A 47,548-nucleotide genomic window follows, 5' to 3' on the forward strand; every position below is an offset into this window, starting at 1 on the left:
CAAGTACCTGCTCGGCCCGGCCGCCGTCGACGGCACCGAGGTCAAGAAGGCCCAGGCGGTCTTCGACACGCAGACTGCCGCCGGCTGGCAGGTCACCATGACCTTCAACGGCAAGGGCTCCAAGAAGTTCGCGGACATCACGGGCCAGCTCGCGAAGAACACCCAGCCGCAGAACGAGTTCGGCATCGTCCTCGACGGCGAGGTCGTCTCCAGCCCCTACGTCAGCTCCTCGATCACCGGCGGCAGCGCCCAGATCTCCGGCAGCTTCACGCAGGACGAGGCCCAGAACCTCGCCAACATGCTGTCGTACGGCGCCCTCCCGCTCTCCTTCCAGGAGCAGAGCGTGACCACGGTGACCGCCGCGCTCGGCGGTGACCAGCTGCACGCCGGTCTCCTCGCCGGCGCCATCGGCCTCCTTCTGGTCGTCATCTACCTGGTGGCCTACTACCGGGGCCTGTCCCTCGTCGCGATGGCCTCGCTGCTCGTCTCCGGCATCCTCACCTACGTGCTCATGGCGCTGCTCGGCCCGGCCATCGGCTTCGCGCTGAACCTGCCGGCCGTGTGCGGTGCCATCGTCGCCATCGGTATCACCGCGGACTCGTTCATCGTGTACTTCGAACGCATAAGGGACGAGATCCGCGAGGGACGCTCGCTGCGCCCCGCCGTCGAGCGGGCTTGGCCGCGTGCCCGGCGCACCATCCTGGTCTCCGACTTCGTGTCGTTCCTCGCCGCCGCGGTGCTGTTCACCGTGACGGTCGGCAAGGTCCAGGGCTTCGCGTTCACGCTCGGTCTGACCACCGTGCTCGACGTCGTCGTGGTCTTCTTCTTCACCAAGCCGCTGATGACGCTGCTGGCCCGTCGGAAGTTCTTCGCGAGCGGCAGCAAGTGGTCCGGCCTCGACCCGAAGAGTCTGGGTGCCAAGCCGCCGCTGCGCCGTACCCGCCGTTCCGGCCCCGTTGAGACGAAGGAGGCGTGAGCATGTCGAAACTCGGCAACCTCGGCGCCCGACTGCACCGTGGCGAGATCAGCTACGACTTCATCGGTCACCGCAAGCTCTGGTACGGCATCTCGATCCTGATCACCATCACGGCGATCCTGGGCCTCGCGGTACGCGGCCTCAACATGGGCATCGACTTCCAGGGCGGCGCGGTCTTCACCACCGAGAAGACCAGCATCTCGGTCTCCCAGGCCGAGGACTACGCGAAGGAAGCCTCCGGCCACGACGCCGTCGTGCAGAAGCTCGGCAACGGCACGCTGCGCATCCAGATCGCCGGCATGGACACCAAGCAGTCCGACCAGATCAAGACGGACCTGGCCAAGGACTTCAAGGTCGACCCGGAGAGCATCGCCGCCGACCTGGTCGGACCCAGCTGGGGCGACCAGATCGCCAACAAGGCCTGGCAGGGTCTGGCGATCTTCATGGTCCTCGTCGTGATCTATCTGGCGATCGCCTTCGAGTGGCGTATGGCCATCGCGGCGCTCGTCGCCCTGATCCACGACATCACCATCACCGTCGGCATCTACGCCCTCGTCGGCTTCGAGGTCACGCCGGGTACGGTGATCGGTCTGCTGACCATCCTCGGTTACTCGCTCTACGACACGGTGGTCGTCTTCGACTCCCTCAAGGAGCAGACGAAGGACATCACCAAACAGAACCGCTGGACCTACAGCGACATCGCCAACCGCTCGATCAACGGCACCCTGGTCCGCTCGATCAACACCACGGTGGTCGCGCTGCTGCCGGTGGCGGGCCTGCTGTTCATCGGTGGCGGCTTCCTCGGCGCGGGCACGCTCAACGACATCTCGCTGTCGCTGTTCGTCGGTCTCGCCGCCGGTGCGTACTCCTCGATCTTCATCGCCACGCCGCTCGTCGCCGACCTCAAGGAGCGCGAGCCGGCGATGAAGGCCCTCAGGAAGCGGGTCCTGGCCAAGCGTGCCCAGGCGTCCGTCGAGGAGGAGATGGCCGACGCGCGTCCCGTCTCCGACGAGCCGGACGACGACGCCGCCCACGCGGTCGTCGGTCCGCGCACCCAGCCCGCGTCCCGGGGCCGGGGCCGTGGCCGTCCCTCGGGGAAGCGCCGATGACCGAGCTCACCGACATCACCTCGTTGCTGCTCAGCCGTATCCGTGATGTGGCCGACCATCCGGAGCCGGGGGTGATGTTCAAGGACATCACCCCGCTCCTGGCGGACCCGGCGGCGTTCTCGGCGCTCACCGACGCGCTGGCGGCCGTCGCGGCGAGCACCGGCGCCACGAAGGTGGTCGGCCTGGAGGCCCGGGGCTTCATCCTCGGCGCCCCGGTCGCGATCCGCGCGGGTCTCGGCTTCATCCCCGTGCGGAAGGCGGGCAAGCTCCCCGGAGCGACCCTCAGCCAGGCGTACGACCTGGAGTACGGCTCGGCGGAGATCGAGGTGCACGCGGAGGACCTGTCCGCCGACGACCGCATCCTGATCGTCGACGACGTCCTGGCCACCGGCGGCACCGCCGAGGCCTCGATCGAGCTGATCCGCCGAGCGGGCGCCGAGGTCGCCGGCCTCGCGGTCCTGATGGAGCTGGGTTTCCTGGGCGGCCGGGCCCGCCTGGAGCCGGCTCTGGCCGGAGCCCCGCTGGAGTCACTCCTCAAGGTCTGACCCCCAGCAAGCCCCGCACGAACGGCCGTCCCTCTTCGGGGACGGCCGTTCGCAGGTGAACCGGGCACTGCCCGCCGCGGTACCAGGGAAACCTCAGGAATCACGCGAGAGCCCCTCTTGTTGCACTCATAGACGTCTCTCACATCGGGCTGAAGGCGATCCCGGGGCGCAGGATCGCTACCATGGGGTCTCCGGAGCCTGACCGGGGACCCGGATCGCGCACGAGGAGTCCTCTTGCCAGACGAGGCCCAGCCACTCACCGCCGCCAAGCCCGAGCCCGCCTCGGCGCCCGCGGCCAAGCCCGCGCCGGACGCGAAGAGCGCGACGAACGACGCCCGCGGGCCGGTCGAGCACGCCCCGTCGGCCCCCGTCGACAAGCCGGCCGAACCGCCTCGGCCCAAGCCCGCCACTCCCGAGCACTCCTCGTCGGCGACCCCCGCGGCCCGTCCGAACGCGGGCCAGCCCGCCCGTACCGGCTCCTCCAACCGCGTCCGTGCCCGTCTCGCCCGCCTCGGCGTCCAGCGCTCCAACCCGTACAACCCGGTCCTGGAGCCGCTGCTGCGGATAGTGCGCAGCAACGACCCGAAGATCGAGACGGCGACGCTGCGCCAGATCGAGAAGGCCTACCAGGTCGCCGAGCGCTGGCACCGAGGCCAGAAGCGTAAGAGCGGCGACCCCTACATCACCCACCCCCTCGCGGTGACCACGATCCTCGCCGAGCTCGGCATGGACCCGGCCACCCTCATGGCGGGTCTGCTGCACGACACCGTCGAGGACACCGAGTACGGCCTCGACCAGCTCCGTCGCGACTTCGGCGACTCCGTGGCCCTGCTCGTCGACGGCGTCACCAAGCTGGACAAGGTCAAGTTCGGCGAGGCCGCGCAGGCGGAGACCGTGCGCAAGATGGTCGTGGCGATGGCCAAGGACCCCCGTGTCCTGGTCATCAAGCTCGCCGACCGCCTGCACAACATGCGCACCATGCGGTACCTGAAGCGTGAGAAGCAGGAGAAGAAGGCGCGCGAGACGCTGGAGATCTACGCTCCGCTCGCCCACCGCCTCGGCATGAACACCATCAAGTGGGAGCTGGAGGACCTCGCCTTCGCGATCCTCTACCCCAAGATGTACGACGAGATCGTACGACTGGTGGCCGAGCGGGCGCCCAAGCGCGACGAGTACCTGGCCATAGTGACCGACGAGGTGCAGTCCGACCTGCGGGCGGCCCGGATCAAGGCCACCGTCACCGGGCGACCGAAGCACTACTACAGCGTCTACCAGAAGATGATCGTCCGCGGCCGCGACTTCGCGGAGATCTACGACCTGGTCGGCATCCGAGTCCTCGTCGACACCGTCCGCGACTGCTACGCCGCCCTCGGCACCGTGCACGCGCGATGGAACCCGGTCCCCGGCCGGTTCAAGGACTACATCGCGATGCCCAAGTTCAACATGTACCAGTCGCTGCACACGACGGTCATCGGGCCGAACGGCAAGCCGGTCGAACTCCAGATCCGTACGTTCGACATGCACCGCCGCGCCGAGTACGGCATCGCCGCGCACTGGAAGTACAAGCAGGAGGCCGTCGCCGGTACCTCCAAGGTGCGCTCGGACCAGCCGCGGACCACCGGCAAGGACGACCACCTCAACGACATGGCGTGGCTGCGCCAGCTCCTCGACTGGCAGAAGGAGACCGAGGACCCCGGCGAGTTCCTGGAGTCCCTGCGCTTCGACCTCTCCCGCAACGAGGTCTTCGTCTTCACCCCCAAGGGCGACGTCATAGCGCTGCCGGCCGGTGCCACACCGGTGGACTTCTCCTACGCGGTGCACACCGAGGTGGGCCACCGCACCATAGGGGCCCGGGTCAACGGCCGTCTCGTACCGCTGGAATCGACCCTGGACAACGGCGACCTCGTCGAGGTCTTCACGTCCAAGGCACCCGGGGCCGGGCCGTCCCGGGACTGGCTGAACTTCGTGAAGTCGCCGCGGGCGCGCAACAAGATCCGCGCCTGGTTCTCCAAGGAGCGCCGCGACGAGGCGATCGAGCAGGGCAAGGACGCCATCGTCCGGGCGATGCGCAAACAGAACCTGCCGATCCAGCGCATCCTCACGGGCGACTCGCTCGTCACGCTCGCCCACGAGATGCGGTACTCCGACATCTCCGCGCTGTACGCGGCGATCGGCGAGGGGCATGTCTCCGCGCAGAACATCGTGCAGAAACTCGTCTCCGCGCTCGGCGGCGAGGAGGCGGCCACCGAGGAGATCGACGAGGCGGTCCCGCCGAGCCGCGGCCGGCGCAAACGGCGTTCCAACGCCGACCCGGGCGTCGTCGTCAAGGGCGTCGACGACGTGTGGGTCAAACTGGCCCGCTGTTGCACACCCGTCCCGGGCGATCCGATCATCGGCTTCGTCACCCGCGGTAGTGGCGTATCGGTTCACCGCAGCGACTGCGTCAACGTGGAGTCACTGTCCCGCGAGCCCGAGCGCATCCTCGAGGTCGAGTGGGCGCCCACGCAGTCCTCGGTCTTCCTGGTCGCCATCCAGGTCGAGGCCCTGGACCGCTCCCGGCTCCTCTCGGACGTCACCCGCGTGCTGTCCGACCAGCACGTCAACATCCTCTCCGCGGCCGTCCAGACCTCCCGCGACCGCGTCGCCACCTCCCGCTTCACCTTCGAGATGGGCGACCCGAAGCACCTCGGTCACGTCCTGAAGGCGGTCAGGGGAGTCGAGGGTGTGTACGACGTCTACCGCGTGACCTCGGCGCGGAACCGGTCGTAGAAGACACGTGAAAGGGCCCCGCACCCACGGTGCGGGGCCCTTTCACATACGGCTTCAGCCGCCGAACTCCTGGAGACCCTTGAGCGCCTGGTCCAGGAGCGCCTGGCGGCCCTCCAGCTCACGCTCCAGCTTGTCGGCCCTGGCGTTGTTGCCCTGGGCGCGTGCCTGGTCGATCTGGCCCCTGAGCTTGTCCACGGCGGCCTGGAGCTGGCCGGTCAGACCCGCGGCACGCGCGCGTGCCTCCGGGTTGGTCCGGCGCCACTCGGTCTCCTCGGCCTCCTGGAGGGCGCGCTCGACGGTGTGCATCCGGCCCTCGACCTTCGGCCGGGCGTCCCGCGGGACGTGACCGATGGCCTCCCAGCGCTCGTTGATCGTGCGGAAGGCGGCGCGGGCGCTCTTCAGGTCGCCGATCGGCAGGAGCTTCTCGGCCTCCTCGGCCAGCTCCTCCTTCAGCTTGAGGTTCTCGGTCTGCTCGGCGTCCCGCTCGGCGAAGACCGAGCTGCGGGCGGCGAAGAACACGTCCTGGGCGCCGCGGAAGCGGTTCCACAGGTCGTCCTCGTGCTCGCGCTGGGCGCGGCCGGCCGCCTTCCACTCGGCCATCAGCTCGCGGTAGCGCGCGGCCGTCGGGCCCCAGTCCGTCGAGCCGGACAGCGCCTCGGCCTCGCCGACCAGGCGTTCCTTGGTCCTGCGGGCGTCCTCGCGCTGCGCGTCCAGCGACGCGAAGTGGGCCTTGCGGCGCTTGGAGAACGCCGAGCGGGCGTGCGAGAAGCGGTGCCACAGCTCGTCGTCCGACTTGCGGTCCAGGCGCGGCAGACCCTTCCAGGTGTCCACCAGTGCGCGCAGCCGCTCACCGGCGGCCCGCCACTGGTCGGACTGGGCCAGCTCCTCCGCCTCGACGACCAGCGCCTCCTTGGCGTGCCGGGCCTCGTCGGACTGCTTGGCGCGCTGCTGCTTGCGCTCCTCGCGGCGCTTGTCGACGGTCTCCACGAGCTTGTCCAGCCGCACCTTGAGCGCGGCCAGGTCGCCGACCGCGTGATGCGCGTCGACCTGCTCGCGGATGTGGTCGATGGCCGCCTGAGCGTCCTTCGCCGACAGGTCGGTGGTCTTCACTCGCTTCTCGAGGAGGCCGATCTCGACAACCAGGCCCTCGTACTTGCGCTCGAAGTAGGCCAGGGCTTCCTCGGGGGAGCCGGCCTGCCAGGAACCGACGACCTGCTCGCCGTCGGCCGTACGCACGTACACGGTCCCCGTCTCGTCGACGCGGCCCCACGGGTCGCTGCTCACAGCGCCTCCTCCACATGATGCCGAGAGGCTCCAGCGCCCCCGGGCATCGTCCACAGTTTCGTCACGGCCAACATAGGCGACCGGCGGGTTGCCTGTCCGCATCCCGCGCGACCGAAATTTCGCACTTGGCGGTCAGGATTTGCTGACCGTCGCCTTGTTGATCACGACGGTCGCGTTCGGCGCGCCGTCGCCCGCGCCGGTGCTCTCACCGGCCGCGGCGATCTTCTTCAGCACCTTCATACCGGATTCCGAGATGGTGCCGAACGGGGTGTAGCTCGGAGGGAGCTGGCTGTCCTGGTAGACGAGGAAGAACTGGCTCCCGCCGGTGTGCGCCTGCCCGGTGTTCGCCATCGCGACGGTGCCCGCCGGGTAGACGTTGCTCTTGAGGCTCTTGTCCTTCAGGTTCTCGTCCGGGATGGTGTAGCCCGGTCCGCCGCTGCCGGAGCCCGTCGGGTCGCCGCACTGCAGGACGTAGATGCCGTTGGTGGTGAGCCGGTGGCACTTGGTGTGGTCGAAGAAGCCCTTGTTCGCCAGGAAGTCGAACGAGTTCACGGTGTGCGGGGCCGCCGACGTCTTCAGCGCGATGTCGATCTCACCGCAGGTCGTGGCCAGCTTCATCGTGTACTTCGCCGACTTGTCGATGGACATCGCCGGCTCCTTCTTCCAGGTCTGCGTCTCGACCTTGCCGGGGGCCGCCTTGTCGCACGGGTCCGGCGCCTTGCTGGACGGCGCCGCGCTGGGAGTGGTCTCCGCGCTCGCACTGGCCTTGTCGTCGTCCTTCATGACCCCGGACGTGTAGAGCGCCAGGCTGCCCACCAGTATCACGCCGAGCACCGACGCGATCACAGAGTTGCGTACACGGGCCTTGCGGCGCGCGGCCGTGCGCCGCTGCTGCTGCCGCAAGAACTTCTCCCGCGCGAGCTGCCGCTTCCGCTGTTCCTGGGTGACCACGGGGTTCTCTCCTCATGCGTCTCGTACGCCGACCGGTACGCATGCGTCCTATGAACCGACCGCCTGCGTGTGCCCCGTACCGTATATGGGTTCGCTGAGGAATCGGCAGCGCCGGTAGGCTCTGACCACTGGGGCAGCCGCCCGGAAGACCGCCCGTACCTAGACAAACCGAGGACGATCGTGCTCATTGCCGGGTTCCCCGCCGGGGCCTGGGGGACGAACTGTTATCTCGTCGCCCCCGCCGCCGGTGAGGAGTGCGTGATCATCGACCCGGGCCACCAGGCCGCCGAGGGAGTCGAGGAGACGCTGAAGAAGCATCGGCTCAAGCCCGTCGCCGTCGTCCTCACCCACGGCCACATCGACCACGTGGCCTCGGTCGTCCCCGTGTGCGGCGCGCACGGAGTACCCGCGTGGATCCACCCCGAGGACCGCTACATGATGAAGGACCCGTCGATGGGTCTGGGGCGTTCCGTCGGGATGCCGCTCATGGGCGAGATCACCGTGGGGGAGCCGGACGACGTCAAGGAGCTGACCGACGGCGCGAAGCTGGAGCTCGCCGGCCTCGAGCTGTCCGTCGCGCACGCGCCGGGCCATACCAAGGGGTCGGTGACCTTCCGGATGCCCGAGACGGCCGAGATTCCCTCGGTCTTCTTCTCGGGGGATCTGCTGTTCGCCGGCTCCATCGGACGCACCGACCTGCCCGGCGGTGACATGGCCGAGATGCTCGACTCGCTGGCCCGCGTGTGCCTGCCGCTCGACGACTCGACCGTGGTGCTGTCCGGCCACGGCCCCCAGACGACCATCGGCCAGGAGCGCGCCACCAACCCGTATCTGCGGGACGTGGCCGCCGGCCAGGGAGCGGGTTCGAACACCCCTCCCCGACGAGGAATGTGACGAGAGACTTCCGTGAGCACCTTTCAGGCCCCCAAGGGCACGTACGACCTGATTCCGCCGGACAGCGCCAAGTACCTGGCCGTCCGCGAGGCGATCGCCGCGCCGCTGCGGTCCTCCGGTTACGGCTACATCGAGACGCCCGGTTTCGAGAGCGTCGAGCTGTTCGCGCGCGGGGTCGGTGAGTCCACCGACATCGTGACCAAGGAGATGTACGCCTTCGAGACCAAGGGCGGCACCAAGCTGGCCCTGCGCCCCGAGGGCACGGCCTCCGTCCTGCGCGCGGCGCTGGAGGCCAACCTGCACAAGCTCGGCAACCTCCCCGTCAAGCTCTGGTACTCCGGCTCGTACTACCGCTACGAGCGTCCGCAGAAGGGCCGTTACCGGCACTTCTCGCAGGTGGGCGCCGAGGCGATCGGTGCGGAGGACCCGGCGCTCGACGCCGAACTGATCATCCTGGCCGATCAGGCGTACCGCTCGCTGGGGCTGCGCACCTTCCGCATCCTGCTCAACAGCCTGGGCGACAAGGAGTGCCGTCCGGTGTACCGGGCCGCGCTCCAGGACTTCCTGCGCGGCCTGGACCTCGACGAGGACACGCTCCGTCGCGCCGAGATCAACCCCCTGCGGGTCCTCGACGACAAGCGGGAGTCGGTCCAGAAGCAGCTCGGGGACGCCCCGCTGCTGCGCGACTACCTTTGCGACGCCTGCAAGGCGTACCACGAGGAGGTCCGCGAGCTGATCACCGCGGCGGGCGTGGCCTTCGAGGACGACCCGAAGCTGGTGCGCGGCCTCGACTACTACACCCGTACGACCTTCGAGTTCGTCCACGACGGTCTGGGGTCCCAGTCCGCGGTGGGCGGCGGTGGCCGCTACGACGGTCTGTCGGAGATGATCGGCGGCCCGGCCCTTCCGTCCGTGGGCTGGGCGCTGGGCGTCGACCGCACGGTCCTCGCCCTGGAGGCGGAGGGCATCGAGCTCGAACTCCCCTCGACGACCAGCGTGTTCGCGGTCCCGCTGGGGGAGGAGGCCCGCCGGATCCTGTTCGCCAAGGTCACCGAGCTCCGCAAGGTGGGCATCGCGGCGGACTTCTCCTACGGCGCCAAGGGCCTCAAGGGCGCCATGAAGAACGCCAACCGCAGCGGCGCCCGCTACACGATCGTCGCCGGCGAGCGCGACCTCGCCGAGGGCGTCGTACAGCTCAAGGACATGGAGTCCGGGGAGCAGTCGGCGATCGGGGTCAACGAGATCGTGGCCGAGCTGGAATCCAGGCTCGGTTAGCGGGTCCAAGGGAGAAGGGCGCCGGTCAGGAGGCCGGCGCCCTTCTTGTCTCCCCGCGCTGACGACGCGCCGGGCGTCACTGATCGAGCAGCCCGTACCGCAGGGCGCTGGTGACCGCGGCCGTGCGGTCGTCCACTCCCAACTTGCCGAAGGCGCGCAGGAGATGGGTCTTCACGGTCGACTCGCCGATGAACAGCCTGCGCCCGATCTCCGCGTTCGTGCAGCCCTCCGCCACCAAACGCAGCACCGCCGTCTCGCGCTCCGAGAGCCGGGGCCGTTCCGGCCTGGTGCGCAGCTGGTCGACCAGGCGGGCCGCGACGGTCGGCGCCAGGACCGTCTCGCCTCGGGCTGCGGCCCGTACGGACTCCGCCAGTTCGCCCCGGGGCAGGTCCTTGAGCAGATAACCGGCGGCCCCCGCCTCCACGGCCCGCAGGATGTCCCGGTCCGTCTCGTACGTCGTCAGGACGATCACCCGGCAGGGCAGCCCCGCCTCCGTCATCCGTACGATCGACTCCACGCCCGAGCCGCCCGGCATCCGCAGGTCCATCAGCACGATATCGGGCCGGAGTTCCGCCGCCAGCGCCTCGGCCTGCGGCCCGCTGGACGCGTCCGCGATCACCTCCAGGTCCGGTTCCGCGCTCAGCATCGCCCGCAGGCCCTCCCGTACGACCGGGTGGTCGTCGGCCAGGATGATCCGGATCATGAACAGCTCCTCGGGGGCGGTACGGGCAGGCGAACGGTGACCGTGGTGCCGCCGCCGGGCGCGCTGTGCACCCGCACCGTCCCGCCGACCTCGGTGGCGCGGGCCCGTAGCCCCGCCAGACCGTAGCCGTCACGGGCTGCCCCAGGATCGAAGCCGTGGCCGTCGTCCCGTACGGACAGGGTGAGGCTCTCGTCGGCGTAGTCGAGGTCGATGGTCACGGTTGCCGAACTCCCCGCGTGTTTACGGCAGTTCGTGAGTGCCTCCTGGCAGGAGCGCAGGGCGACGACCTCGGCGCCCGCGGGCAGCGGACGGACCTGGCCGGTCACGGCGAGCTTCGCGGAGTGCCGGGCCGTCAGCCGGAACAGGGCGTCCGGCAGCGTCGCGCCGGCCAGGTCGGCGGGGGTGCCGTCGGCGACCAGGGCCCGCGCCTCGGCGAGGTTCTGCCGGGCCGTCTCGTCCATCAGTGCCAGATGACGGCGGGCCTGCGGCATGTCGTGGTCGAGCTCGGCCTCGACGGCCTGGATCAGCATCAGCAGGCTGGTGAAGCCCTGTGCGAGGGTGTCGTGGATCTCCCGGGCCATCCGCTGCCGCTCGGTCAGTGCCCCGTGCGCCGCGGACAGCCGCGAGACCTCGTGCCGGCTCGAGTCCAGCTCGGCGATCAGAGCCGCCCGTTCCTGGCTCTGCTCGATGATCCGGATGACATAGCTGCCGACGGCCACCGAGAAGACCAGGGTGACGACGGCGAACAGGCCGTTGAAGAAGACGTCCTGCTCGCTCGGCCGCCACAGCAGCGCCCAGCCCGCCACGGGGGCGAGATTGATCACCGCCACGGCGGTCGGAGCCCAGCGCATCCGCAGCGTCATGAAGCACTGGGGGACGAGAGCGAAGGTCATCAGCCGGGTCTCGCCGACCAGGATCGCCGAGGGAAGGAACAGCGCCATCATCGCGCCGAGGTAGGCGAGGGCCTTGCGCGCGTCGGGCGGATCCTGCCGGAGCAGGGGGCGCCCGACCCGGAGGAAGAGCGGGACCAGCGGGACCAGCAGCGCCGCCGCCGTGACGCGGACCCGCCACCCTGGGTGTCCCGTACCCAGCACGAACACCACGGTGGCCAGCCAGATCAGCGCGAAGTAGGTGTCCCAGAGCCGGAAGGAACGGTCCCACGAGTACGCGCCCCCGGCATCCGCCGGACCGCTCATCCGTCGCGCCGGTTCTTCCACCGGAAGGTCAGCAGACACAGCAGCAATCCTCCGACGCACCACGCCCCCAGTACCAGGGCGGTGCGCCCGAACTCCCAGCCGCCGGCCTGCTCCAGGACCTGTGCCGAGTCCGGCAGGAACACCCCGCGCAGGCCCTGGCACATCCACTTCAGGGGGAACAGCGCGCCGATGTTCAGCATCCAGTCGGGGATCGTGTCGATCGCTATGTACACCCCGGAGATGAACTGGAGGACCAGGAAGGGCAGGACGACCACGGAGCTCGCGCTCTTGCTCGACTTGGGCACGGAACTGACCGCGATGCCGAGCAGCGCGCACCCCGTGAGACCGAGCACGAAGATCCAGGCGAACGCGAACCATTTGCCGGCATCCGACGGCAGATCGACGTCGTACAGCGTCGTTCCGACGAGCAGCAGGATCGCCGTCTCCAGGATGCCGGTGACCAGAACCAGCCAGATCTTGCCGAGGAAGTACGCCGCCGGCGGCATCGGGGTCCCGCGCAGCCTGCGCAGCACCTTCTCGTCCCGTTCGACGGCGATCGAGATGCCGAGCGACTGGAAGCTCGTCGACATGATGCCGGCGGCCATCATCGCCGGCACGTACAGCTGCGAGGCCTTGATGCCCGCCCCCTCCACGTCGTCGCTGAAGATCGACGCGAACAGGAACAGGAAGACCACCGGGAAGGCGAAGGTGAACACCACCTGGTCGCGCTGGCGGAAGAACTGCTTGATCTCCAGCGCTCCCCGCCGCAGTCCGAGCCCCCAGACTCCGGGCAGCCTTCCGTCACGAGCATCGGTCCGGGACCGTACGGCGGTCGTGGTCATCGCGCGTCCTCCTGTCCGGTGAGCCGGAGGTAGACGTCCTCCAACGTGGGGCGGCTGACCCGGAGACCCGGGATCTCGCCGTCGAAGCGGTGCATCAGCGCGGCGACCGTCCTGGTCGGGGTGTCGGTGTGCTCCGTGCGCGGGGCGCCGTCCGGCTCGGTCCACTCGACGGTGGCGCCGGTGCCGTACCGCTCCCGCAGGGCGGCGGGTTCGTCCTCGGCGACCACCTTGCCCCGGGAGATCACGGCCAGCCGGTCGGCGAGCGCCTCGGCCTCCTCCAGGTAGTGCGTGGTGAGCAGGATCGTCGTGCCCTCGTCGGACAGTTTGCGGATCAGGTCCCAGAACTGACGCCGGGCCGCCGGGTCGAAACCGGTCGTCGGCTCGTCCAGGAGCAGCAGTTCAGGGCCGCCGATCACGCCGAGCGCCACGTCGAGCCGCCGCCGCTGCCCACCCGACAGGCCCTTGATCCGGCTGCCCGCCTTGGCCTCCAGACCCACCAGACCGATGACCTCCTCCGGATCCCGCGGCCGTGGGTAGTAGCGGGCGAAATGCCGGACGGTTTCCGCGACCGTCAACTCGGCGGGCGCGGATTCGTCCTGCCAGACGATTCCGACTTTTGAACGCCACGCGCGCGTGCCGTGCGCCGGGTCCGCGCCGAGCACGGACACCTCCCCCGCGTCCCGGTCCCGGTTGCCCTGGAGGATCTCCACCGTGGTGCTCTTGCCCGCGCCATTGGGCCCGAGCAGGCCGAACACCTCGCCCCTGCGGATGCCGAGATCGATCCCGTCGACCGCGGTCACGTCGCCGTACTGCTTGCGCAGTCCCCGAACGTCCACGGCGAGTTCGTTCGCGTGTGTGGTCATGCCTGTGAGCATCGGCCGGAACCGAACGTTCAGGGACGACCGTGCGTACTTCCTTATGTCCACCGAACGGTGGACAAGCCTCCGGGTGCGGCACAATGGCCCCTGCCCGAAGAAGGTCCAACTCTCAAGCAGACGGATCGGCGTGATGAGCAAGACCACAGTGAAAGACGTCTCCACGGAGCCTGAGCCCTCGTCGGTGAGCGCCGACGCCGCGCCCCGGACGGTGGGCGGCAGCCGTGCCTTCGCGCTGCTGCTGGTGATCACCGGCGCCGCCGGACTGCTCGCGGCGTGGGTCATCACGATCGACAAGTTCAAGATCCTCGAGGGCAAGGTCAGCGGCAAGACGTTCACGCCGAGCTGCTCCCTCAACCCGATCGTCTCCTGCGGCAGCGTGATGGAGAGCAAGCAGGCCGCCGCCTTCGGGTTCCCCAACCCGATGCTCGGCCTCGTCTGCTACGGCATCGTCATCTGCGTCGGCATCAGCCTGCTCACCCGCGCCGGCTTCCCGCGCTGGTACTGGCTCACCTTCAACTTCGGCACGCTCTTCGGCGTGGCCTTCTGCACCTGGCTGCAGTTCCAGTCGCTGTACCGCATCAACGCGCTGTGCCTGTGGTGCTCGCTGGCCTGGGTCGCGACGATCACGATGTTCTGGTACGTGACCTCGTTCAACATCCGCAACGATCTGCTGCCGTCCCCGGGCTGGCTCAAGCGCTTCCTCTCCGAGTTCACCTGGGTCCTGCCGGTCACCCACTGCGGCATCATCGCCATGCTGATCCTGACCCGCTGGGGCGACAAGCTCTGGGCCTGACCGACGGCCGACGGCGTTGTCAGTGGCGTGACATAGGGTTTTGAACGTGGAGCCCGATCTGTTCACCGCCGCGGCAGAAGAACGCCAGGAGAAGGACCCGGCCGGCAGCCCCTTGGCGGTCCGGATGCGCCCTCGCACCCTCGACGAGGTGGTGGGCCAGCAACACCTGCTCAAGCCGGGTTCGCCGCTGCGCCGACTGGTCGGCGAGGGCAGTGGCGGTCCCGCCGGGCCGTCCTCGGTGATCCTCTGGGGCCCGCCCGGCACCGGCAAGACAACCCTGGCGTACGTCGTCTCCAAGGCCACCAACAAGCGCTTCGTGGAGCTCTCCGCGATCACCGCCGGCGTCAAGGAGGTCCGCGCGGTCATCGACGGCGCCCGCCGCGCCACCGGCGGCTTCGGCAAGGAGACCGTCCTCTTCCTCGACGAGATCCACCGCTTCAGCAAGGCCCAGCAGGACTCCCTGCTCCCCGCGGTCGAGAACCGCTGGGTGACCCTGATCGCGGCGACCACCGAGAACCCGTACTTCTCGATCATCTCCCCGCTGCTGTCCCGGTCCCTGCTGCTGACCCTTGAACCCCTCACCGACGACGACGTCAGAGGACTGCTGAAGCGGGCGCTGAGCGACGAGCGGGGCCTGAAGGACGCCGTCGCCCTTCCCGAGGACACCGAGGACCACCTCCTGCGGATCGCGGGCGGCGACGCCCGCCGTGCGCTGACCGCCCTGGAGGCCGCCGCCGGGGCCGCCCTGGACAAGGGCGAGCCGGAGATCACCCTCACCACGCTGGAGGAGACGGTCGACCGCGCGGCCGTGAAGTACGACCGCGACGGCGACCAGCACTACGACGTGGCCAGCGCCCTCATCAAGTCCATCAGGGGCTCCGACGTCGACGCGGCCCTGCACTACCTGGCCCGCATGATCGAGGCCGGTGAGGACCCCCGCTTCATCGCCCGCCGGCTGATGATCTCCGCCAGCGAGGACATCGGCCTCGCCGACCCGAACGCCCTGCCCATAGCGGTCGCCGCCGCCCAGGCCGTCGCGATGATCGGCTTCCCGGAGGCCGCGCTGACCTTGAGCCACGCCACCATCGCCCTCGCGCTGGCCCCGAAGTCCAACGCCGCGACGACGGCGATCGGCGCGGCCATGGAGGACGTACGCAAGGGGCTGGCCGGGCCGGTGCCGCCGCATCTGCGCGACGGGCACTACAAGGGCGCCGCCAAACTCGGGCACGCGCAGGGCTACGTCTATCCGCACGACCTGCCCGAGGGGATCGCCGAGCAGCAGTACGCCCCGGACGCCATCAAGGACCGCGAGTACTACGAACCCACCCGGCACGGCGCCGAGGCCAGGTACGCGGACGCCGTGGAGTGGACCCGCAGGCACCTCGGTCGCAAGCGGTCCTGAGCACCCTGTAGAATCCTCGAAGCGCTGTGTCCCGTGCAGTCAGAACGGGACGGTCAGCCGGAACCCTCCAGTGGGGTTCCAGGAGCGTCGCGCACCGTTCGAATGGTGTCGCGGGCAGCCCACCACCGCTCGCGGTAGGTGGGCCACTCGCGTGCTGCACATATGTGCCCAGACCAGGGGAGCGGCTGCCCACCAGGTTCCTCGAGGACCCGGCGGGTTTCCCCGGCTGCGGATGCGACCTCCCATAACTCTGACGAGCCGAACACCAAGAGATGAGAGATTGTGGCGAACCAGTCCCGCCCCAAGGTCAAGAAGTCGCGTGCCCTCGGCATCGCGCTGACCCCGAAGGCCGTCAAGTACTTCGAGGCCCGTCCCTACCCGCCGGGTGAGCACGGCCGTGGCCGCAAGCAGAACTCGGACTACAAGGTCCGTCTGCTCGAGAAGCAGCGTCTGCGTGCGCAGTACGACGTGTCCGAGCGTCAGCTCGTCCGCGCCTACGAGCGTGCCGCCAAGACTCAGGGCAAGACCGGTGAGGCCCTGGTCATCGAGCTCGAGCGCCGTCTCGACGCGCTGGTCCTGCGTTCGGGCATCGCCCGCACGATCTACCAGGCCCGCCAGATGGTCGTCCACGGCCACATCGAGGTCAACGGTCAGAAGGTCGACAAGCCGTCCTTCCGCGTCCGTCCCGACGACGTCGTGATGGTTCGCGAGCGCAGCCGCGAGAAGACCCTCTTCTCGATCGCCCGTGAGGGCGGCTTCGCCCCCGAGGGCGAGACCCCGCGCTACCTCCAGGTGAACCTCAAGGCCCTGGCGTTCCGCCTGGACCGCGAGCCGAACCGCAAGGAGATCCCGGTGATCTGCGACGAGCAGCTCGTCGTCGAGTACTACGCCCGCTGATCACCGGCAGGCCGTAGGACACGCACCACTTCAACCCGCCGTCTCCCCGCCCTTCCGGGTGGGCGAGGCGGCGGGTTGCTGCATACCGAGGGTCACTGGTGCGTGCCGCACGGGACCCCGCGGCGCCTGCAGTACTCGGGCCGTCGCCTCGCACCGCTCGTGCGGGGCTTTGTAGTAGGCCGAACCGAACAGCGGCAGGCCGACCGATGGCCACAGCGAGGCCGCCGGCCCGCGCTGATGACTGCGTGTTGAACACGGAGCGCACTCAAGCGTGTTCACTGCGTAGAACCGCTGAGGGGCGGCCCTCGTGCGGGCGAGGGGTAATCCGGTGCGGAGCGCCGTCCCCGGCGCGATAGGCTCGGCGGAGACTTTTTTCATAGACAGCACGTTTCAGGGAGCGGGTGCACACAGTGTCCGGTGGAGAGGTTGCCGGGATCCTGGTGGCCGTCTTCTGGGCGATCCTGGTCTCCTTCCTCGCCGTCGCGCTGGCGAGGCTGGCCCAGACGCTCAAGGCGACCACCAAGCTCGTGGCGGACGTGACCGACCAGGCCGTCCCGCTGCTGGCAGAGGCTTCCACCGCGGTGCGTTCCGCGCAGACTCAGATCGAGCGGGTCGACGCGATCGCCTCGGACGTCCAGGAGGTCACGTCGAACGCCTCCGCGCTGTCCACCACCGTCGCCTCCACCTTCGGCGGCCCCCTGGTCAAGGTCGCGGCCTTCGGCTACGGCGTGCGCCGCGCGATCAGCGGTCGCAAGGATGACGACGTACCCGCCAAGACGCCCCGGCGTACCGTCATCGTGGGCCGGGCGGTTTCCCGGGGCCGCGGGAAGAAGGACTGAGGCTCAAAAGATGTTCCGCCGTACTTTCTGGTTCTCCACGGGCGTGGCCGCCGGTGTCTGGGCCACCACCAAGGTGAATCGCAAGCTGAAGCAGTTGACCCCCGAGAACCTCGCCGTGACCGCGGCCAACAAGGCGGTCGAGACGGGTGCCCGTCTCAAGGACCGCGCGGTCGGCTTCGCGCTCGACGTCCGGGACAACATGGCCCAGCGGGAGGCCGAGCTGACGGATGCCCTCGGTATCCACGACGGTCCCGAACTCCCCGCACCCAGGCGCGTCGCCGCCATCGAGAACACGACGTACACCACGCATTCGTACAACCGGAATGAGGACCACTGATGGAGTCGGCCGAGATTCGCCGCCGCTGGCTGAGCTTCTACGAGGAGCGCGGGCACACCGTCGTCCCTTCGGCGTCGCTCATCGCGGACGACCCGACTCTGCTCCTGGTTCCCGCCGGCATGGTGCCCTTCAAGCCGTACTTCCTCGGTGAGGTCAAGCCCCCGTGGGCGCGCGCCACCAGCGTGCAGAAGTGCGTGCGCACGCCCGACATCGAAGAGGTCGGCAAGACCACCCGGCACGGCACGTTCTTCCAGATGTGCGGCAACTTCTCCTTCGGTGACTACTTCAAGGAAGGCGCCATCAAGTACGCCTGGGAGCTGCTCACCAGCCCCCAGGACAAGGGTGGTTACGGCCTGGAGCCGGAGAAGCTCTGGATCACCGTGTACCTGGAGGACGACGAGGCCGAGCGCATCTGGCACGAGGTCGTCGGGGTGCCGAAGGAGCGCATCCAGCGCCTCGGCATGAAGGACAACTACTGGTCCATGGGCGTCCCCGGACCCTGCGGCCCCTGCTCCGAGATCAACTACGACCGCGGCCCCGAGTTCGGCGTCGAGGGCGGCCCCGCCGTCAACGACGAGCGGTATGTGGAGATCTGGAACCTCGTCTTCATGCAGTACGAGCGCGGCGAGGGCATCGGCAAGGACAACTTCGAGATCCTCGGCGAGCTCCCCAGCAAGAACATCGACACCGGCCTCGGACTCGAGCGCCTCGCGATGATTCTGCAGGGCGTGCAGAACATGTACGAGATCGACACCTCGATGGCCGTCATCAAGAAGGCCACCGAGCTGACCGGCGTGGCCTACGGCGACGCCCACGACTCGGACGTCTCCCTGCGCGTGGTCACCGACCACATGCGCACGTCCGTGATGCTCATCGGCGACGGTGTCACCCCCGGCAACGAGGGCCGCGGTTACGTGCTGCGCCGCATCATGCGCCGCGCCATCCGCAACATGCGCCTGCTCGGTGCCACCGGCCCGGTCGTGCTCGACCTGATCGACACCGTGATCGCCATGATGGGCCAGCAGTACCCGGAGCTCGTCACCGACCGCGAGCGCATCGAGAAGGTCGCCGTCGCCGAGGAGAACGCCTTCCTCAAGACGCTGAAGGCCGGCACCAACATCCTCGACACCGCCGTCACCGAGACCAAGCAGTCCGGCGGCACGGTCCTCGCCGGCGACAAGGCGTTCCTGCTCCACGACACCTGGGGCTTCCCGATCGACCTCACGCTGGAGATGGCCGCCGAGCAGGGCCTCTCCGTGGACGAGGACGGCTTCCGCCGCCTGATGAAGGAGCAGCGGGAGCGCGCCAAGGCCGACGCGCAGGGCAAGAAGACCGGTCACGCCGGCGCGGGCGCCTACCGTGCGATCGCCGACCAGGCCGGCGAGACCGAGTTCCTCGGCTACTCGGACACCGAGAGCGAGTCCACGATCGTCGGCATCCTCGTCGACGGTGCCTCCTCCCCGGCCGCCACCGAGGGCGACGAGGTCGAGATCGTCCTGGACCGCACCCCGTTCTACGCCGAGGGCGGCGGCCAGATCGGCGACACCGGCAGGATCAAGGTCGACTCCGGCGCGGTCATCGAGATCCGCGACTGCCAGAAGCCGGTTCCGGGCGTCTACGTCCACAAGGGCGTCGTGCAGTTCGGTGAGGTGACCGTCGGGGCCAAGGCCCACGCCTCGATCGACAACCGCCGCCGTACGGCCATCGCCCGCGCCCACTCGGCCACCCACCTCACCCACCAGGCCCTGCGTGACGCGCTCGGCCCGACGGCCGCCCAGGCCGGTTCCGAGAACCAGCCCGGCCGCTTCCGCTTCGACTTCGGTTCCCCGTCCGCCGTTCCGACGGCCGTGATGACCGACGTCGAGCAGAAGATCAACGAGGTGCTCGCCCGCGAGCTCGACGTCCGCGCCGACGTCATGGGCATCGACGAGGCCAAGAAGCAGGGCGCCATCGCCGAGTTCGGCGAGAAGTACGGCGAGCGGGTCCGTGTCGTGACCATCGGGGACTTCTCCAAGGAGCTGTGCGGCGGCACCCACGTGCACAACACCGCCCAGCTGGGCCTGGTGAAGCTGCTCGGCGAGTCGTCCATCGGCTCCGGGGTCCGCCGTATCGAGGCGCTCGTCGGTGTCGACGCGTACAACTTCCTCGCCCGCGAGCACACCGTCGTCGCCCAGCTCCAGGAGCTGATCAAGGGCCGTCCGGAGGAGCTCCCGGAGAAGGTCTCCGCCATGCTCGGCAAGCTGAAGGACGCCGAGAAGGAGATCGAGAAGTTCCGCGCGGAGAAGGTCCTGCAGGCCGCCGCCGGTCTTGCCGAGTCCGCCAAGGACGTCCGCGGGATCGCGGTCGTCACCGGTCAGGTCCCGGACGGCACGACCCCCGACGACCTGCGCAAGCTGGTTCTCGACGTGCGCGGGCGCATCCAGGGCGGCCGGGCCGCCCTGGTCGCGCTCTTCACGGTCAACAACGGCAAGCCGCTCACGGTCATCGCCACCAACGAGGCCGCCCGTGAGCGCGGGCTCAAGGCCGGTGACCTGGTCCGGACCGCCGCCAAGACCCTCGGCGGCGGCGGTGGCGGCAAGCCGGACGTCGCCCAGGGCGGTGGCCAGAACGCGGCCGCGATCGGTGAGGCCGTGGACGCCGTGGAGCGCATGGTCGGGGAGACGGCCAAGTAATGCGGACGGGCCGCAGACTCGCGATCGACGTCGGGGACGCCCGCATCGGGGTCGCCTCGTGCGACCCCGACGGGATCCTCGCCACTCCGGTGGAGACGGTCCCGGGCCGGGACGTCCCGGCAGCTCATCGCCGGCTGAAGCAGCTGGTCGAGGAGTACGAACCGATCGAAGTCGTCGTCGGCCTCCCTCGCTCCCTCAAGGGGGGCGAGGGCCCGGCCGCGGTCAAGGTCCGCGGCTTCGTCCAGGAGCTCGCCCGGGGGATCGCGCCCGTCCCGGTCCGGCTCGTCGACGAGCGGATGACCACCGTGACGGCCAGTCAGGGACTGCGCGCATCCGGAGTGAAATCCAAAAAGGGCAGATCGGTCATCGACCAGGCAGCAGCCGTGATCATCCTCCAGCAGGCGCTGGAATCCGAACGGGTGTCAGGTAAAGCACCCGGCGAGGGCGTCGAAGTGGTCATCTGATCGCGGTACGGTAACGTTCCGCGCGATGCGGCGACATTCGAACAGTCACCGCACAGAAAGAGGCGAAACGGTAGCCGGATGGTGAGAGAAGGAGACCGCCGCCTCGCGGCTCTAGGGGATCGATGACTGAGTATGGCCGGGGCGAAGGCTCCGAACCGTGGCATCCCGAGGACCCGTACGGGGACGGCGGATGGGAGGGGCAGCAGGCCCACGCGGATCAGCAGTCCCCTTACGGCGGCCAGCCGCAGCACTATCCGCAGCAGCAGCCGCAGTACGACAACGGTGGCTGGGGCGACGGCCAGCAGGCCGCCTATGGTCAGGCGCAGCAGCAGTACCCGCAGCACGACGGCCAGTACGACCAGCACCAGCAGTACAACCAGCAGCAGTACAACCAACAGCAGTACGACCAGCAGCAGCATCAGCAGTACGACCAGCAGGGGTACCACGGCCAGCAGCAGTCGTACGACCAGAACGGCAATGGCTGGGCGACCGGCACGCAGGCGCAGGTGCCGTACCAGGCCGATCCTTCGGACCCGTACGGACAGCAGGCGGCCGCGTACGGCGCCGGGCAGCAGGACTACTACGGCAGCCCGGACGCGTACCCGCCTCCGGAGCCGCCGAGCCGTCGACGGGCCGAGCCTGAGCCGCAGATCGACTGGGATCCGGGCCCGGACCAGGGAGAGCACGCCTTCTTCGCGGGCGACGACGACAGCGAGGACGACTCCGACGACCCGAAAGGCGGCCGCGGCGACCGGCGCGGGCGCGGCGACAAGGGCGGCAAGAGCGGCAAGAAGCGCAAGAGCGGATGCGCCTGTCTGGTGGTCCTGCTGGTGTTCGGCGGCGGCACCGCGGGCGTCGGCTACTTCGGGTACCAGTTCTACCAAAATCGTTTCGGCGCTGCCCCGGACTATGCCGGGGACGGGACGAGCGAGATGGTCACCGTCCAGGTCCCCAAGGGTGCGGGCGGGTACGCGATCGGCCGGCTGCTGAAGGACGCGGGTGTCGTGAAGAGCGTCGACGCCTTCGTGTCCGCCCAGGAGCAGAACCCCAAGGGCAAGGCGATCCAGGCCGGCGCCTATCTGCTGAAGAAGGAGATGTCCGCCGAAAGCGCCGTCGTGATGATGCTCGACCGGAAGAGCCAGAACAACGTGCTGGTCGCTCCGGGACTGCGGAACATCATCGTCTACAAGAGGATCGACGAGAAACTCGATCTTGCTTCCGGCACCACGAAGAAGATCGCCGAAAAGAAATACAAGAGCCTCGGGCTGCCGAGCTGGGCGAACGACAACGAGGACATCAAGGACCCGCTGGAGGGCTTCCTCTATCCGGGTACCTATCCCGCGGCGAAGGGCATGAAGCCCGAGACGGTGCTGAAGGAAATGGTCACCCAGGCCGCCGAGACCTACGGCAAGTACGACCTGGAGGCGAAGGCCAAGGCGCTCAAGCTGGACAGCCCGCTGCAGGTCATCACGGTCGCCAGCCTCGTCCAGGCCGAGGGGAAAACCGAGGACGACTACCGCAAGATGGCGGAGGTGGTCTACAACCGGCTCAACCTCGCCAACCCCGAGACCTACGGCCTGCTCCAGTTCGACTCGACCTTCAATTACCTGAAGAACGAGAGCGACATCCGCATCTCCGAGTCGGAGATCAAGAGCAACAAGGACCCGTACAACACGTACACGAACAAGGGTCTGCCGCCCGGCCCGATCGACAATCCGGGCGACGTCGCGCTGAAGGCCGCGCTGAATCCGACCGACGACGGTTGGTACTACTTCGTCGCGACCGACGGCTTGAAGACCACCGAATTCGCCAAGACCCACGCTGAATTCCTGAGGCTCAAGGACAAGTTCGATGCAAGCACGGGCAGTTGACGCCCGCCGGGCCGCCGTCCTCGGAAAGCCCATCGCCCACTCCCTCTCGCCGGTCCTGCACCGGGCCGCCTACGAGGAGCTGGGGCTCACGGGCTGGTCGTACGACCGGTTCGAGCTCGACGAGGCCGCACTGCCCGGGTTCGTCGGGCAACTCGGGCCGGAGTGGGCCGGGCTGTCGGTGACCATGCCGCTCAAGCGGGCGGTCATTCCGCTGCTCGACGAGATCAGCGACACGGCCGCCTCGGTGGAGGCGGTCAACACCGTCGTGTTCACCGAGGGCGGCCGCCGCCTCGGCGACAACACCGACATCCCGGGGATGGTCGCCGCCCTCAGGGAGCGGGGCATCGAACAGGTCGACTCGGCGGCGATCCTCGGCGCCGGCGCCACCGCCTCCTCCGCGCTCGCCGCGCTCGCCCGGATCTGCACCGGCGAGGTCGTCGCCTATGTGCGCAGCGAGGCCCGGGCCGCCGAGATGCGGCAGTGGGGCGAGCGTCTCGACATCGAGGTGCGCACGGCGGACTGGGCGGACGCGGCCGAGGCCCTGGACGCTCCTCTGGTGATCGCGACCACCCCGGCCGGGGCGACGGACGCTCTCGCCCACGCCGTACCGGAGCGCCCCGCGGCCCTCTTCGACGTGCTCTACGACCCGTGGCCGACCGCGCTGGCGGCCCGCTGGTCCATGATCGGCGGGGCCGTGGTCAGCGGCCTCGACCTGCTGGTGCACCAGGCGGTGCTCCAGGTCGAGCAGATGACGGGTCTCAGGCCCGCGCCGGTGGAGGCCATGCGCAAGGCGGGCGAGCACGCGTTGGCGGCCCGCTGAGCCCCTTCGGCGAAGCGCGGGCCCGGGAAAGCCGGTGGCCGGACTGAGGGCTGTACGCGTGTCCACGTCCGTCTGCTGGACCGGTGACCGGCTCCCGGCGCCGAACGTGGGAGGATCGGAGGTGGCGGGCCGGGGCCGCGCACCTGGTCGCGCCGTTGCCGTACGCGAGGACGCGCGTAAGCAGGGCAGTACCAGGGCGCGAGCACTGAGGAGCACCGTTGAGCAGGTTGCGCTGGCTGACCGCGGGGGAGTCCCACGGTCCCGCACTCGTCGCGACGCTGGAGGGCCTTCCCGCCGGCGTGCCCATCACCACGGAGATGGTGGCGGACCACCTGGCGAGGCGTCGGCTGGGCTATGGCCGCGGTGCCCGGATGAAGTTCGAGCGTGACGAGGTCACCTTCCTCGGCGGTGTCCGGCACGGCCTCAGCCTCGGTTCCCCGGTCGCGATCATGGTGGGCAACACCGAGTGGCCCAAGTGGGAGCAGGTCATGTCGGCCGATCCCATCGACCCGGAGATCCTGGCGGGCCTCGCGCGCAACGCGCCACTGACCCGGCCGCGGCCCGGTCACGCCGACCTCGCGGGCATGCAGAAGTACGGCTTCGACGAGGCCCGGCCGATCCTGGAGCGGGCCTCCGCCCGGGAGACGGCGGCCCGGGTGGCGCTGGGCGCGGTGGCCCGGTCGTACCTGAAGGAGACGGCCGGCATCGAGATCGTCAGCCATGTCGTGGAGCTGGCCTCGGCCAAGGCCCCGCAGGGCGTGTACCCCACCCCGGCCGACGTGGAGAAGCTCGACGCGGACCCGGTGCGCTGCCTGGACGCGGACGCGTCGAAGGCGATGGTCGCGGAGATCGACCAGGCCCACAAGGACGGCGACACCCTCGGCGGAGTGGTCGAGATCCTGGCGTACGGCGTTCCCGTGGGCCTCGGCTCGCACGTGCACTGGGACCGCAAGCTGGACGCCCGCCTGGCGGGTGCGCTGATGGGCATCCAGGCGATCAAGGGTGTCGAGCTCGGCGACGGCTTCGAGTTGGCGCGGGTGCCGGGCTCGAAGGCGCACGACGAGATCGTGAACTCGCCCGAGGGCATCCGGCGCGTCTCCGGCCGCTCGGGCGGGACCGAGGGCGGACTGAGCACGGGTGAGCTGCTGCGGGTGCGGGCCGCGATGAAGCCGATCGCGACCGTGCCGCGCGCCCTGCAGACCGTCGACGTGACCACCGGCGAGGCCGCGCAGGCCCACCACCAGCGCTCCGACGTGTCCGCGGTCCCGGCCGCCGGTATCGTTGCCGAGGCCATGGTCGCCCTGGTCCTGGCGGACGCGGTGGCGGAGAAGTTCGGCGGCGACAGCGTGCCCGAGACCCGCCGCAACGTGCGGTCGTACCTCGAGAACCTGGCCATCCGATGACCGGTCCCCAGGTGGTCCTGGTCGGTCCGATGGGCGTGGGCAAGTCCACCGTCGGGCAGCTGCTGGCCGAGCGGCTCGGCGCCGGCTACCGGGACACCGACGACGACATCGTCGCCGAGCAGGGCCGCACGATCGCGGAGATCTTCGTCGACGAGGGCGAGCCGGCCTTCCGGGCCATCGAGAAGGCCGCTGTGCGGCGGGCGCTCGCCGAGCACGACGGGGTCCTCGCCCTCGGCGGCGGCTCGATCCTGGACGCGGACACGCGCGCGCTGCTGGCCGGGCAGCAGGTGGTGTACCTCTCGATGGACGTCGAGGAGGCGGTCAAGCGCACCGGCCTGAACGCCGCGCGTCCGCTGCTCGCGGTCAACCCGCGCAAGCAGTGGCGCGAGCTGATGGAGGCGCGCCGCCACCTGTACGAGTCGATCGCCACGACGGTGGTCGCCACGGACGGCCGTACACCCGAAGAAGTCACCCGAATCGCGCTGGACGCACTGGAGTTGAAGGAAGTATGAGCGAGGCAGTGACGCGCATCCAGGTCGGCGGCACCGCGGGCAGCGAGCCGTACGAGGTCCTGGTGGGACGTCAACTCCTGGGTGAGCTCGGCGCGTTGATCGGGGAGAAGGCGCAGCGGGTCGCGATCATCCATCCCGAGGCGCTCGCCGACACCGGTGACGCGCTGCGCGCCGACCTCGCCGGGCAGGGGTTCGAGGCCGTCGCCATCCAGGTCCCGAACGCGGAGGAGGCCAAGACCGCCGAGGTCGCCGCCTACTGCTGGAAGGCGCTCGGACAGTCCGGCTTCACCCGCACCGACGTCGTGGTCGGCGTCGGCGGCGGCGCCACCACCGACCTGGCTGGGTTCGTGGCCGCGACCTGGCTGCGCGGGGTGCGCTGGATCGCCATCCCGACCACCGTGCTCGCCATGGTCGACGCGGCCGTCGGCGGCAAGACCGGCATCAACACCGCCGAGGGCAAGAACCTCGTCGGCGCCTTCCACCCGCCCGCCGGCGTCCTGTGCGACCTGGCCGCGCTGGACTCCCTGCCCGTCAACGACTACGTCTCCGGACTCGCCGAGATCATCAAGGCGGGCTTCATCGCCGACCCGGTGATCCTGGAGCTCATCGAGTCCGACCCGCAGGCCGCGCGCACCCCGGCGGGCCCGCACACCGCCGAGCTCATCGAGCGCTCGATCCGGGTCAAGGCCGAGGTCGTCTCCTCCGACCTCAAGGAGTCGGGCCTCAGGGAGATCCTCAACTACGGCCACACACTCGCCCACGCCATCGAGAAGAACGAGCGGTACAAGTGGCGGCACGGCGCCGCGGTCGCCGTAGGCATGCACTTCGCCGCCGAACTGGGCCGTCTGGCGGGCCGGTTGGACGACGCGACGGCCGACCGCCACCGCACCGTCCTCGAATCGGTCGGCCTGCCGCTGCACTACCGCTACGACCAGTGGCCGAAGTTGCTGGAGACCATGAAGGTCGACAAGAAGTCCCGCGGCAATCTGCTGCGGTTCATCGTCCTCGACGGACTGGGCAAGCCCACGGTCCTGGAGGGCCCGGACCCGGCGGTCCTGCTCGCCGCGTACGGCGAGGTCGGCCAGTAAGTCCCGCGACGGGCGTTCCGCCTGATTCGCCTTGCGACAGGGGCACTTCGGGGCGCCCCCGGCCGTTTCACCAAAGGAAGGCCGGGGACGGTACCGTTCGGTGACGAGCGGGGTATGCACCACCCCGTAACCAGCGCCGATCAGCCTGCCGCAAATGAGCCGGAGGGGCGCGTCGGAGACGAGAGGACGAGCGAGCACAGGCCTTCGGGCCGAGCACGGTCGGCTTCCGGCACCGACGCGAGCGCCCCTGAGGCGAGCAAGCCGAAAAGACGAGACGGAGTGGCACCGGATGCAGCACGCAGTGGGTTCTCCGCTGCCGCCGCCCCACCAGCCGGGGCACGGACCCGCCGCCGGCTGGTCGCCGGCCGCACACCACCCGGGACCGCATCACCCGGGCGCGCACCAGGGTTCCGCCCCGGTGCCCCCACCGCCTCCGGCACCCGGTTTCGCCCCGGCCCCGGTTCCGCCGACGCCGCAGCACTCCCCGGTCCCGCCCGCACCGCAGCACTCACCCGCGCCGGTACCGGACACCACCGGCCATGTGCCGCTGCCGCCCGGCGCCCCCGTGAGCGCCCCCAGCGCCCCGCCCGCCGCCGTGCCCGACCCCGCGGGCACCACCCTCGCCGTGCTGCTCATCGGTCCGGCGGGCGCCGGCAAGACGAGCGTCGCCAAGTACTGGGCCGACCACCGCAGGGTCCCCACCGCCCACATCAGCCTCGACGACGTGCGGGAGTGGGTCCGCTCGGGCTTCGCCGACCCCCAGTCCGGCTGGAACGACCACTCCGAGGCCCAGTACCGCCTCGCTCGCCGCACCTGCGGCTTCGCCGCCCGCAACTTCCTGGCCAACGGCATCTCCTGCATCCTCGACGACGCCGTCTTCCCCGACCGTCCGGTGGTCGGCCTCGGCGGCTGGAAGCGGCACGTCGGCCCGGGACTGCTGCCGGTGGTCCTGCTGCCCGGCCTGGAGATCGTCCTGGAACGCAACGCCGAACGCTCGGGCAACCGCCGCCTGACCGACGAAGAGGTCGCCCGGATCCACGGCCGGATGGCCGGGTGGTACGGCTCGGGCCTGCCGATCATCGACAACAGTCAGATGGACGTGGCCCAGACGGCAAGGGTCCTGGACGACGTGCTGGCGCGGTCGATCGCGAGCCCACCGAGCTGGTGATCGCAGGAGCCGACGACGAACCCCCACTCGGCCTCTCCCGAACGGCGCCGCACTCGTATGACTCCTACGCTCGTGTCATGTCAGAGGTGTACGTCACCCGGAGAACGAAGCTCAGGGCCCGCTGCCAAGCCGGCGGCAGCGCCACCGCGCTGATCTCCCGCCCCGCCAACGTCCGCTACCTCGCGGGCACCGCCCCCCGCGGCGCCGTCCTCCTGCTCGGCGCCAGCGAGGACGTCCTGCTCTGCCCCGGCCCGCTGGACGACCGCATGGACGGCCGTCCCGACGAGGCCCTGCGGATCCACACCCTCCCCGGCGCCGCCGGCGACCCGGCCGTCGCCGCGGCCGACCTCGCGGCGGGGCAGCACGCCGGATCCCTCGCCGTCGAGGAACACCACCTCACCGTCGAGCGCCACCGAGCCATCCGCTCGGTCGTCCCGCGGCTGCGCCTAGCGGACCTCGCGGGCGCGGTCGAACAGCTCCGGATCATCAAGGACGAGGAGGAGATCTCCTGTCTGCGCATCGGCGCCGAGATCGCCGACCAGGCACTGGGAGAACTCCTGGAGTCCATCCTCGTCGGCCGCACCGAGCGGCATCTCGCCCTCGAACTGGAGCGGCGTCTCGTCGATCACGGCGCCGACGGCCCGGCCTTCGCCACGTCCGTGGGTACCGGCCCGAACGCCGGCCGCCCCGGCCACCGTCCCACCGACCGCCGTGTCGAAGAGGGCGATTTCCTCTCCGTCTGCCTGGGCGCGAGCTATCGCGGATACCGCTGCGAGATCGGTCGTACCTTCGTCATCGGTACGTCCCCCGCCGACTGGCAGATCGATCTGTACGACCTCGTCTTCGCCGCTCAGCGGGCCGGACGCGAGTCGCTGACACCCGGTGCGGCCTACCGGGACGTGGACCGTGCTGCCCGCCAGGTACTGGAGTCCGCGGGCCACCACGAGGGCCTCCCGACCCTCACCGGACACGGTGTCGGACTGGAAATCGACGAGGACCCGCAGTTGGCCCCCGCGGCCATGGGTAAACTGGACGCTTGCGTGCCGGTCACCGTCGAACCGGGGGTCCACCTCCCGGGACGGGGCGGCGTCCGGATCGATGACACGCTCGTCGTACGCCCCGAGGCGGACGGCGGACCCGAGCTACTCACCATCACGACCAAGGAGCTGCTCGCGCTGTAGGAGTGCGTGCGCCGGGGTCGTCCACGTCAGTCCAGGAGATTCCGCAACCGTGGCTTCCACGAACGACCTCAAGAACGGCCTGGTGCTCAAGCTCGAAGGCGGCCAGCTCTGGTCCGTCGTCGAGTTCCAGCACGTCAAGCCCGGCAAGGGCCCGGCCTTCGTGCGCACCAAGCTCAAGAACGTGCTGTCCGGCAAGGTCGTCGACAAGACGTTCAACGCCGGCGTCAAGGTCGAGACGGCCACTGTCGACAAGCGCGACATGCAGTTCTCGTACATGGACGGCGAGTACTTCGTCTTCATGGACATGGAGACCTACGACCAGCTGATGATCGACCGCAAGGCCGTCGGCGACGCCGCCAACTTCCTGATCGAGGGCTTCACCGCCACCGTGGCGCAGCACGAGGGCGAGGTGCTCTTCGTCGAGCTGCCGGCCGCCGTCGAGCTCGTCGTCCAGGAGACCGAGCCGGGCCTGCAGGGCGACCGCTCCACCGGCGGCACCAAGCCCGCCACCCTGGAGACCGGTCACCAGATCCAGGTCCCGCTCTTCATCACCACCGGTGAGAAGATCAAGGTCGACACCCGCACGAGCGACTACCTCGGCCGGGTGAACAGCTAACCGTGGCTGCCCGCAACACGGCCCGCAAGCGCGCCTTCCAGATCCTCTTCGAGGGCGACCAGCGCGGAGTCGACGTCCTGACGGTCCTGGCGGACTGGATCCGGCTTTCCCGGGAAGACACCCGGCAGCCGCCGGTGAGCGAGTACACGATGCAGCTGGTCGAGGGCTACGCGGAGCACGCGAAGCGCATCGACGAGCTGATCGCTCAGTACTCGGTCGGCTGGACGCTGGACCGGATGCCGGTCGTCGACCGCAACATCCTGCGTCTGGGCGCCCATGAGCTGATCTGGGCCGACGAGACCCCGGACGCGGTGGTGCTCGACGAGATGGTGCAGCTGGCGAAGGAGTTCTCCACGGACGAGTCGCCCTCGTTCGTGAACGGCCTGCTGGGCCGGCTCAAGGACCTGAAGCCTTCGCTGCGCCGGGACGAGGCGTAGGACCGCGTCGGCACGACGTGTACGAGCGCGAAACGCCTGAGGGCCCGCAGCGAGACCGCTGCGGGCCCTCAGGCGTCTGCGTACGCGCAGGGCCCGCAAGGCGCGCAGAAAGCCGCCGGGGTGGCCGGAACGGTGAAGTTCCGGCCACCCCGGCGGCACGTTTCTGCTGAGGCTGGGAGCGGCTCAGCTGTCCTCGTGGGACACCGCGCGACGCGCGTCCGCGTCCAGCACGCCCCAGCTGATCAGCTGCTCGGTGAGGACCGAGGGGGACTGGTCGTAGATGACGGCGAGTGTGCGCAGGTCGTCCTGGCGGATCGAGAGCACCTTGCCGTTGTAGTCACCACGCTGGGACTGGATGGTCGCCGCATAGCGCTGGAGGGGGCCGGCCTTCTCGGCCGGGACGTGGGCCAGCCGCTCCAGGTCCAGGACCAGCTTCGGCGGCGGCTCGGCAGCCCCGCCCGGAGTGGTGCCGGGCAGCAGCTCCTGCACCGGAACGCCGTAGAAATCCGCCAACTCGGCAAGACGCTGCACCGTCACCGCGCGGTCGCCGCGCTCGTACGAACCGACCACGACCGCCTTCCAGCGTCCCTGGGACTTCTCCTCGACACCGTGGAGGGAAAGGCCCTGCTGGGTGCGGATGGCCCGGAGCTTGGCCCCGAGCTGTTTGGCGTATTCGCTGGACATATGGCTCCCCGGACACTGGATCGACGCGGCCGCAGTGGTTTCGAGCCGCGCGTCTGGTAACTCACTGTGAGGTTACGCAGCGTGACTCTTGCGCGTCAAGCCGAATGGTCCACACCGACGCTTCCGTGAGAGTGGTGGCTGATTGGGCCAAGGGGGTGATCAGGGACCTCGTTCCGGCCTGCTACCGTGGATGGCGCAAATCCGACGTCCTTTAAGGTCCGTCCCGTGAGGCGGAGAAGGAGGTCCGTTTCGTATGGACAAGCAGGACACTTCCGACCACCAGGCGTCCGATGCCCGGCCCGTTCTCGAGGGCCCCGACATCGCGCGCGTGCTGACCCGTATCGCCCACGAGATCGTCGAACGCGCCAAGGGCGCCGACGACGTGGTGCTCCTCGGCATCCCCACCCGAGGCGTCTTCCTCGCCCAGCGGCTCGCCGTCAAGCTCGAGGAGATCACCGACCGCCGGATTCCGGTCGGTTCGCTCGACATCACCATGTACCGCGACGATCTGCGCATGCACCCGCCGCGTGCGCTGGCCCGCACCGAGATTCCCGGTGACGGCATCGACGGCCGTCTGGTCGTCCTCGTCGACGACGTGCTCTTCTCCGGCCGCACCATCCGCGCCGCCCTGGACGCCCTGAACGACATCGGGCGCCCCCGCGCGGTGCAGCTCGCGGTCCTCGTCGACAGAGGCCACCGCGAACTGCCCATCCGCGCCGACTACGTCGGCAAGAACCTCCCCACGTCGCTGCGGGAGACGGTCAAGGTCCAGCTCGCCGAGGAGGACGGTCGCGACACCGTGCTGCTCGGTGTGAAGCAGACCTAGCAGCAGACGGACCGGGTACGCCCCTTCCGGCGTGCCCTCGCCTGCCCGGAATCTCCCGATCCTGAACTGCCTTACGGAGCCTGAAAGATGCAGCGTCATCTCATCTCGGCCGCCGATCTCACCCGCGACGACGCCGTCCTGATCCTCGACACCGCCGAGGAGATGGCCCGGGTCGCCGACCGGCCGATCAAGAAGCTGCCGACCCTGCGCGGCCGCACGATCGTCAACCTCTTCTTCGAGGACTCCACGCGCACGCGTATCTCCTTCGAAGCCGCCGAGAAGCGTCTGTCGGCGGACGTCATCAACTTCACCGCCAAGGGCTCCAGCGTGTCCAAGGGCGAGTCCCTCAAGGACACCGCCCAGACCCTGGAGGCCATGGGCGTCGACGCCGTCGTCATCCGCCACGGCGCCTCGGGGGCGCCGTACCGCCTCGCCACCTCCGGCTGGATCGACGCGGCCGTCATCAACGCCGGTGACGGCACCCACCAGCACCCCACCCAGGCCCTGCTGGACGCGTTCACCATGCGCCGCCGGCTCGTCGGCCGGGACGCGGGGATCGGTCAGGACCTCTCCGGCAAGCGCATCACGATCGTCGGTGACATCCTGCACAGCCGGGTCGCCCGCTCCAACGTCGACCTGCTGCACACCCTCGGCGCCGAGGTCACCCTCGTCGCCCCGCCCACCCTGGTGCCGGTCGGCGTCGAGACCTGGCCCTGCGAGATCGCGTACGACCTCGACAGCACCCTCGCCAAGTCCGACGCGGTGATGATGCTGCGCGTGCAGCGCGAGCGGATGAACGCCGCGTTCTTCCCGACCGAGCGCGAGTACTCGCGGCGCTACGGCCTGGACGGCGACCGCATGGCGCGGATGCCGGAGCACGCCATCGTGATGCACCCCGGCCCGATGGTCCGCGGCATGGAGATCACCGCCGAGGTCGCCGACTCCGACCGCTGCACCGTCGTCGAGCAGGTCGCAAACGGAGTCTCCATCCGGATGGCCGTTCTGTATCTGCTGCTCGGTGGCGCTGTGGTCGATTCCAAGAACGTGCCCGCCGTCTCCCCCACCCGTATCGAGGAGAAGTAAGTCACATGAGCAAGATCCTGATCCGTGGTGCGAAGGTCCTCGGCGGCGAGCCGCAGGACGTGCTGATCGACGGCTCGGCCATCGAGGCGGTCGGGGCGGGGCTTTCAGCCGAGGGCGCCGAGGTCGTCGACGCGGCCGGAAAGGTGCTCCTGCCGGGCCTGGTCGACCTGCACACCCATCTGCGTGAACCGGGCCGCGAGGACTCCGAGACCGTGCTGACGGGCACGCGCGCGGCGGCCTCCGGCGGTTACACCGCCGTGTTCGCCATGGCCAACACCTTCCCGGTCGCCGACACCGCCGGTGTGGTCGAGCAGGTCTACCGGCTCGGCCAGCAGCACGGCTACTGCGACGTCCAGCCCATCGGTGCGGTCACCGTCGGACTGGAGGGCCGCAAGCTCGCCGAGCTCGGTGCCATGCACGAGTCGGCCGCCGGTGTGACCGTCTTCTCCGACGACGGCAAGTGCGTCGACGACGCCGTGATCATGCGGCGCGCGCTGGAGTACGTGAAGGCCTTCGGCGGGGTCGTCGCCCAGCACGCCCAGGAGCCGCGGCTGACCGAGGGCGCCCAGATGAACGAGGGCGTCGTCTCCGCCGAGCTGGGGCTCGGGGGCTGGCCCGCGGTGGCCGAAGAATCGATCATCGCCCGGGATGTCCTGCTCGCCGAGCACGTCGGCTCCCGCGTCCACATCTGCCACCTGTCGACCGCGGGGTCCGTCGAGATCGTCCGCTGGGCCAAGTCCCGCGGCATCGACGTCACCGCCGAGGTCACCCCGCACCACCTGCTCCTCACCGACGAGCTGGTCCGGTCGTACAACCCGGTCTACAAGGTGAACCCGCCGCTGCGCACCCAGCGGGACGTGCTCGCCCTGCGCGAGGCCCTGGCCGACGGCACCATCGACATCGTCGCCACCGACCACGCCCCGCACCCGCACGAGGACAAGGACTGCGAGTGGGCCGCGGCCGCCATGGGCATGGTCGGCCTGGAGACCGCGTTGTCAGTGGTGCAGGAGACCATGGTGGACACCGGGCTCCTCGACTGGGCCGGGGTCGCCGAGCGCATGTCCTTCAAGCCCGCCGCGATCGGGCAGGCGCGGGGGCACGGGCGTCCCGTCTCGGCTGGTGAGCCCGCCAACCTCATGCTCGTCGACACGGAATACCGTGGGTCCGTGGACCCCGCGGGCTTCGCCTCGCGCAGCCGCAACACTCCGTACGAGGGGCGTGAGCTGCCGGGCCGTGTCACGCACACGTGGCTCCGGGGCAAGGCCACGCTCGTCGACGGGAAGCTCACGTGACACCTGCAACTCTGCTCGCCAACGGACTCGCCACCGGCCTCGCCGCCGAGAAGAAGTCGGCCGAGGTCACCGACTGGGCCGCCCGCGTCGGCTGGCTCGTCGGTCTCGCCCTCTTCGTCGCGCTCGTCTACTGGCTGATGCGCGAGGGCTGGAAGTGGCGCGGCACGCTCCAGGGCGACCTGCCCGAGCTGCCCACCGCGCCGGACGACCCCGGCCCGGCGAGACTGGGCATGAGCGGCCGCTACCACGGCTCCACCACCGCGGGGCAGTGGCTCGACCGGATCGTGGCGCACGGCCTGGGCGCCCGCAGCCGGGTCGAGCTCACGCTGACGGACGCGGGACTGGACGTCGTGCGCCCGGGCGCGACCGACTTCTTCATCCCGCGCGAGGCTCTGCGGGAGGCGGTGCTCGGCAAGGGCATCGCCGGCAAGGTCCTGACCGAGGGCGGGCTCCTCGTGGTGACCTGGGCCCACGGCGAGCGTCTGATCGACTCAGGGTTCCGCTCCGACCACGCGGCCGAGCACACCGACTGGGTCGACGCCATTAACTCCATGATCAACAAGACGGAAACGGAAGGCGCACGATGACGACCTCCACAAGGGGGGCCTCGAAGGCTCCTGCGGTACTCGTCCTGGAGGACGGGCGGATCTTCCGCGGCCGTTCCTACGGGGCCGTGGGGGAGACCTTCGGCGAGGCCGTCTTCTCCACCGGCATGACCGGCTACCAGGAGACCCTGACCGACCCGTCGTACGACCGCCAGATCGTCGTCGCGACCGCCCCGCAGATCGGCAACACCGGCTGGAACGACGAGGACGACGAGTCGGCCCGCATCTGGGTCTCCGGCTACGTCGTGCGCGACCCCGCGCGCGTGCCGTCCAACTGGCGCGCCAAGCGCTCCCTGGACGACGAGCTGGTCGCGCAGAACATCGTCGGGATCTCCGGCATCGACACCCGCGCGCTCACCCGCCACCTGCGCGAGCGCGGCTCGATGCGTGCCGGGATCTTCTCCGGCGAGGCGATCGCCACCGAGCCCGAACTCGTCGCGCGCGTGCAGGCCCAGCCGCACATGAAGGGCGCCTCGCTCTACGAGGAGGTCGCCACCAAGGAGGCGTACGTCGTCCCCGCGGTCGGCGAGAAGAAGTTCACGGTCGCCGCGATCGACCTCGGCATCAAGGGCATGACCCCGCACCGCATGGCCGAGCGCGGCATCGAGGTGCACGTACTGCCGGCCACGGCCACCGCGGAGGACGTCTACGCCGTCTCCCCCGACGGAGTCTTCTTCTCCAACGGGCCCGGCGACCCGGCCACCGCCGACGGACCGGTCGCGCTGATGACCGCCGTCCTGGAGCGCAGGACGCCCCTGTTCGGCATCTGCTTCGGCAACCAGATCCTCGGCCGCGCGCTCGGCTTCGGCACCTACAAGCTGAAGTACGGCCACCGGGGCATCAACCAGCCCGTACAGGACCGGACCACCGGCAAGGTCGAGGTCACCGCGCACAATCACGGATTCGCCGTGGACGCGCCGCTCGACAAGGTCAGCGAGACCGAGTTCGGCCGTGCCGAGGTCTCCCACGTCTGCCTGAACGACGACGTCGTGGAGGGGCTCCAGCTGCTCGACCAGCCGGCCTTCTCCGTCCAGTACCACCCCGAAGCGGCAGCGGGTCCGCACGACGCCGCCTACTTGTTCGACCGCTTCGTATCTCTGATGGAGGGCCAGCGTGCCTAAGCGCACCGATATCCAGTCCGTCCTGGTCATCGGCTCCGGCCCGATCGTCATCGGCCAGGCCGCCGAGTTCGACTACTCCGGCACGCAGGCGTGCCGGGTCCTGAAGGCCGAGGGCCTCAGGGTGATCCTGGTCAACTCCAACCCGGCGACGATCATGACCGACCCGGAGATCGCCGACGCCACCTACGTCGAGCCGATCACCCCGGAGTTCGTCGAGAAGATCATCGCCAAGGAGCGCCCCGACGCCCTGCTGCCCACCCTGGGCGGCCAGACCGCCCTCAACACGGCGATCTCGCTGCATGACGCCGGGACCCTCGACAAGTACGGCGTCGAGCTGATCGGCGCCAACGTCGAGGCGATCAACAAGGGCGAGGACCGCGACCTGTTCAAGGACGTCGTGGAGGAGGTCCGCAAGAAGATCGGGCACGGCGAGTCCGCCCGCTCGGTCATCTGCCACTCCATGGACGACGTCCTGCAGGGCGTCGAGACGCTCGGCGGCTACCCCGTCGTCGTCCGCCCGTCCTTCACCATGGGCGGCGCCGGCTCCGGCTTCGCGCACAACGAGGAGGAACTGCGCCGCATCGCCGGACAGGGCCTCACGCTCTCGCCGACCACCGAGGTGCTCCTGGAGGAGTCCATCCTCGGCTGGAAGGAGTACGAACTGGAGCTGATGCGCGACAAGCACGACAACGTCGTGGTCGTCTGCTCCATCGAGAACTTCGACCCCATGGGCGTGCACACCGGCGACTCGATCACCGTCGCCCCCGCGATGACGCTGACCGACCGCGAGTACCAGGTACTGCGCGACGTCGGCATCGCGATCATCCGCGAGGTCGGCGTCGACACCGGCGGCTGCAACATCCAGTTCGCGGTGGACCCCGAGGACGGCCGCGTCATCGTCATCGAGATGAACCCGCGCGTGTCCCGCTCCTCGGCGCTCGCGTCCAAGGCGACCGGCTTCCCGATCGCCAAGATCGCCGCGAAGCTCGCCGTCGGCTACACGCTGGACGAGATCCCGAACGACATCACCGAACAGACCCCGGCCTCCTTCGAGCCGACGCTCGACTACGTGGTGGTCAAGGCCCCGCGGTTCGCCTTCGAGAAGTTCCCGTCCGCCGATTCGACGCTGACGACCACCATGAAGTCGGTCGGCGAGGCCATGGCGATCGGCCGCAACTTCACCGAGGCCTTCCAGAAGGCACTGCGCTCGCTGGAGAAGAAGGGCAGCCAGTTCACCTTCGTGGGCGAGCCCGGCGACAGGACCGCCCTCCTGGAGGAGGCCGTACGGCCCACCGACGGCCGTGTCAACACCGTCATGCAGGCCATCCGCGCGGGCGCCACGCCGGAGGAGGTCTTCGCGTACACGAAGATCGACCCCTGGTTCGTCGACCAGCTCTTCCTGATCAAGGAGACCGCGGACGAGCTGGCCTCCGCTGAGCGTTTGGACGCCGATCTCCTCGCCGAGGCCAAGCGGCACGGCTTCTCCGACCAGCAGATCGGCGAAATCCGGGGCCTGCGCGAGGACGTCGTGCGCGAGGTGCGGCACGCACTCGGTGTGCGCCCGGTCTACAAGACCGTCGACACCTGCGCCGCCGAGTTCGCCGCGAAGACGCCGTACTTCTACTCCTCCTACGACGAGGAGAGCGAGGTCGCGCCCCGGACCAAGCCCGCGGTGATCATCCTGGGCTCCGGCCCGAACCGCATCGGCCAGGGCATCGAGTTCGACTACTCCTGCGTGCACGCCTCCTTCGCGCTGTCCGACGCCGGGTACGAGACGGTGATGGTCAACTGCAACCCCGAGACCGTCTCCACCGACTACGACACCTCCGACCGGCTGTACTTCGAGCCGCTCACGCTCGAGGACGTCCTGGAGATCGTCCACGCGGAGCAGCAGGCCGGTCCGGTCGCGGGCGTGATCGTGCAGCTCGGCGGGCAGACCCCGCTGGGTCTGGCGCAGGCGCTCAAGGACAACGGCGTGCCGGTCGTGGGCACCCCGCCCGAGGCGATCCACGCCGCCGAGGACCGCGGCGCCTTCGGCCGCGTCCTCGCCGAGGCCGGCCTGCCGGCCCCCAAGCACGGCACCGCCACCACCTTCGCCGGCGCCAAGGCCATCGCGGACGAGATCGGCTACCCGGTCCTCGTACGGCCCTCCTACGTCCTCGGTGGCCGCGGCATGGAGATCGTCTACGACGAGACCCGCCTCGAGGCCTACATCGCCGAGTCGACCGAGATCAGCCCCTCGCGTCCGGTCCTGGTCGACCGCTTCCTCGACGACGCCATCGAGATCGACGTCGACGCTCTCTACGACGGCCAGGAGCTCTACCTGGGCGGCGTGATGGAGCACATCGAGGAGGCCGGCATCCACTCCGGCGACTCGGCGTGCGCACTGCCGCCGATCACGCTGGGCGGCTTCGACATCAAGCGCCTGCGGGCCTCCACGGAGGCCATCGCGCGCGGGGTGGGCGTCCGGGGCCTGATCAACATCCAGTTCGCCATGGCCGGTGACATCCTCTACGTCCTGGAGGCCAACCCGCGCGCGTCCCGCACCGTCCCCTTCACCTCGAAGGCGACCGCCGTGCCGCTCGCCAAGGCCGCCGCCCGGATCTCGCTGGGCGCGACCGTCGCCGAACTGCGCGCCGAGGGCCTGCTTCCGGCCACCGGCGACGGCGGCGAACTCCCGCTGGACGCGCCGATCTCCGTGAAGGAGGCCGTCATGCCGTGGTCGCGCTTCCGCGACATCCACGGCCGCGGCGTCGACACGGTCCTCGGCCCGGAGATGCGTTCCACCGGCGAGGTCATGGGCATCGACTCCGTCTTCGGCACGGCGTACGCCAAGTCGCAGGCGGGCGCCTACGGTCCGCTGCCGACCAAGGGGCGTGCGTTCATCTCGGTCGCCAACCGTGACAAGCGCTCGATGATCTTCCCGGCGCGCGAACTGGTCGCCCACGGCTTCGAACTGCTCGCCACCTCCGGCACCGCCGAGGTCCTCAAGCGCAACGGCATCAACGCCACCGTCGTGCGCAAGCAGTCCGAGGGCCCCGGCCCGAACGGCGAGAAGACCATCGTCCAGCTCATCCACGACGGTGAGGTCGACCTGATCGTCAACACCCCGTACGGCACCGGCGGCCGCCTCGACGGCTACGAGATCCGTACGGCGGCCGTGGCGCGGTCGGTCCCGTGTCTGACGACGGTCCAGGCGCTCGCCGCCGCGGTCCAGGGCATCGACGCCCTCAACCACGGTGATGTGGGCGTCCGTTCGCTCCAGGAACACGCGGAACACCTGACCGCGGCCCGCGACTAGCAGCCCTGAGGGGGACACCGGAAACGGTGTCCCCCTCTTGGTGAGGACACCATGTACAAGACCTTTTTCCATCTCGTCTTCAAGCACCTGGACCCCGAGCAGGCCCATCACCTGGCCTTCCGGTGGATCCGCCTGGCCGCCCGCGTTCCCGTGCTGCGCACGTTCGTCGCGGCCGCTCTCGCACCCCGCCACAAGGAACTGCGCACCGAGGCCTTCGGACTGCGCATGCACGGCCCCTTCGGACTGGCCGCAGGCTTCGACAAGAACGCGGTCGCGATCGACGGCTTGACGATGCTGGGCTTCGACCACGTCGAGATCGGCACGGTGACCGGGGAGGCCCAGCCGGGTAACCCAAAGAAGCGGCTGTTCCGCCTGGTGCAGGACCGCGCGCTCATCAACCGCATGGGCTTCAACAACGAGGGCTCGCTGGCCGTGGCGGCCCGCCTGGCCTCCCGTGAGCCGGTCTTCAAGACCGTGGTGGGCGTCAACATCGGCAAGACCAAGGCCGTCCCGGAGACCGAGGCGATCGGCGACTACGTGAAGTCGGCGGAGCGGCTGGCGCCGTACGCCGACTACCTGGTCGTGAACGTGTCGTCGCCCAACACGCCCGGCCTGCGCAACCTCCAGGCCGTCGACCATCTGCGTCCGCTCCTGACCGCTGTCCGCGAGGCCGCCGACCGCAGGGTGGCCTCGCGTCGCGTCCCGCTCCTGGTGAAGATCGCGCCCGACCTCGCCGACGAGGACGTCGACGCGGTCGCCGACCTGGCCGTCGAACTCGGCCTGGACGGCATCATCGCCACCAACACGACCATCGCGCGCGAGGGACTCGGTCTGACATCCGCACCCGCCCTGGTGAACGAGACGGGCGGCCTGTCCGGAGCCCCCCTCAAGGAGCGCTCCCTCGAGGTGCTGAGGCGCCTGTACGCGCGCGTGGGCGACCGGATCACCCTGGTGGGCGTCGGTGGCGTCCAGGACGCCGAGGACGCCTGGCAGCGCATCCTGGCGGGCGCCACGCTGGTCCAGGGCTACAGCGCGTTCATCTACGAGGGTCCGTTTTACGCTCGCGACCTCCACAAGGGGCTCGCCGCGCGCCTGCGCACGAGCCCGTACGCCACTCTCGCCGACGCGGTCGGCGCCGACGTGAGGAAAACGGTATGACCGAGCCCTTCGGCGCACGCCTGCGCCGAGCCATGGACGAGCGCGGCCCGCTGTGCGTGGGGATCGACCCGCACGCCTCACTGCTCACCGAGTGGGGCCTGAACGACGACGTGACCGGTCTGGAGCGGTTCAGCCGCACGGTCGTGGAGGCGCTGTCCGACCGGGTCGCCCTGTTCAAGCCCCAGAGCGCGTTCTTCGAGCGCTTCGGCTCGCGCGGTGTCGCCGTACTGGAGAAGACCGTCCAGGAGGCCCGCGCGGCCGGCGCACTGGTCCTCATGGACGCCAAGCGCGGTGACATCGGCTCGACCATGGCCGCGTACGCCGAGGCCTTCCTGCGCAAGGACTCCCCGCTGTTCTCGGACGCCCTGACCGTGTCGCCGTACCTCGGTTACGGCTCGCTCTCGCCTGCCGTCGTGCTGGCGCGCGAGAGCGGCGCGGGCCTGTTCGTGCTCGCGCTGACGTCCAACCCGGAGGGCGGCGAGGTCCAGCACGCCGTCCGCGCGGACGGCCGGAACGTCGGCGCGACCATGCTGGCCCATCTGGCCGCCGAGAACACGGGGGAGGAGCCCCTCGGGTCCTTCGGTGCCGTCGTCGGGGCCACGCTCGGCGATCTGTCGTCCTACGACCTGGACATCAACGGTCCGCTCCTCGCGCCCGGCGTCGGGGCCCAGGGGGCCACTCCGGCCGATCTCCCAGGGGTCTTCGGGGCGGCGATCCGCAATGTCGTCCCGAACGTCAGCCGGGGCGTGCTGAGGCACGGTCCCGACGTCAGTGCGCTGCGCGCGTCCGCCGAGCGGTTCGCGGACGAGATCAGGTCGGCGCTGCCGACGGGTTGAGGAGTCCGTCGAGGACCGGATGAGGCGTGCGCGACGGTCGTCGCGGATGTTCGACACCCCCGTTCGAGTCCTCAGACGCGTGGTTCGGGGCCCGCTTGAGTCTGAATACATCCTCAAATCCGGGGCAATATGCCAGAAATGTCCGACCTGGCGGAGGCTGACCAGGACTTTTCCGCTGTTCTCGCTGACTCTGGCGGACTTGCCCGCTAGTCTCCGACGCAGAGTGAACGGGCAAGCGTGTTGCTCGTGGCTCCCCAGGTGTGGGGCGACTAGGTTCCTCACCGGTCCGTATCCGACAAGATCGACATCCGAGGTGACGTAGGCGTGGCTCTTCCGCCCCTTACCCCTGAACAGCGCGCAGCCGCGCTCGAAAAGGCCGCCGCGGCTCGCCGGGAGCGGGCCGAGGTCAAGAATCGACTCAAGCACTCCGGCGCCTCCCTTCACGAGGTCATCAAGCAGGGCCAGGAGAACGACGTCATCGGCAAGATGAAGGTCTCCGCCCTGCTCGAGTCCCTGCCGGGCGTGGGCAAGGTCCGCGCCAAGCAGATCATGGAGCGACTCGGCATCTCCGAGAGCCGTCGTGTACGCGGCCTCGGCTCCAACCAGATCGCTTCGCTGGAGCGTGAGTTCGGCAGCACCGGTTCCTGAACCGGGTCACTCCGGGAAGGGAGTCCCGGGCACTCCGGGATTGCTGGAATAATCGCTGCATGAGTGAACGTCCGCGGCTGACCGTGCTCTCCGGCCCCTCAGGGGTCGGCAAGAGCACGGTCGTCGCCCATATGCGCAAGGAACACCCCGAGGTCTGGCTCTCGGTGTCGGCGACGACCCGCAAGCCCCGCCCCGGCGAGAAGCACGGTGTCCAGTACTTCTTCGTCACCGACGAGGAGATGGACAAGCTGATCGCCAACGGTGAGCTGCTGGAGTGGGCGGAGTTCGCCGGCAACCGCTACGGCACGCCGCGTGCGGCCGTGCTGGAGCGGCTGGAGGCGGGTGAGCCCGTCCTGCTGGAGATTGACCTCCAGGGCGCCCGACAGGTCCGTGAGTCCATGACGGACGCCCAGTTGGTGTTCCTGGCTCCTCCCTCCTGGGAGGAGCTCGTGCGCAGACTCACCGGACGTGGCACCGAGCCGCCCGAAGTGATCGAACGCCGCCTGGAGGCGGCGAAGGTCGAACTGGCGGCTGAACCCGAGTTCGATGTGACCTTGGTCAACACCTCCGTCGAGGACGTGGCGCGCGAGCTGCTAGCCTTGATGGATGTGGTGTGATCCCGCCTGCTTGTTGAGGCTTGATCAATCGCACTGAATCTTTCCCATCCATCGGAAGGTAGAGCGTGTCCTCTTCCATCTCCGCGCCCGAGGGCATCATCAACCCGCCGATCGACGAGCTCCTCGAGGCCACGGACTCGAAGTACAGCCTCGTGATCTACGCGGCCAAGCGGGCCCGCCAGATCAACGCGTACTACTCGCAGCTCGGTGAGGGCCTGCTTGAGTACGTCGGTCCGCTGGTGGACACCCATGTCCACGAGAAGCCGCTCTCGATCGCCCTGCGCGAGATCAACGCGGGTCTGCTGACGTCCGAGGCCGTCGAGGGCCCGGCGCAGTAGTAGTACTTTCAGCTTTTCGCTGACTTATCCACAGGCCCGGCAGCGCGACTGTCGGGCCTGTGGTGTGTGATGGACCCGTACGTCGCAGTCGTACGGTGCCGAGCGGGGAGAGACGGGGAGAGATGGTGGACAAGCCGAAGGTCGTGCTGGGGGTCAGTGGCGGCATCGCCGCGTACAAGGCCTGTGAGCTGCTGAGAAGGCTCACGGAGTCCGGTCACGACGTCCGCGTCGTTCCCACCGCCTCCGCACTGCACTTCGTGGGCGCCGCCACCTGGTCCGCCCTTTCCGGCAAGCCGGTCTCGACCGAGGTGTGGGACGACGTCCACGAGGTCCCGCACGTCCGCATCGGGCAGCACGCCGACCTGGTGGTCGTGGCCCCGGCGACCGCGGACACCCTCGCCAGGGCGGCGCACGGCTTGGCGGACGACCTCCTCACCAACACCCTCCTGACGGCCCGCTGCCCGGTCGTCTTCGCCCCCGCCATGCACACCGAGATGTGGGAGCACCCGGCCACCCAGGAGAACGTGCAGACACTGCGTCGTCGGGGCGCGATCGTGATCGAGCCCGCCGTCGGCCGTCTGACCGGCGTCGACACCGGCAAGGGCCGACTGCCGGAACCCGCCGAGATCTTCGAGGTCTGCCGCCGGGTGCTGGCCCGGGGCGTCACCGAGCCCGACCTCAAGGGCCGGCACGTGGTCGTGAGCGCCGGCGGCACCCGTGAGCCCCTCGACCCCGTCCGGTTCCTCGGCAACCGCTCCTCCGGCAAGCAGGGCTACGCCCTCGCCCGTACCGCGGCAGCGCGCGGCGCCCGGGTCACCCTGGTCGCGGCGAACACCGGTATGCCGGACCCGGCCGGCGTGGATGTGATCCCCGTGGGGACGGCCGTGCAGCTGCGCGAGGCGGTCCTGAAGGCGGCGGCCGACGCCGACGCGGTCGTCATGGCGGCGGCGGTCGCGGACTTCCGCCCGCAGACCTACGCGGCCGGAAAGATCAAAAAGAAGGACGGTCAGGACCCCGAGCCGATCGTCCTGGTGCGGAATCCGGACATCCTCGCCGAGATCTCGGCCGAGCGTGCCCGCCCCGGCCAGGTGATAGTCGGCTTCGCCGCCGAGACCGACGACGTCCTGGCCAACGGTCGTACGAAACTGCGCCGCAAGGGCTGCGACCTCCTCGTCGTCAACGAGGTGGGCGAGCGCAAGACCTTCGGGTCGGAGGAGAACGAGGCGGTGGTACTGGGCGCCGACGGCAGCGAGACCCCGGTACCGCACGGCCCGAAGGAGTTCTTGGCCGAAACCGTGTGGGATCTGGTGGCGCAGCGCCTCACGTGAGTGTTTCCTTCGCTTCTCGGTCCCCACAATCCTCTGCCACAGAGGCGTGGCGCCCCTGGCCAAGCCCGCTCGTCATTGGGCACAATGCCCGTGCCGCAGGTCACAGCACTCCCGAGTGGCGAGACGGGGGAGCCGGTGGCCGAGCACGACCGATAAACTGTTCTCGGACGATGCCGGGCGCAGCCCCCGAGCCCGTCCGCCAATGATCAGCCAGCAGCCGCTGCAACCCCAGGGAGCGTTGTGTCCCGTCGTCTGTTCACCTCGGAGTCCGTCACCGAGGGCCACCCCGACAAGATCGCTGACCAGATCAGTGACACCATCCTCGACGCGCTCCTCAAGGAGGACCCGACGTCCCGGGTCGCGGTCGAGACCCTGATCACGACCGGCCTGGTGCACGTGGCCGGTGAGGTCACCACCAAGACCTACGCGCCGATTGCCCAGCTGGTGCGCGACAAGATCCTGGAGATCGGTTACGACTCCTCGAAGAAGGGCTTCGACGGCGCCTCCTGCGGTGTCTCGGTGTCGATCGGCGCGCAGTCCCCGGACATCGCGCAGGGCGTCGACACGGCGTACGAGAACCGGGTCGAGGGCGACGAGGACGAGCTCGACCGCCAGGGCGCGGGCGACCAGGGTCTGATGTTCGGCTACGCGACGGACGAGACCCCCACCCTGATGCCGCTGCCGATCTTCCTGGCGCACCGCCTGGCGAAGCGCCTCTCCGAGGTCCGCAAGAACGGCACCATCCCCTACCTGCGCCCCGACGGCAAGACGCAGGTCACCATCGAGTACGACGGCGACAAGGCCGTCCGTCTCGACACGGTCGTCGTCTCCTCGCAGCACGCGTCCGACATCGACCTGGACTCCCTGCTCGCCCCGGACATCCGCGAGTTCGTCGTGGAGCCGGAGCTGAAGGCGCTCCTGGACGACGGCATCAAGCTGGATACGGAGAGCTACCGCCTCCTGGTCAACCCGACCGGCCGCTTCGAGATCGGCGGCCCGATGGGTGACGCCGGCCTGACCGGCCGCAAGATCATCATCGACACGTACGGCGGCATGGCCCGCCACGGCGGCGGTGCCTTCTCCGGCAAGGACCCGTCCAAGGTCGACCGCTCGGCCGCGTACGCCATGCGCTGGGTCGCCAAGAACGTCGTCGCCGCGGGTCTCGCCTCCCGCTGCGAGGTCCAGGTCGCCTACGCCATCGGCAAGGCCGAGCCCGTGGGCCTGTTCGTGGAGACCTTCGGTACCGCGACGATCGACACCGAGAAGATCGAGAAGGCCATCGACGAGGTCTTCGACCTCCGTCCGGCCGCCATCATCCGCGACCTGGACCTGCTGCGTCCGATCTACTCCCTGACGGCGGCGTACGGCCACTTCGGCCGCGAGCTGCCCGAGTTCACGTGGGAGAAGACGGACCGCGTGGAGGCCCTGAAGAAGGCCGCGGGTCTGTAAGTCCCTGAGCAAGCCCCCTGTGGTTTGCCGCGAGGCCCGGTGTCCCCTTGGGGCGCCGGGCCTCGGCGCGTCACCGGCTGTACGGCGCGCCCCTTCGGGTTCGGGCGGCGTCAGTTGTCAGTGGGGTTTGGTAAGAATGCAAGCGTGAGCAGCGAGAACGGGTCCGTGGACGGTGGCGCCGAAGGAGCGCAGCCCGAGCAGCTTGCCCTGATTCGGGAGAGTGTGCGGAACGCCAAGGTGCCGCGGGCCAAGCCGCGGACCTGGCGGGGGGCCGCGTTGGCCAAGGACCTGCCGGTCGCGCGGGTGCTGGTCGACAAGGGGGTGCTGCATCTTGACCGGTACTTCGACTACGCCGTGCCCGAGGAGCTCGACGCGGATGCGCAGCCGGGGGTGCGGGTGCGGGTGCGGTTCGGGGCCGGGCGTGGGCGGGTCCGGGACGGGCGGCGTGAGGGCGGGGGGCTGATCGACGGGTTTCTGGTCGAGCGGCTTGCCGAGTCTGACTACTCCGGGCCGCTGGCGGCGCTCGCTCAGGTCGTCTCGCCGGAGCCGGTGCTGAGCGAAGAGCTTCTGGGGCTCGCTCGGGCCGTCGCCGACCGGTATGCGGGGAGTCTGGCGGATGTGCTGCAGCTTGCCGTCCCGCCGCGTAGCGCTCGGGCCGAGCAGCGGCTTTCGCCCGAGCCGTTGCCGCCGCCCGCGGCGCCCGAGGTGGGCTCCTGGGGGCGGTACGAGCGGGGGGACGCGTTTCTGGAGTCGCTGGCCTCGGGGGGCGCACCGCGCGCGGTGTGGAACGCCCTGCCCGGGCCGGAGTGGAGTGAGGAGCTGGCGCGGGCCGTTGCCGCGACCTTGGCCTCGGGTCGGGGGGCGCTCGTCGTCGTGCCGGACGGGCGGGCCGTCGCGCGGGTCGACGCCGCGCTGGCCTCGGTGCTGGGTGAGGGGCGGCATGCGGTCCTGACCGCCGACGCCGGGCCCGAGAAGCGGTATCGGGAGTGGCTGGCCGTGCGGCGGGGGGCCGTGCGGGCCGTGGTCGGGACGCGGGCCGCCATGTTCGCCCCGGTGCGGGACCTGGGGCTCGTCGCGCTCTGGGACGACGGCGACGACAGCCACAGCGAGCCGCATGCCCCGCAGCCGCATGCGCGTGAGGTGCTGTTGCTGCGGGCCGCGCAGGACAAGTGCGGCTTTCTGCTGGGGAGTTGGAGCTGCACGGTGGAGGCCGCGCAGCTTGTGGAGAGCGGCTGGGCGCGGCCGCTCGTCGCCTCGCGGGAGCAGGTGCGGGCTGTCGCTCCGCTGGTGCGGACCGTGGGGGACCAGGATCTCGCCCGGGACGAGGCGGCTCGGGCGGCCCGGCTCCCGACGCTCGCCTGGCAGGCCGTCAGGGAGGGCTTGCGGCACGGGCCGGTGCTTGTGCAGGTGCCGCGCCGGGGGTATGTGCCGCGGATGGCCTGCGCCAACTGCCGGGAGCCGGCGCGGTGTCGGCACTGTGCCGGGCCGTTGGAGGGGCAGGAGTCCGGGGCGGCGCTGCGGTGCGGGTGGTGTGGGCGCGAGGAGGCGGCCTGGCACTGTCCGGAGTGTGGGGGCTTCCGGTTGCGGGCGCAGGTGGTGGGGGCCCGGCGTACCGCGGAGGAGTTGGGGCGGGCGTTTCCGGCTGTTCCGGTGCGGACGTCCGGTCGCGAACATGTGCTGGACACCGTGCCGGGGGCGCCGGCGCTGGTGGTGAGCACGCCGGGGGCGGAGCCCGTGGCCGAGGGCGGGTATGCGGCGGCGTTGTTGCTGGACGGGTGGGCCATGCTCGGACGGCCGGATCTGCGGGCCGGGGAGGATGCGCTACGGCGGTGGATCGCGGCGTCGGCGCTGGTGCGGCCGCAGGAGGCAGGGGGCACGGTGGTGGTGGTTGCCGAGCCGACGCTGCGGCCTGTGCAGGCGTTGGTGCGGTGGGATCCCGTGGGGCATGCGGTCCGGGAGTTGGGGGAGCGGGCCGAGTTGGGGTTTCCGCCGGTGTCGCGGATGGCCGCGGTGTCAGGGACGGGGGAGGCGCTTGCCGAGTTTCTCGCGGCCGTGGAACTGCCTGGTGAGGCTGAGGTGTTGGGGCCTGTGCCGTTGCCGGTGACGGTGGCGGGGGGGCCTCGGAGGGTGGGGGCGCCACCGGCCGGGGAGCGCTGGGAGCGGGCGCTTGTGCGGGTGCCGCCGGGAAGGGGGTCGGCGTTGGCGTCGTCACTCAAGTCGGCGCAGGCTACACGGATGGCTCGCGGCGGGAGCGGAAGCGAGGGGGCGGTGTGGGTGCGCATCGATCCGCCTGACATTGGGTGACGGCCGGGAGCGTGTGCGAGGGGCGGGCCGGACGAT

The 47,548-nt window shown here is 69.8% G+C and carries 43 protein-coding genes and 1 pseudogene (1 of these 44 running past the window's edge); 36 read left to right on the forward strand and 8 right to left on the reverse strand.

Annotated features, from left to right (window positions below; genetic code table 11):
* The 4 genes from secD to AQJ46_RS26345 form a co-directional block, all read left to right on the forward strand.
* A protein-coding gene (gene secD, locus AQJ46_RS26330; protein WP_208616987.1) for a protein translocase subunit SecD crosses the window boundary here: on the forward strand, nucleotides 1-976 show its 3' portion. It extends 788 nt beyond the left edge of the window; only the last 976 of its 1,764 coding nucleotides appear in the window; its start codon lies off the left edge, out of view; its stop codon occupies nucleotides 974-976.
* A 2-nt stretch (nucleotides 977-978) separates the two neighbouring features.
* Nucleotides 979-2,085, forward strand: coding sequence for a protein translocase subunit SecF (secF, locus tag AQJ46_RS26335; RefSeq protein ID WP_059207949.1), 1,107 nt, complete (start codon nucleotides 979-981; stop codon nucleotides 2,083-2,085).
* Nucleotides 2,082-2,630 (forward strand): adenine phosphoribosyltransferase, encoded by a 549-nt coding sequence (locus AQJ46_RS26340; protein ID WP_059207950.1) that lies wholly within the window; start codon nucleotides 2,082-2,084, stop codon nucleotides 2,628-2,630. The genes secF and AQJ46_RS26340 overlap by 4 nt, the downstream gene beginning before the upstream one ends.
* A gap of 234 nt (nucleotides 2,631-2,864) precedes the next feature.
* Nucleotides 2,865-5,399 (forward strand): RelA/SpoT family protein, encoded by a 2,535-nt coding sequence (locus AQJ46_RS26345; RefSeq protein ID WP_059207951.1) that lies wholly within the window; start codon nucleotides 2,865-2,867, stop codon nucleotides 5,397-5,399.
* 54 nt (nucleotides 5,400-5,453) lie between these two features.
* On the opposite strand, the gene AQJ46_RS26350 is transcribed toward AQJ46_RS26345, so the two are convergent.
* Nucleotides 5,454-6,683 carry a DUF349 domain-containing protein gene (locus AQJ46_RS26350; RefSeq protein ID WP_059207952.1) on the reverse strand — a complete coding sequence of 410 codons (1,230 nt, stop codon included), beginning with the start codon at nucleotides 6,681-6,683 and terminating at the stop codon, nucleotides 5,454-5,456.
* A gap of 132 nt (nucleotides 6,684-6,815) precedes the next feature.
* Nucleotides 6,816-7,634, reverse strand: coding sequence for a peptidylprolyl isomerase (locus AQJ46_RS26355; protein ID WP_059207953.1), 819 nt, complete (start codon nucleotides 7,632-7,634; stop codon nucleotides 6,816-6,818).
* Between the two features lie 180 nt (nucleotides 7,635-7,814).
* On the opposite strand from AQJ46_RS26355, the gene AQJ46_RS26360 reads away from it, so the two are divergent.
* Entirely contained in the window at nucleotides 7,815-8,528 is a 714-nt protein-coding gene (locus AQJ46_RS26360) for an MBL fold metallo-hydrolase (RefSeq protein WP_059207954.1), read from the forward strand.
* A 12-nt stretch (nucleotides 8,529-8,540) separates the two neighbouring features.
* On the forward strand, nucleotides 8,541-9,803 hold the full coding sequence (gene hisS, locus AQJ46_RS26365) for a histidine--tRNA ligase (RefSeq protein ID WP_057614538.1): 1,263 nt from the start codon (nucleotides 8,541-8,543) through the stop codon (nucleotides 9,801-9,803).
* A gap of 76 nt (nucleotides 9,804-9,879) precedes the next feature.
* On the opposite strand, the gene AQJ46_RS26370 is transcribed toward hisS, so the two are convergent.
* Genes AQJ46_RS26370 through AQJ46_RS26385 form a run of 4 tightly spaced genes read right to left on the reverse strand, consistent with a single transcriptional unit; the run spans nucleotide 9,880 to nucleotide 13,407 of the window.
* Nucleotides 9,880-10,506 carry a response regulator gene (locus tag AQJ46_RS26370; protein ID WP_059207955.1) on the reverse strand — a complete coding sequence of 209 codons (627 nt, stop codon included), beginning with the start codon at nucleotides 10,504-10,506 and terminating at the stop codon, nucleotides 9,880-9,882.
* Nucleotides 10,503-11,702, reverse strand: coding sequence for a sensor histidine kinase (locus AQJ46_RS26375; RefSeq protein WP_059207956.1), 1,200 nt, complete (start codon nucleotides 11,700-11,702; stop codon nucleotides 10,503-10,505). Before AQJ46_RS26375 ends, AQJ46_RS26370 begins: the two co-directional genes overlap by 4 nt.
* A complete protein-coding gene (locus AQJ46_RS26380; protein ID WP_059207957.1) occupies nucleotides 11,699-12,544 on the reverse strand; it encodes an ABC transporter permease in 846 nt (281 codons plus the stop codon). The genes AQJ46_RS26375 and AQJ46_RS26380 overlap by 4 nt, the downstream gene beginning before the upstream one ends.
* Complete coding sequence (locus AQJ46_RS26385) at nucleotides 12,541-13,407, reverse strand: ABC transporter ATP-binding protein (RefSeq protein WP_059208048.1); 867 nt, start codon at nucleotides 13,405-13,407, stop codon at nucleotides 12,541-12,543. The genes AQJ46_RS26380 and AQJ46_RS26385 overlap by 4 nt, the downstream gene beginning before the upstream one ends.
* Before the next feature lie 145 nt (nucleotides 13,408-13,552).
* Here AQJ46_RS26385 and AQJ46_RS26390 point away from each other — a divergent pair, with 145 nt between their 5' ends.
* The 3 genes from AQJ46_RS26390 (at nucleotide 13,553) to rpsD (ending at nucleotide 16,514) form a co-directional block, all read left to right on the forward strand.
* On the forward strand, nucleotides 13,553-14,215 hold the full coding sequence (locus AQJ46_RS26390; RefSeq protein WP_057614169.1) for a vitamin K epoxide reductase family protein: 663 nt from the start codon (nucleotides 13,553-13,555) through the stop codon (nucleotides 14,213-14,215).
* A 46-nt stretch (nucleotides 14,216-14,261) separates the two neighbouring features.
* The gene (locus tag AQJ46_RS26395; protein ID WP_057614536.1) at nucleotides 14,262-15,617 is read left to right on the forward strand and encodes a replication-associated recombination protein A; all 1,356 of its coding nucleotides are present in this window, start codon (nucleotides 14,262-14,264) and stop codon (nucleotides 15,615-15,617) included.
* 282 nt (nucleotides 15,618-15,899) lie between these two features.
* Entirely contained in the window at nucleotides 15,900-16,514 is a 615-nt protein-coding gene (gene rpsD / locus AQJ46_RS26400; RefSeq protein ID WP_059207958.1) for a 30S ribosomal protein S4, read from the forward strand.
* A gap of 30 nt (nucleotides 16,515-16,544) precedes the next feature.
* Here rpsD and AQJ46_RS57315 read toward each other — a convergent pair.
* Nucleotides 16,545-16,748, reverse strand: a pseudogene (locus tag AQJ46_RS57315) (hypothetical protein); the annotation flags it as partial.
* A gap of 167 nt (nucleotides 16,749-16,915) precedes the next feature.
* Here AQJ46_RS57315 and AQJ46_RS26405 point away from each other — a divergent pair.
* The 13 genes from AQJ46_RS26405 (at nucleotide 16,916) to nusB (ending at nucleotide 29,922) form a co-directional block, all read left to right on the forward strand.
* A complete protein-coding gene (locus tag AQJ46_RS26405; protein WP_199873945.1) occupies nucleotides 16,916-17,353 on the forward strand; it encodes a DUF948 domain-containing protein in 438 nt (145 codons plus the stop codon).
* A gap of 10 nt (nucleotides 17,354-17,363) precedes the next feature.
* Nucleotides 17,364-17,690 (forward strand): hypothetical protein, encoded by a 327-nt coding sequence (locus AQJ46_RS26410; protein ID WP_059207959.1) that lies wholly within the window; start codon nucleotides 17,364-17,366, stop codon nucleotides 17,688-17,690.
* Nucleotides 17,690-20,362, forward strand: a complete 2,673-nt coding sequence (gene alaS, locus AQJ46_RS26415) for an alanine--tRNA ligase (RefSeq protein ID WP_059207960.1) — start codon at nucleotides 17,690-17,692, stop codon at nucleotides 20,360-20,362. The genes AQJ46_RS26410 and alaS overlap by 1 nt, the downstream gene beginning before the upstream one ends.
* Nucleotides 20,362-20,826, forward strand: a complete 465-nt coding sequence (gene ruvX, locus AQJ46_RS26420; protein ID WP_057614165.1) for a Holliday junction resolvase RuvX — start codon at nucleotides 20,362-20,364, stop codon at nucleotides 20,824-20,826. Before alaS ends, ruvX begins: the two co-directional genes overlap by 1 nt.
* Before the next feature lie 122 nt (nucleotides 20,827-20,948).
* On the forward strand, nucleotides 20,949-22,697 hold the full coding sequence (mltG, locus tag AQJ46_RS26425; protein WP_059207961.1) for an endolytic transglycosylase MltG: 1,749 nt from the start codon (nucleotides 20,949-20,951) through the stop codon (nucleotides 22,695-22,697).
* Nucleotides 22,678-23,517 (forward strand): shikimate dehydrogenase, encoded by an 840-nt coding sequence (locus AQJ46_RS26430; RefSeq protein ID WP_059207962.1) that lies wholly within the window; start codon nucleotides 22,678-22,680, stop codon nucleotides 23,515-23,517. The genes mltG and AQJ46_RS26430 overlap by 20 nt, the downstream gene beginning before the upstream one ends.
* A gap of 218 nt (nucleotides 23,518-23,735) precedes the next feature.
* Nucleotides 23,736-24,920: a chorismate synthase gene (gene aroC, locus AQJ46_RS26435; protein WP_059207963.1), complete on the forward strand. Its 1,185-nt coding sequence runs from the start codon at nucleotides 23,736-23,738 to the stop codon at nucleotides 24,918-24,920.
* Nucleotides 24,917-25,432, forward strand: coding sequence for a shikimate kinase (locus AQJ46_RS26440; protein ID WP_059207964.1), 516 nt, complete (start codon nucleotides 24,917-24,919; stop codon nucleotides 25,430-25,432). Before aroC ends, AQJ46_RS26440 begins: the two co-directional genes overlap by 4 nt.
* Entirely contained in the window at nucleotides 25,429-26,520 is a 1,092-nt protein-coding gene (aroB, locus tag AQJ46_RS26445; RefSeq protein WP_059207965.1) for a 3-dehydroquinate synthase, read from the forward strand. The genes AQJ46_RS26440 and aroB overlap by 4 nt, the downstream gene beginning before the upstream one ends.
* 289 nt (nucleotides 26,521-26,809) lie before the next feature.
* Nucleotides 26,810-27,688: a Pro-rich N-terminal domain-containing protein gene (locus tag AQJ46_RS26450; RefSeq protein WP_079072430.1), complete on the forward strand. Its 879-nt coding sequence runs from the start codon at nucleotides 26,810-26,812 to the stop codon at nucleotides 27,686-27,688.
* Nucleotides 27,689-27,765: 77 nt separating this feature from the next.
* Nucleotides 27,766-28,869 carry an aminopeptidase P family protein gene (locus AQJ46_RS26455; protein ID WP_059208049.1) on the forward strand — a complete coding sequence of 368 codons (1,104 nt, stop codon included), beginning with the start codon at nucleotides 27,766-27,768 and terminating at the stop codon, nucleotides 28,867-28,869.
* Between the two features lie 49 nt (nucleotides 28,870-28,918).
* Nucleotides 28,919-29,485: an elongation factor P gene (gene efp, locus AQJ46_RS26460; protein WP_057614159.1), complete on the forward strand. Its 567-nt coding sequence runs from the start codon at nucleotides 28,919-28,921 to the stop codon at nucleotides 29,483-29,485.
* Between the two features lie 2 nt (nucleotides 29,486-29,487).
* A complete protein-coding gene (gene nusB / locus AQJ46_RS26465) occupies nucleotides 29,488-29,922 on the forward strand; it encodes a transcription antitermination factor NusB (protein WP_057614158.1) in 435 nt (144 codons plus the stop codon).
* Nucleotides 29,923-30,105: 183 nt separating this feature from the next.
* Here nusB and bldD read toward each other — a convergent pair whose 3' ends face one another.
* A complete protein-coding gene (gene bldD, locus AQJ46_RS26470) occupies nucleotides 30,106-30,606 on the reverse strand; it encodes a transcriptional regulator BldD (protein ID WP_007380685.1) in 501 nt (166 codons plus the stop codon).
* A 253-nt stretch (nucleotides 30,607-30,859) separates the two neighbouring features.
* On the opposite strand from bldD, the gene pyrR reads away from it, so the two are divergent.
* The 14 genes from pyrR (at nucleotide 30,860) to AQJ46_RS26540 (ending at nucleotide 47,512) form a co-directional block, all read left to right on the forward strand.
* The gene (gene pyrR / locus AQJ46_RS26475) at nucleotides 30,860-31,432 is read left to right on the forward strand and encodes a bifunctional pyr operon transcriptional regulator/uracil phosphoribosyltransferase PyrR (RefSeq protein WP_057614157.1); all 573 of its coding nucleotides are present in this window, start codon (nucleotides 30,860-30,862) and stop codon (nucleotides 31,430-31,432) included.
* 87 nt (nucleotides 31,433-31,519) lie between these two features.
* Complete coding sequence (locus AQJ46_RS26480) at nucleotides 31,520-32,515, forward strand: aspartate carbamoyltransferase catalytic subunit (RefSeq protein WP_057614156.1); 996 nt, start codon at nucleotides 31,520-31,522, stop codon at nucleotides 32,513-32,515.
* Nucleotides 32,516-32,520: 5 nt separating this feature from the next.
* Nucleotides 32,521-33,807 carry a dihydroorotase gene (locus AQJ46_RS26485; protein ID WP_059207966.1) on the forward strand — a complete coding sequence of 429 codons (1,287 nt, stop codon included), beginning with the start codon at nucleotides 32,521-32,523 and terminating at the stop codon, nucleotides 33,805-33,807.
* Entirely contained in the window at nucleotides 33,804-34,394 is a 591-nt protein-coding gene (locus AQJ46_RS26490) for a PH-like domain-containing protein (RefSeq protein WP_059207967.1), read from the forward strand. Before AQJ46_RS26485 ends, AQJ46_RS26490 begins: the two co-directional genes overlap by 4 nt.
* Nucleotides 34,391-35,533 (forward strand): glutamine-hydrolyzing carbamoyl-phosphate synthase small subunit, encoded by a 1,143-nt coding sequence (carA, locus tag AQJ46_RS26495; protein WP_059207968.1) that lies wholly within the window; start codon nucleotides 34,391-34,393, stop codon nucleotides 35,531-35,533. The genes AQJ46_RS26490 and carA overlap by 4 nt, the downstream gene beginning before the upstream one ends.
* On the forward strand, nucleotides 35,526-38,834 hold the full coding sequence (gene carB, locus AQJ46_RS26500) for a carbamoyl-phosphate synthase large subunit (protein ID WP_059207969.1): 3,309 nt from the start codon (nucleotides 35,526-35,528) through the stop codon (nucleotides 38,832-38,834). Before carA ends, carB begins: the two co-directional genes overlap by 8 nt.
* 51 nt (nucleotides 38,835-38,885) lie before the next feature.
* Nucleotides 38,886-39,992 (forward strand): quinone-dependent dihydroorotate dehydrogenase, encoded by a 1,107-nt coding sequence (locus AQJ46_RS26505; RefSeq protein WP_059207970.1) that lies wholly within the window; start codon nucleotides 38,886-38,888, stop codon nucleotides 39,990-39,992.
* On the forward strand, nucleotides 39,989-40,828 hold the full coding sequence (gene pyrF / locus AQJ46_RS26510; RefSeq protein WP_059207971.1) for an orotidine-5'-phosphate decarboxylase: 840 nt from the start codon (nucleotides 39,989-39,991) through the stop codon (nucleotides 40,826-40,828). The genes AQJ46_RS26505 and pyrF overlap by 4 nt, the downstream gene beginning before the upstream one ends.
* A 324-nt stretch (nucleotides 40,829-41,152) precedes the next feature.
* Nucleotides 41,153-41,476 (forward strand): integration host factor, encoded by a 324-nt coding sequence (locus AQJ46_RS26515; RefSeq protein ID WP_003977346.1) that lies wholly within the window; start codon nucleotides 41,153-41,155, stop codon nucleotides 41,474-41,476.
* A 59-nt stretch (nucleotides 41,477-41,535) separates the two neighbouring features.
* Nucleotides 41,536-42,093: a guanylate kinase gene (gmk, locus tag AQJ46_RS26520; RefSeq protein ID WP_057614149.1), complete on the forward strand. Its 558-nt coding sequence runs from the start codon at nucleotides 41,536-41,538 to the stop codon at nucleotides 42,091-42,093.
* A 65-nt stretch (nucleotides 42,094-42,158) separates the two neighbouring features.
* Nucleotides 42,159-42,431, forward strand: coding sequence for a DNA-directed RNA polymerase subunit omega (gene rpoZ, locus AQJ46_RS26525; RefSeq protein WP_003988945.1), 273 nt, complete (start codon nucleotides 42,159-42,161; stop codon nucleotides 42,429-42,431).
* A 125-nt stretch (nucleotides 42,432-42,556) separates the two neighbouring features.
* A complete protein-coding gene (gene coaBC, locus AQJ46_RS26530) occupies nucleotides 42,557-43,759 on the forward strand; it encodes a bifunctional phosphopantothenoylcysteine decarboxylase/phosphopantothenate--cysteine ligase CoaBC (protein ID WP_059208050.1) in 1,203 nt (400 codons plus the stop codon).
* 240 nt (nucleotides 43,760-43,999) lie between these two features.
* On the forward strand, nucleotides 44,000-45,208 hold the full coding sequence (gene metK, locus AQJ46_RS26535; protein WP_057614147.1) for a methionine adenosyltransferase: 1,209 nt from the start codon (nucleotides 44,000-44,002) through the stop codon (nucleotides 45,206-45,208).
* A 144-nt stretch (nucleotides 45,209-45,352) separates the two neighbouring features.
* Entirely contained in the window at nucleotides 45,353-47,512 is a 2,160-nt protein-coding gene (locus tag AQJ46_RS26540; RefSeq protein WP_059207972.1) for a primosomal protein N', read from the forward strand.
* Nucleotides 47,513-47,548: the final 36 nt, after the last annotated feature.

The sequence above is a fragment of the Streptomyces canus genome (genome assembly GCF_001514145.1).
GTDB lineage: Bacteria > Actinomycetota > Actinomycetes > Streptomycetales > Streptomycetaceae > Streptomyces > Streptomyces canus.

Bases quoted from the DNA above. Each gene is read 5' to 3' on its own strand.
- secF (WP_059207949.1), top strand. From the start codon at position 979: ATGTCGAAACTCGGCAACCTCGGCGCCCGACTGCACCGTGGCGAGATC.
- AQJ46_RS26340 (WP_059207950.1), top strand. From the start codon at position 2,082: ATGACCGAGCTCACCGACATCACCTCGTTGCTGCTCAGCCGTATCCGT.
- AQJ46_RS26370 (WP_059207955.1), bottom strand. From the start codon at position 10,506: ATGATCCGGATCATCCTGGCCGACGACCACCCGGTCGTACGGGAGGGC.
- AQJ46_RS26375 (WP_059207956.1), bottom strand. From the start codon at position 11,702: ATGAGCGGTCCGGCGGATGCCGGGGGCGCGTACTCGTGGGACCGTTCC.
- AQJ46_RS26380 (WP_059207957.1), bottom strand. From the start codon at position 12,544: ATGACCACGACCGCCGTACGGTCCCGGACCGATGCTCGTGACGGAAGG.
- AQJ46_RS26385 (WP_059208048.1), bottom strand. From the start codon at position 13,407: ATGACCACACACGCGAACGAACTCGCCGTGGACGTTCGGGGACTGCGC.
- AQJ46_RS26390 (WP_057614169.1), top strand. From the start codon at position 13,553: ATGAGCAAGACCACAGTGAAAGACGTCTCCACGGAGCCTGAGCCCTCG.
- AQJ46_RS26410 (WP_059207959.1), top strand. From the start codon at position 17,364: ATGTTCCGCCGTACTTTCTGGTTCTCCACGGGCGTGGCCGCCGGTGTC.
- alaS (WP_059207960.1), top strand. From the start codon at position 17,690: ATGGAGTCGGCCGAGATTCGCCGCCGCTGGCTGAGCTTCTACGAGGAG.
- ruvX (WP_057614165.1), top strand. From the start codon at position 20,362: ATGCGGACGGGCCGCAGACTCGCGATCGACGTCGGGGACGCCCGCATC.
- mltG (WP_059207961.1), top strand. From the start codon at position 20,949: ATGACTGAGTATGGCCGGGGCGAAGGCTCCGAACCGTGGCATCCCGAG.
- AQJ46_RS26430 (WP_059207962.1), top strand. From the start codon at position 22,678: ATGCAAGCACGGGCAGTTGACGCCCGCCGGGCCGCCGTCCTCGGAAAG.
- AQJ46_RS26440 (WP_059207964.1), top strand. From the start codon at position 24,917: ATGACCGGTCCCCAGGTGGTCCTGGTCGGTCCGATGGGCGTGGGCAAG.
- aroB (WP_059207965.1), top strand. From the start codon at position 25,429: ATGAGCGAGGCAGTGACGCGCATCCAGGTCGGCGGCACCGCGGGCAGC.
- AQJ46_RS26450 (WP_079072430.1), top strand. From the start codon at position 26,810: ATGCAGCACGCAGTGGGTTCTCCGCTGCCGCCGCCCCACCAGCCGGGG.
- AQJ46_RS26455 (WP_059208049.1), top strand. From the start codon at position 27,766: ATGTCAGAGGTGTACGTCACCCGGAGAACGAAGCTCAGGGCCCGCTGC.
- bldD (WP_007380685.1), bottom strand. From the start codon at position 30,606: ATGTCCAGCGAATACGCCAAACAGCTCGGGGCCAAGCTCCGGGCCATC.
- pyrR (WP_057614157.1), top strand. From the start codon at position 30,860: ATGGACAAGCAGGACACTTCCGACCACCAGGCGTCCGATGCCCGGCCC.
- AQJ46_RS26480 (WP_057614156.1), top strand. From the start codon at position 31,520: ATGCAGCGTCATCTCATCTCGGCCGCCGATCTCACCCGCGACGACGCC.
- AQJ46_RS26485 (WP_059207966.1), top strand. From the start codon at position 32,521: ATGAGCAAGATCCTGATCCGTGGTGCGAAGGTCCTCGGCGGCGAGCCG.
- carA (WP_059207968.1), top strand. From the start codon at position 34,391: ATGACGACCTCCACAAGGGGGGCCTCGAAGGCTCCTGCGGTACTCGTC.
- AQJ46_RS26505 (WP_059207970.1), top strand. From the start codon at position 38,886: ATGTACAAGACCTTTTTCCATCTCGTCTTCAAGCACCTGGACCCCGAG.
- pyrF (WP_059207971.1), top strand. From the start codon at position 39,989: ATGACCGAGCCCTTCGGCGCACGCCTGCGCCGAGCCATGGACGAGCGC.
- gmk (WP_057614149.1), top strand. From the start codon at position 41,536: ATGAGTGAACGTCCGCGGCTGACCGTGCTCTCCGGCCCCTCAGGGGTC.